General features: G+C 31.4%; 37 protein-coding genes, 3 tRNA genes and 1 other RNA gene. 18 read left to right on the forward strand and 23 right to left on the reverse strand.

Translation table 11 applies throughout. The features are described 5' to 3' along the window. Nucleotides 1–1001 (reverse strand): peptidase U32 family protein (locus J3U19_RS10335; RefSeq protein WP_267341692.1); only part of this gene is annotated, 1001 nt, incomplete at its 3' end. Between the two features lie 369 nt (nucleotides 1002–1370). Between J3U19_RS10335 and J3U19_RS10340 the strand changes: the two genes are divergently transcribed. After that, nucleotides 1371–2363 (forward strand): glycosyltransferase, encoded by a 993-nt coding sequence (locus J3U19_RS10340; RefSeq protein ID WP_267346244.1) that lies wholly within the window; start codon nucleotides 1371–1373, stop codon nucleotides 2361–2363. 61 nt (nucleotides 2364–2424) lie between these two features. Here J3U19_RS10340 and J3U19_RS10345 read toward each other — a convergent pair whose 3' ends face one another. From J3U19_RS10345 to thrS, 17 genes are all read right to left on the reverse strand, one after another. After that, nucleotides 2425–6546: a bifunctional glycosyltransferase/CDP-glycerol:glycerophosphate glycerophosphotransferase gene (locus tag J3U19_RS10345; RefSeq protein WP_267346246.1), complete on the reverse strand. Its 4122-nt coding sequence runs from the start codon at nucleotides 6544–6546 to the stop codon at nucleotides 2425–2427. Nucleotides 6547–6617: 71 nt separating this feature from the next. After that, entirely contained in the window at nucleotides 6618–7700 is a 1083-nt protein-coding gene (locus tag J3U19_RS10350; protein ID WP_267341696.1) for a stealth family protein, read from the reverse strand. Between the two features lie 10 nt (nucleotides 7701–7710). Further along, nucleotides 7711–8925 (reverse strand): acyltransferase, encoded by a 1215-nt coding sequence (locus J3U19_RS10355; RefSeq protein WP_267341697.1) that lies wholly within the window; start codon nucleotides 8923–8925, stop codon nucleotides 7711–7713. Nucleotides 8926–8956: 31 nt separating this feature from the next. Further along, entirely contained in the window at nucleotides 8957–10150 is a 1194-nt protein-coding gene (locus J3U19_RS10360; RefSeq protein ID WP_267341698.1) for a capsule biosynthesis protein, read from the reverse strand. 454 nt (nucleotides 10151–10604) lie between these two features. After that, on the reverse strand, nucleotides 10605–12698 hold the full coding sequence (locus J3U19_RS10365; protein ID WP_267346248.1) for a capsular polysaccharide biosynthesis protein: 2094 nt from the start codon (nucleotides 12696–12698) through the stop codon (nucleotides 10605–10607). 17 nt (nucleotides 12699–12715) lie between these two features. Further along, nucleotides 12716–13375 carry an ABC transporter ATP-binding protein gene (locus J3U19_RS10370; protein WP_267341701.1) on the reverse strand — a complete coding sequence of 220 codons (660 nt, stop codon included), beginning with the start codon at nucleotides 13373–13375 and terminating at the stop codon, nucleotides 12716–12718. Continuing rightward, nucleotides 13372–14178, reverse strand: coding sequence for an ABC transporter permease (locus tag J3U19_RS10375; RefSeq protein WP_267341702.1), 807 nt, complete (start codon nucleotides 14176–14178; stop codon nucleotides 13372–13374). Before J3U19_RS10375 ends, J3U19_RS10370 begins: the two co-directional genes overlap by 4 nt. Beyond that, nucleotides 14178–15077 (reverse strand): hypothetical protein, encoded by a 900-nt coding sequence (locus tag J3U19_RS10380; RefSeq protein WP_267341703.1) that lies wholly within the window; start codon nucleotides 15075–15077, stop codon nucleotides 14178–14180. The genes J3U19_RS10375 and J3U19_RS10380 overlap by 1 nt, the downstream gene beginning before the upstream one ends. Nucleotides 15078–15105: 28 nt before the next feature. Beyond that, the gene (locus tag J3U19_RS10385) at nucleotides 15106–16245 is read right to left on the reverse strand and encodes a polysaccharide biosynthesis/export family protein (protein ID WP_267346250.1); all 1140 of its coding nucleotides are present in this window, start codon (nucleotides 16243–16245) and stop codon (nucleotides 15106–15108) included. Nucleotides 16246–16343: 98 nt separating this feature from the next. Next, an RNA gene (gene ffs / locus J3U19_RS10390) (signal recognition particle sRNA small type) lies at nucleotides 16344–16439 on the reverse strand. Between the two features lie 152 nt (nucleotides 16440–16591). Then, a complete protein-coding gene (locus J3U19_RS10395) occupies nucleotides 16592–16885 on the reverse strand; it encodes an integration host factor subunit alpha (RefSeq protein WP_267341705.1) in 294 nt (97 codons plus the stop codon). A gap of 5 nt (nucleotides 16886–16890) precedes the next feature. Next, nucleotides 16891–19278, reverse strand: a complete 2388-nt coding sequence (gene pheT / locus J3U19_RS10400) for a phenylalanine--tRNA ligase subunit beta (protein ID WP_267346252.1) — start codon at nucleotides 19276–19278, stop codon at nucleotides 16891–16893. Between the two features lie 16 nt (nucleotides 19279–19294). Then, nucleotides 19295–20278: a phenylalanine--tRNA ligase subunit alpha gene (gene pheS, locus J3U19_RS10405; protein ID WP_267341707.1), complete on the reverse strand. Its 984-nt coding sequence runs from the start codon at nucleotides 20276–20278 to the stop codon at nucleotides 19295–19297. 207 nt (nucleotides 20279–20485) lie between these two features. Further along, nucleotides 20486–20842 carry a 50S ribosomal protein L20 gene (rplT, locus tag J3U19_RS10410; protein WP_267341708.1) on the reverse strand — a complete coding sequence of 119 codons (357 nt, stop codon included), beginning with the start codon at nucleotides 20840–20842 and terminating at the stop codon, nucleotides 20486–20488. Nucleotides 20843–20874: 32 nt separating this feature from the next. Continuing rightward, entirely contained in the window at nucleotides 20875–21072 is a 198-nt protein-coding gene (gene rpmI / locus J3U19_RS10415) for a 50S ribosomal protein L35 (protein ID WP_034945602.1), read from the reverse strand. Nucleotides 21073–21156: 84 nt separating this feature from the next. Further along, nucleotides 21157–21696 (reverse strand): translation initiation factor IF-3, encoded by a 540-nt coding sequence (infC, locus tag J3U19_RS10420; RefSeq protein ID WP_416380218.1) that lies wholly within the window; start codon nucleotides 21694–21696, stop codon nucleotides 21157–21159. Nucleotides 21697–21723: 27 nt separating this feature from the next. Continuing rightward, on the reverse strand, nucleotides 21724–23649 hold the full coding sequence (gene thrS, locus J3U19_RS10425; RefSeq protein WP_267341710.1) for a threonine--tRNA ligase: 1926 nt from the start codon (nucleotides 23647–23649) through the stop codon (nucleotides 21724–21726). A 263-nt stretch (nucleotides 23650–23912) separates the two neighbouring features. Between thrS and J3U19_RS10430 the strand changes: the two genes are divergently transcribed. Continuing rightward, nucleotides 23913–24362 (forward strand): YaiI/YqxD family protein, encoded by a 450-nt coding sequence (locus J3U19_RS10430; protein WP_267341711.1) that lies wholly within the window; start codon nucleotides 23913–23915, stop codon nucleotides 24360–24362. A gap of 47 nt (nucleotides 24363–24409) precedes the next feature. Here the strand turns inward: J3U19_RS10430 and recO are convergent, their stop codons facing one another. After that, complete coding sequence (recO, locus tag J3U19_RS10435) at nucleotides 24410–25102, reverse strand: DNA repair protein RecO (protein WP_267346253.1); 693 nt, start codon at nucleotides 25100–25102, stop codon at nucleotides 24410–24412. A 153-nt stretch (nucleotides 25103–25255) separates the two neighbouring features. Between recO and J3U19_RS10440 the strand changes: the two genes are divergently transcribed. From J3U19_RS10440 to J3U19_RS10510, 15 genes are all read left to right on the forward strand, one after another. After that, nucleotides 25256–26884 carry a Na+/H+ antiporter gene (locus J3U19_RS10440; RefSeq protein WP_267341714.1) on the forward strand — a complete coding sequence of 543 codons (1629 nt, stop codon included), beginning with the start codon at nucleotides 25256–25258 and terminating at the stop codon, nucleotides 26882–26884. Beyond that, a complete protein-coding gene (gene ubiT / locus J3U19_RS10445; protein WP_267341715.1) occupies nucleotides 26885–27391 on the forward strand; it encodes a ubiquinone anaerobic biosynthesis accessory factor UbiT in 507 nt (168 codons plus the stop codon). 329 nt (nucleotides 27392–27720) lie between these two features. Beyond that, complete coding sequence (locus tag J3U19_RS10450) at nucleotides 27721–28776, forward strand: alpha/beta fold hydrolase (protein WP_267341716.1); 1056 nt, start codon at nucleotides 27721–27723, stop codon at nucleotides 28774–28776. Between the two features lie 651 nt (nucleotides 28777–29427). Further along, on the forward strand, nucleotides 29428–30861 hold the full coding sequence (gene sbcB, locus J3U19_RS10455) for an exodeoxyribonuclease I (RefSeq protein WP_267341775.1): 1434 nt from the start codon (nucleotides 29428–29430) through the stop codon (nucleotides 30859–30861). Between the two features lie 108 nt (nucleotides 30862–30969). Further along, the gene (locus tag J3U19_RS10460) at nucleotides 30970–31425 is read left to right on the forward strand and encodes a CidA/LrgA family protein (RefSeq protein WP_267341776.1); all 456 of its coding nucleotides are present in this window, start codon (nucleotides 30970–30972) and stop codon (nucleotides 31423–31425) included. Then, nucleotides 31422–32111, forward strand: coding sequence for a CidB/LrgB family autolysis modulator (locus J3U19_RS10465; protein ID WP_267341777.1), 690 nt, complete (start codon nucleotides 31422–31424; stop codon nucleotides 32109–32111). The genes J3U19_RS10460 and J3U19_RS10465 overlap by 4 nt, the downstream gene beginning before the upstream one ends. A gap of 31 nt (nucleotides 32112–32142) precedes the next feature. Beyond that, nucleotides 32143–32760, forward strand: a complete 618-nt coding sequence (locus tag J3U19_RS10470) for an ElyC/SanA/YdcF family protein (protein WP_416380219.1) — start codon at nucleotides 32143–32145, stop codon at nucleotides 32758–32760. A 149-nt stretch (nucleotides 32761–32909) separates the two neighbouring features. Next, nucleotides 32910–33638, forward strand: a complete 729-nt coding sequence (gene artP / locus J3U19_RS10475) for an arginine ABC transporter ATP-binding protein ArtP (RefSeq protein ID WP_267346254.1) — start codon at nucleotides 32910–32912, stop codon at nucleotides 33636–33638. 23 nt (nucleotides 33639–33661) lie between these two features. Further along, nucleotides 33662–34396, forward strand: coding sequence for a transporter substrate-binding domain-containing protein (locus J3U19_RS10480; protein ID WP_267346255.1), 735 nt, complete (start codon nucleotides 33662–33664; stop codon nucleotides 34394–34396). A gap of 132 nt (nucleotides 34397–34528) precedes the next feature. After that, nucleotides 34529–35260 carry an arginine ABC transporter permease ArtQ gene (gene artQ / locus J3U19_RS10485; RefSeq protein WP_416380220.1) on the forward strand — a complete coding sequence of 244 codons (732 nt, stop codon included), beginning with the start codon at nucleotides 34529–34531 and terminating at the stop codon, nucleotides 35258–35260. Between the two features lie 9 nt (nucleotides 35261–35269). Further along, the gene (gene artM / locus J3U19_RS10490; protein WP_267341782.1) at nucleotides 35270–35947 is read left to right on the forward strand and encodes an arginine ABC transporter permease ArtM; all 678 of its coding nucleotides are present in this window, start codon (nucleotides 35270–35272) and stop codon (nucleotides 35945–35947) included. 1 nt (nucleotide 35948) lies between these two features. Then, the gene (gene uvrC, locus J3U19_RS10495) at nucleotides 35949–37784 is read left to right on the forward strand and encodes an excinuclease ABC subunit UvrC (protein WP_267341784.1); all 1836 of its coding nucleotides are present in this window, start codon (nucleotides 35949–35951) and stop codon (nucleotides 37782–37784) included. A 109-nt stretch (nucleotides 37785–37893) separates the two neighbouring features. Beyond that, nucleotides 37894–38448 (forward strand): CDP-diacylglycerol--glycerol-3-phosphate 3-phosphatidyltransferase, encoded by a 555-nt coding sequence (gene pgsA, locus J3U19_RS10500; protein ID WP_267341785.1) that lies wholly within the window; start codon nucleotides 37894–37896, stop codon nucleotides 38446–38448. A gap of 224 nt (nucleotides 38449–38672) precedes the next feature. Further along, nucleotides 38673–38760 (forward strand) — tRNA-Leu (locus J3U19_RS10505). Between the two features lie 18 nt (nucleotides 38761–38778). Further along, nucleotides 38779–38854 (forward strand) — tRNA-Gly (locus J3U19_RS10510). 612 nt (nucleotides 38855–39466) lie between these two features. Here the strand turns inward: J3U19_RS10510 and J3U19_RS10515 are convergent. Continuing rightward, nucleotides 39467–40504, reverse strand: coding sequence for a type VI immunity family protein (locus J3U19_RS10515; RefSeq protein WP_267341795.1), 1038 nt, complete (start codon nucleotides 40502–40504; stop codon nucleotides 39467–39469). A gap of 50 nt (nucleotides 40505–40554) precedes the next feature. Continuing rightward, nucleotides 40555–40782, reverse strand: coding sequence for a hypothetical protein (locus tag J3U19_RS10520; RefSeq protein WP_267341796.1), 228 nt, complete (start codon nucleotides 40780–40782; stop codon nucleotides 40555–40557). 555 nt (nucleotides 40783–41337) lie between these two features. On the opposite strand from J3U19_RS10520, the gene J3U19_RS10525 reads away from it, so the two are divergent. Beyond that, nucleotides 41338–41424, forward strand: a tRNA-Leu gene (locus J3U19_RS10525). 273 nt (nucleotides 41425–41697) lie between these two features. On the opposite strand, the gene J3U19_RS10530 is transcribed toward J3U19_RS10525, so the two are convergent. Both J3U19_RS10530 and J3U19_RS10535 read right to left on the reverse strand, forming a co-directional pair. Continuing rightward, nucleotides 41698–42060 carry a hypothetical protein gene (locus tag J3U19_RS10530; protein WP_267346257.1) on the reverse strand — a complete coding sequence of 121 codons (363 nt, stop codon included), beginning with the start codon at nucleotides 42058–42060 and terminating at the stop codon, nucleotides 41698–41700. 4 nt (nucleotides 42061–42064) lie between these two features. Then, nucleotides 42065–42916, reverse strand: a complete 852-nt coding sequence (locus tag J3U19_RS10535; RefSeq protein ID WP_267346258.1) for a putative type VI secretion system effector — start codon at nucleotides 42914–42916, stop codon at nucleotides 42065–42067. Between the last annotated feature and the right edge of the window lie 33 nt (nucleotides 42917–42949).

Below are 42949 nucleotides of genomic sequence, written 5' to 3' on the forward strand. Positions count from 1 at the left end.
GTTTTTGAGGTCACTTTCGTGATTTCGCCAATTTGCTCTCCCAGGTATTTGGGCGAATCTATGGCTAATATATCGGGGTGTCTGCCATGAATGAAATAATCTGTGCTTCCTCTATGAAAGGTTCGATTAGGATCGGGTGTAAAAAAGTGTTCAACCCGACCACTTGAAGCTGGAAGCAATTCTGATGATTGAGCTAGAATTTGATCTAATTTTTGCCGATAAAATGCGGTTATATTTTTAACATAACTCACGTCTTTATATCTCCCTTCAATTTTAAATGATCTTACTCCAGCTTGAATTAGCTCAATTAGATTTTCGGATTGATTATTGTCTTTCATAGATAATAAATGTTTTTGATAGGCAACTATTCGACCTTTATCATCTTTTAAGGTATAAGGTAATCTACAAGATTGTGAACAATCACCTCGATTTGCACTTCGTCCAGTTTGAGCATGAGAAATATAACATTGACCAGAAAAAGCAACACATAATGCACCATGAATGAAAAACTCAATATTTGCATCAGTATGCTGATTAATATTAGCAATTTCAGTTAAATTAAGTTCTCGAGCCAATACAATTTGAGAGAAACCAACATCAGAAAGGAATTTTGCTTTTTCAGGGGTACGAATATCCATTTGCGTACTCGCGTGTAAATCAATAGGCGGAATATCCATATTTAATATGCCCATATCTTGGACAATTAAAGCATCAATACCAGCATCATACAATTGCCAAATTAGGTTCCTTGCTAATTCCAATTCGTTATCATGCAGTATAGTATTTAATGTAACAAAAATTTTGACATAATATTGATGAGCAAATTCAACTAATTTTGCAAGATCACTAACGGAATTACCTGCATTATGTCTAGCCCCAAAATTTGGTCCACCTATATAGACGGCATCTGCACCATGTAAGATGGCCTGTTTTGCAATTTCGATATTTTTGGCTGGACTGAGAAGTTCTAATTTATTGTTGATACTTTTGGGATTTAGCATTAATGACTCTTTTTAAAAATACAACTTAAGATGACTGGCTAACTGGTAATATTCAAACGTTATAATTAATTTAATAATCCTTGTCAAGAAGTTTCAGAAACCTATACGTTTGAGTAAAATCATTCCTATAATATTTGCTTATATACGTTTAATTTGCAAAGCACTTTTATAATAATTCACCCTCATATTTTAGAATTAAATATAATTTTATTTTGTTCACCTACTCTGCCTAGTATAACTAATGATTCACCTATTATTCTTTAATAATGAAAATATTTTATAAAATAAAATTTATACTATATTATATAAAGTTCTAATTTTAGCCTTTTCCTGGTTAAAGGATTTTTAGATAATTATTTAGGGAAAAAAATGAAAAAACAGGCAATATTTATAGCGGGCGATGATAATATTTATTTTCCCGCTCTAGTAGCTTTAGAAAGTATTAAAGAATACAACAATGATATTTTCGATATGTTCATGTGTTTTGATGGAAGTAAATTGACACCTTACATGCAGCAAACATTAAGTAAGCATTCTATAAATTTTATTGATACTAAAGAGTTAAGAAAATTTGGTATTGAAGAAAAATTTTCGATGATGATTGAAAATCATTGGCCTATCGATATTTTTTATAATTATGCATTACCTATTTATCTTGGTGAATTAGGTTATACTTACTCCTATAAAGTTGATTATGATATTCTTTGTGTAGGTAAATATATATTAGATGAAATAGAACCTCGTGATGTGTTTTTTTCTGGTTGGACGAATAAAGTAAATTTAGAAAAAGAGAATATTGAAAAAGAAACCATTAAGAAATTAATAGACGATAATATAATTTCAGGGCAAACTATCGACTACATGAATGTAGGTTTTCTTGGTTTTAATAATAAAAATTATACTGAACAAAAAATATTTGAAAAACTATCTGATGCTTACTTACTACTCAAAAGAGAATCACCTAATGCAAAATTATTAGAACAAATTGCATTCGCATTAGTCATTGAAAGTACAAAAGGAAAATTCAAGAAAATCCCTGAGACATATAATCATCGAGTACTATCCACACGAGAAAGTAATGATAACTTTGAGTTTGATACTAAAAATATCCATTTTATTACAAAATTTAAACCTTGGAGAAAACTTGAAAAAAATATAATCAAATGGTTTATTTTTAATAATGGAAGTCATATGTATTTGTATCGAAATTTATGGCTTGATTACGCATCAAAAATAGATGGGTTTGAGATTTTTTGTATGGAAAAACCGCTAACAACTAAACAATTAGTTGGAATGGAAATGCATATTGTTCGATGCTTTAATGAAAAGCTTAACTCATTAAAACCTCAAGTTAAAGGATAAATTATTTAGTTCTTAATTGACAACCTTGATATCCTTAATAAGGTTGTCAACTTAATAACTTTTATTTTTTCTTAGAAAATTTAACAATTTTATCTAGATTTGCCATTTCATTACTTACAAACATTGTTAAGCCTTGAATGTAATCAGCCAAAACAGATGGTGGCATCAATTGATAATTGTTACCAAATATCTCATTCAATAAATTAACCACTTTTTTGTAATTTTTCTGAGCAAGAGCAACTTTAACCATTTGTATATGGCATTGTGTATTATTAGGTGTATGTTTTTCAAAATCGTCTAATAATTTATTCGATTTTTCATATTGCCCTATATTACGAAAAATATCAGCTAAAATCAGTTGTAATATATATTTCTTCAAAAAATATTTATTTGTATTAGAATTTATTAAGGGATTAAGCTGCATAATAGCCCCACCCCAATTTTGTTGTGTCATTTTCACGAGCACATTTAATATATCTAATTCATTTTGCTCAAATAAGCCTTTTTCTAAAAAGGCAGATTTAATTTTCATTGCATATGTCGAACTGTGGAGATAATAGCAACAAGTTAATTGATAAAAGAGATCTATTGCTTTTTTATTAGTAATTTTTTCCCAACATTGAAAAGCTCCTTCCCATTTTTCTTGAGTCATCAAAATAAACGCTTTAGTTTTATTATCTTTAATATCTTCAAATCTTACTTTAACATTATTAAAAAATAGAGAAATTTGATATTTTCGATAACCTGCTTCTGCTAACATTTGTTGTGCAATAATTTTCCAATTTCCCTCTTTTTTTAATAATACCTGAGAAAAGGCTATTATTTCTTCCCAATTTGCAGACATTTGCAATGCTTCAATGTAAATATTTAAGGCTGAAACAGGAATAATCATATAATTATTATTAAATGTTTTCTTTAAATGAGAAGATATACCAGAATAATCTTTCTTAATAATGTATAATTTAATTTTTTGCAATTCGAATTCAAAATTATACGTTTTGTGTTTTTCAAAATTAACTAATTGCGTTTGACATTTTTCAGGCTCATTATTTTTTCTATATACATCTGCCAGAATTAATTCAGGAAAGAATTTTTTCAGAAAATATTCATTTACATTACTTTTCAGTAAAATATTTAATTGGTCTATCGCCGTATTCCAATCTTTATTATATGCTGATATTAAAGAATTAATTAATAGTGACATTTCTTTATCATAATCAGAATGTAGCAAAAACTCATTTTGAACCTTAACAATATGATCTTTATTGGGTAAGTGCTGACAACAAATTAACTGATAAAAAAGCTTAACACTTGAGTTTTCATTCACTTTATTCCAACTATCATAAGCTTGATACCATTGTTCTCGTCCCATAAAAAGAAATGCCAACACTTTGTGATTTTTGATATTGCTGATATTAACTGGGAATAATGAAGGGTTTCTCTGATAGTAAGTTGCTTCTGCTAAAATAAGATAAGCTAGCTCTTCTTGTGTTTTATCAATGGATAATAATTGTATTGCACGTTGTATAGCTATTGGCCAGTTTTGTTCTTGGTATGCTCTTAGTAGAAAATCAGTTAATATTGAAACATTTACTTCTTCTGGCATATCATAAGGTTTATCCAAATCTTCAATTGCTTCAAAAGTCCTTTCACAACATTTTCCATCTCTGTATGGATAAACTGTTTTAATTCTTGAAAAATAGGGTTCTTTGATCGCAAAATCATTCTTAACAATATCATTTAAAGCGCGATTCAAATCTTCTTCCTTCGTAACAACAGGACCAAAACCGTGCTGTCTATAATCAAAATAACCTTTCGAAAAAGTATGTTTTCCTGAAAAAAACTCATTTTCATCAAATTGATAGTATATAATTTGTTTTTCTAAATATGCCATTTCGAAGGCTATAGATGAATAGTCAGTTATAAGAAGTGTTGATTTCAAAAATAATTCTTGAATGCTACAGTTTTCAGAACGCCATTGCTCTATATATGAAGGTATATTAAATTCATCCAAATACGGTTCTATGTTTTTATGAAGGGCAAAAATAACTTTTACTCCATCATTTGTTATTCTTTTTAACTCTTCACTATGTATGAAACTTTTCCAATGTATAGCATAGTCAGTTAACATAAAATTAGGATTTTTATCGCGTTCTGAACGATCTGTTTTTGCTTTAGGTAAAATAGAATCGCGCCAAGTAGGCATTATTAAGATTATTTTTTGCTCTGATGCAAATTTATCTTTTTGAAAAAATAATGCATCATGTCTTGGTAATCCTGTTAATTTTACTTCTTTATTTGTTAAAAAATATTTATCGTCAAATGCAATTGAATTAAATTCAGGCTCCGTACTAGTAAGCATCAAACTAACATTTTTCTTGGTATTAATCCAATTTGATAAATCGTCTTTAATGACACCATGTTGTAAGAACACAAATTGTTGATTTAACATTGACCCATCAGAGAAATAATCATTAACATATTTATCAATATGGCTACTGACTACTTTTGATGCCGTTTTTAATAATTTTTTATGTTCAAATGAGCCAAAGTTTAACAAATTAAAATTATCTTTTTTCAAACGATCCCAATCATGAGATTTGTTTGATAATACATAGTAAATGTCTCGATTTGGATGTTCAGATCGAATATATCGATACAAATGCTCTGCATTATCGTCAGCCGCAGAGTCTCTGTCCATTAAAATCCAATGTTCTCGCTTATTAGTTTGAGCAAATTTAGCTAAATGTTCCATCATTTTTTCATGAGAAACACCAGTATAAAAAAAAGTTCCTTTGATGAAAATTTTTGAATGAACACCATTAAATTTAATTTCAAACTTATTAAAGTTTTCAGGTAAAGGGACCCATAGTTTATATGTTGTTACAAAATATCTATCACCAAATGTGTGTTTTTTCTTTTTCTGATATTTAGGTATTGTATCATTATTATCAAATAATATAGCAATATCACTATCATTATAACTATGATATGAAATAAGTATCTCTTTTTTTGCTGGATCATATCTTTCGATATAGGCAATCTGATTTATCTCAGTTATCCCTTTGAAAGTTCCCAATATCCCTACTTTAAACAAAAACCAAATACCCGCTAAATCAAAACCCAATATGACTTCTTTATCTATATAAGATAAAACCGTTTCAGCATTTTCATAGAACTTAATTTTTTCATCCTCACTAAGGATATTTAATGGATTGGGATTATTAATTAAACGTTTACAAATCCAAGCAAAATCATATAAAGCTTGTCGTTGAATGAATTCTGGAATTTGTTCTAATCTTTCTTTATAAAACTCCAAAACAAATATTGGACCGCGCTCGATAGCATCTAAAAATTTACGTTTATCATTCCAAGAGGTATCTAAAGTTGAGGAATTGTCTTCTCTTTTCCTATAATAATATTTTGCAGATGGCAAAAAAGCTACTTTTAATGATTTAATATAGTATATGTATTCGGAAGCAAAACGCGCATCTTCAAATGAAGGTTTTAGTCTTGTATCAAAAAATAAATCGTTTTCAAGAATGACTTGTGTAAGAAATATTCCTGAATTAACAGCCATTACAATGTTTTTACCGAAATCAAAATTGGAGTTATATTTAATTCCATTTGCAAAACGATATTTTAGTGGATGGGTATCACTGTATTGATCTACATTTTCATTATAAAATATGAAGTTACAACAAACCATGCCCGTATCTTCCGGATTTTTATCCATTACTTTTGCAATTTCTTCATAATAATCTAAACTTACAAAATCATCAGGATCCATGAAACTAACCCATTTGGTTTTTACATAATCCATACCGAAATTACGTGCTGATGCTTGTCCTCCATTTTCTTTATGAATATAAATAATATTATTTGGATATTTTTTTTGCCATTTTTTGATGATTTGTGCAGAATTATCTTTAGAGTCATCATCGACTAAAATTAGATGAATATGATCTTCAAATCCAATAGTTTGATTAACTAAACTTTCAAAATAGTCATTCAAATATCTCTCAACACCATAAACTGCCGATACTACAGTAAATTTTTGTTCCGTTTTGTATTTTATTGATGGGGAATGCTTTAAAATATAATTCTGTCTTTTTTCATACATATCTGTAAAAAAAAGCTTAGGATTCTTTCTCAATTTATTCCATTTTTTTATTATTGACATAATCTTTTAAGACCTTATAAATCATGAATTTAGTAGATTAAAGTGAACAATTTTAATCTGTTGTTATTGAATTAAATATAAAATCTACTCAAAAACTTTATCAAATTATCTTTGTAGTCTTTTTCATTAATATTTTTAGCTGAAAAATCATTTGCACAAAATGAGTGAGGTAATGACTTAAATTTATTACTAAGAAAAGTATAATTAGTTTTTGCTGTTGTTGAACGAACATTAAAATAGTAACAAATATCACGTGACAATTTAGATTTACCCTCAAAATACATTATCCAAGGAACTAGAAATGTTGCTAAATTCAGATCATTTTCATTCCTAAATTGATTAGGAAGAAATCCATTAATTTCATTTCTAAACAATGACCAAGCTAATTCAAAGTATGATTTTTTTAAAGGGACATAAGTATGGGCTAACGGATTGTTTATTTTCTTGTTATATTTCTTTAATAGCAAATTACGAGAGTTCAAACTAGCAGATAAAGTTGGAGTATTAACACCTTTTTTGATCATCTGATCCAAATTTTTTCTATTTAAAAACAACGATGATAAATTATTACCACTAAGAAAATGTGTTTTAGGTAGTTTTCTGGCAATAAAAACATCATCATTAAAGTAAATAAAATTTTCTGATAAATCAGGGATATTATGTAAGTGAGCTTCAATAACATGAGAGTTAAATGTAGGAAGATATCTATGATTTATTATTTGCTTATGGTCAATTATTTTAACTTTATCAGATAAAGGAAATTCTGGAATTTGATTATCTGTCACTAAAAATATTGAATTTACCCAAGGTATATAAGATTCAATGCTTTTTATTACATAATATAACTCCCCATGATTTTCAAACCTTGAACTATCAATGGAAAACTGATTAAGGTGATTTTTATTAAGATCTTTATGAAAATTTAGTTTTTTAATCCAACTTGGGTCATTATTATTAACCCATGTAATAACCACATCAATAATTTCTGAACTTTGATTTTCAAGAATATTATACAACCTGAAATCATCTGTAATTAAGATATTTTCATTGATAACGTTATGACCTTGTTCATCAAATGATAAAGGATATTTATTTAAAAAATAGTCTCTAAAAAATATACCTGGATGTTTTACAAATTTATTGATTTTACTCATAACAAATAACTTATTTTAACTTTATACTTACTTTCTCAAAATAAACATAATTTTGAATACGATATAACTTCAAGAGAGTTTTTGAATCTTCATAAACAGACTCTTTCATATTTTCAATTTTGAGATCACTGTAATATTCTACTTCGTTATAAGTTGACTTCACTCCGAGTTTATAGACACCATCAGGAATATCATCAATCAATAAACCTTCATTTTTGAATGTAAACATTCCAGCCTTATCATAGCTGATATAATCTCCATTAAATAGTTTCCGACTAATATTTGGATCCGAATATTTTGCTAACTGTTTTTGATAAGATGAATTCTCTGTACTGAATAATAAAAAATTTTTTATAGAAGGCATATAATCAGGACAAGGCACTCCAATAATTGCAGCGATACCAATTAAATAGATTCTATTATTTTTTAGAAAAATGTTATATAACTCAACATAATGTTGACATTTTGTTTCATCAATCGAATCTTTCACCGGTGAGTGTCTATAGATATTGTGGAATACTCCTTGACCGACATATATCGGTTTATTTTTAATAGTTTTATTCCAATAATTTTTTTGTGCTTTTATTTGATTTGCATGTGTCCTAATCCAAGGTTCGGTCAACATTATATTTTGTCTTTCCCAAGCAATGTCTTTTTTTGTTGTTTTGGCCGGAGTACCAACAATTACACAATTGTTTGGGTATTTTCCTTTTACAACACTTGCAAAACCAATAACGGAACCTTCACCAATTTGACTTCCAGATAAAACTACAGAATTAAAAGCGAACCATACGTGTTCACCTATAATAATATCTTTTGATGGATTTATTCGGTCACCCGTATTAACATCATAAATTGCATGAGCATCATCCGAACGAATTTGATTACCGGTAGCAAACATGCAGTCATCCCCTACTACAATTTTCGTTTTTTCTGCTGATGTTATATATATTTTATTCGTCGAAGTTACATTATCGCCAATGTTAATATGACAAGAATAACCAGCTCTTATTTGTCCTGATAAATTTCCATTTTCGCCAATCATAACAACCGCATTATGTGATGGAAAATCAAAATTAATATTACGAATTTTACTTGACTCTGCGATGATTAATTTATTATTTCCGCCAACAAAATTCACTGTAACATTATTTAAATTTTTAGGCGCAAAAACCAGATTCCCATTATGATCTGAATAATTACCATTTATATTTATATTTTCCATTTCTGCTTTCTCGTTAGTATTTTTGAAATAATTAATGAATGTTTAATTCAAAATCAGTATAATAAACTGATCCCTTTATTTGAGATTTACTGCATAAATAAGTTTCATAGCGTTCAAACAATTCAGTATCAGGTTTCTGTCCTTCTTTCCAGAAATGATGTAGTCCTTTTTGAAAAGTTAATCCTTTTATATCATAATGAGCATCACCTAATACTATAACTGGTAATCCATGGATAAGTGCAGAGAGCCCACAAGTACTGTTTACAGTAACTAGCCCTTTTGCTTTCCTGAGTAAAACTGGCATCGGTACGCCATGTATATATATTACTCTTTTACTAACACCATATCGTTTAGCCAATTTTTTAATCAAATGTTTATAGTTGTTAAAACCTTCATCCATTGGATGATGCTTAATTAATAGATAACTTTCATCATCCGCGAACAGGGAAAATGATCGAATAACTCTAAAAATATAGGATCTCATTGAATGGTAGTAGCTATGAACCTGTATTTGAAAATCTTGATCACATTGCAATGGAAAAATATAAAATGGCTTATATTCATCATTATTTATCTTTTTTATCAATCCTGGTTGGATTAATCTTGCCTTAAATTTTCGTATTGATGCTAATCCCCAATGAAAAACGTAAAAAGTTAATGAAGTTTTTCTGTGATGTACATAATTTGAATACTTTCGTCTTTTTAAAAACATCAAAATATAATAGATACTGGCATAATAAATCATTAAATAAAAATGAGATTCATCTTTATTTGTATGAAAATAGGTATTGTGAATATTTTCATAAAAATCATAATTTTTAGGTGTAAGAGAAAAGCCATTCACCCCATTTTTTTCAAATGTTATATAGTGTGGTCTTAAATAACCCTCTTCAAAAACCCAAAATGATAAACTTGAGTTGGACTTAACTATTGACTTAGCTATTTTGTGGTAAGCACGACAATCACCAAAAACAACAATCGCATCAATATTATATTTTTCAATATAATCTATTAAAAATTGACGAAATTTGCCAATCGGTTCATAAAAAGACATACTATTTTGCGGAAAGAAAAACTCATCGCCTCCATTTAAATTGATCTTATAAACTTTACATTTTTGATTTTGTAACCATTTTGCAACATTTTTAAAAAACGGCCCAACTGGTCCCTGTAACAAAAGAATATTTTCTTTCGTTTGCACTAACTCGTCTAAATAATGACCCATTCCATAAAACACATAATAAATTATTTATAATAAAAAGGTTTATTATTTTCAAAAAATATTAATATAAACAGATAGTTCATTATCATATTTAATTTATCAATAATTTTTGTTATAAATCCATTTTATGAACCAAAAAGTTTTCATTTAGTTAATCAAGCTTATCATTACATTATTGATATGACTTTATCCAAAGGTTTAGGATCATAGATAATTGACACTGAAAAATACAATGAAACGCAATAATCTTTATTAATAATTTTCTATTATGATAAGGCAATATTAAGAATTTGTAAAATACATTAAAGATAAATTTTATTTAAATATTTTATATCTATTAATCAATACTTTAAAAAATACAAAATTGATTAAATATGTAAGCAAAAAGATAGTTAAGTAAATTTTTCGTAATCTCATTAATTAAAAACTTACGATATCTTAGATATAGTGTAAAAAATTACTTTTTATGAGACTTTATATTAATAAAAAGAGTTATAATTTGCTTGATTTTATATAATTGTTTTTTTAGCCAACATTGGTTGATAGATGGTGAGTTTTTCGTTCTCTCATTATTGAAGTAATTAATTAATGTTTCAGGATCTGTAAAATGCAGAGTTTTAGGATGAATGTATATCGAATATTCATACATAACAATATAAATTAATTCATCTAAAGATAAAATTCGATGCCTAAAAGGACTCGGATATAAGTCTGTAGTCAATCCCCAACCAGAATAAAAGGGTTGTCCATAGCAAACAACTTTTTTATGACGTATTAATGCTTCAAAACCAGCTAATGATGTGATTGTATGAATTTCGTCAACCTGTTCAATACAATCAATAATATTAACAAATTCAATAATATCATTGACATATTTTATCAATTCCGACTTATCTATCTTCCCTATTCTGTTACCACTTAACACATCAGGATGAGGTTTATAAATAATATAAGCGTCAGGATTTTTTTTTCTGACAACTTGAACGAGTTCTAAATTGGTTTTGATGATAGGCGAGCCGTATAATATTGACGCATCATCTTCAACTTGACCGGGTATCAATATAATTTTTCTCATTTCATCAACAGGTCTGATATTTTTTTCACTACCAATATTATATTTGCTTAGTTTTGTTACATTCAGTAATTGTCGCAATGAATTAGCTCTTTCTTGCTCTTTTTGGGTCACTACTCTAGTGGCTAAAAGTGACTCCAATTCGCTAATTGTTTGCGAGTTAAAATAAATACCTAACTCATCTATTACTAGCGAATATGGCATTACCAAATTAGACCCTAATCCTATTGATCGAATAAAACCATCTTCAATACGCAGAATACGTAATTTTGCTTTCTGAATCGTGGGGATAATATTTTCTTTACCTTGCCCCCAGATTAATATTTTTTGGGATTTCACTTTATGCATTAATTTGTTGTCATTTACAATTTTTCTAAACTTATTTATAGAACAAAAATGACTTTTAATAGAAGGAAGATTCAGATATGGCTGTAATGCGTGTTTCTTCCAGAATGAAAAACCAACGAGTTTAACTGTACCACGAAGTTTATTATTTAATTTTTTTATTTTGACCAAATAATCAATAACGTCGAAAATGGTTCCTTTTTTACCTGTATTAGGATTTATATATTGGCAATATAAAATGTAACTTGCTGCAAACAATTCGATGATAGTCGCCTCGGTTCTTCTATCATTATTTTTTAAACTTTTTACATTTTTATGACGATCATCTGTTAATCCCCATCCAGCATACCATGGTAATCCAAACGTAATAACTTCTTTACCTAATAAAAGAGCTTCAAAACCCATGTGAGAGGTAACTACATAAACTTTATCAATCTGCTTCAATAATGAAATAGGATTAATATCATCAGTAAGCAGAATTACTGTGTCTTTAATAAAATTACTTGTTAAAAAACCTTTTTTATAACCATTAATTACATCTGTATGTGCTTTAACATATACAGTTGCCGTTGGATTTTCCTTTAATGCCTCATCTAACATTTCACGAAAAGTTTGCGGATCTGCACCGCCGTAATTAACAGACATATCTCCAACTGTTTGATCAATCACCAATACCTTTTTATTTTCAACATGAAGTTCATTATCATTAAAACCAATAAAATCTGGCGCATGATTATATTTTGTTATTTCGTTGTCAATGATTAATTTTATCGCTTGCGTTGCATCATTCAAATGTAAAACTAAACGGCTTTTATCTTTTATCAAACTCTCTAATTCTGATGGAGAACGAGCATCATAATAAATGCCTATATTATCTGCTATGAGTGAAAGTGGAAAATAACCATCTAATCCCAAGCCAACAGATCGTAAAAATCCATCTTCAAGTGAAATAAATGGCAGTTTATTTTCTGTAGCATATTTTCGTGCTTTCTTTGTGGTAGTACGAAATCCCCATCCAGCAATTGCATTAGCTTCTTTTTTTCTATTTTTATAGATAAATAATAAATCAGGGAAAAAATGATGAATGTGTTTAATTCTGAAAATTTTTTTTGAAAAAATAGCAACTTTTTGCATAAAAGATTAAATGACTTTTATGTTAAACGTTGTTGCTTAGTGTGATATTGATGAGCTTGATCGATAGTGTCAAATTGATGTAAATGCCCTTCCTCTAAAACCATTGCTTTATCACAGTAACTTTTGATAGCGTTCATATTATGTGACACCAAAATTAAAGAACGATCTTTCTTATTTTCAAATAATTCTTTTTTACATTTTTGTGTAAATCTAGAATCCCCTACAACTATGACTTCATCGATAAGGTAACAATCAAACTCTATTGATAATGATAAAGCAAAAGCTAAACGCGCTTTCATGCCTGATGAGTATTTTTTAATAGGTTCATATAAATAATCACCTAGTTCGGCAAAATCTTCAACATATTCTTTAGTCTTTTTTATATCAGTCTGATAAATCCTACATATAAACCGTAGATTATCCATACCTGTCAAACTACCCTGAAAAGCCCCTGTAAAAGCCAAAGGCCATGAAATAGTCATACTTCGTTTAATGGTTCCTGAGGTTGGTTTTTCAATTTGACTTATAAGTCTTATTAATGTTGATTTACCTGCCCCATTACGACCTAATATTCCAAGTTTTTCTCCTCGATGTAGAGTAAAACTAATATTATCTAGAACGGTTTTATAACCTTTTCTTGTAGTGTATTTTTTACAAACATTGTCTACTATGATCATGACCCTTCCTCAAGTATATGGTTTTCATTAATTTTAACCATAGCCAATCCAATAAATAATAGAACTATATTGCTCAAAATTAAATAACTTATACTTTCATGAGTGGTGACAGATGATCCAAAATATCCAAAACGGAACATTTCAGTTCCATGAACAGGAGGCAAAAAAAGTAACAAACTTTGAATTTCATTAGGAAAAGTATCAACCCAAAAAAAAGCCCCCGAAAAAGGAATTAAAATAAAACTTAATGTTCCCCATATTTTATCAAAAGATTCAAATCGAGCAGATAAAACAAAAATTACTAATCCAAGTCCTAGAGAAAACCAACACATTAGTCCCCACGCACATAGCATATAAAATGGATCATTCGGTATAGATATTAGCCCCAAAAAAATAAATATTATCATCACAAAAATTTGAGCTGCGCTTGCACCTATCATTTCCAGAAAAATACGCGCATATACAACGTCCAAAATACGTATATTATGATGATAGAGTAATGCTTGATTAGCTTTAACTGCACCCTTAGCCCGAGATGAGCTATTACGCCACATCATAACTATTGGATAACCTGTCAATACAAATGCAATGATATTAAGATTAGAAACGGCGTCTACTTTGAAAAAGTACCATATCAAGCTTATCAATAAAGTCAATGACATGGGTTCAACGAATAACCATAAAAAACCAATATTATTACGACCATATCGTGTAATAATTTCTCTTAATATTAAAGCTTTTATTACATTAACTTGTATTATTAATGAGCGTAAAAAATGAGTTTTAGAAATTAATTCACTCATCAATCTTTATGCTCCCTTATCCCTGCTAACATTAAATTAAATATACCGTATATAATCAGGCATATAATAAAAGTTGTGATGATATTATAGATTCGTGAAGGTTTAAATGAGACATCTGAAACACTAGGTTGCTCTATACGTTCTAAATAAAGCTGTTTCTTCGTTATCTCCACTTGAGCATTACGCAAAGATAATGTAGCAGCTTCAAATTGCTGTTTTGCAACAGTGTTATTTATAAGAATTTGTTGATATTCAGCCAGATTAGCATCTTTATTTTTATTTTTTTGAAACTCTGTAAGTGCTTGAGCTTCTTTTTTCATTTGTAATTCGGCATTTTTTAGCTCGGCTAAAGATGCTGTAATAAGATCTTGTTTGGCCCGCAAATTTATCTGATTAACAAATCCTTCCGCTTGTTTTAATAAATTTTCATTTATATCAAAAGCATCTTGCATATCGAATGCATTAACACTAATTGTAGCAATACCTGTAGAAATATCAAAATTGACATTTATCATATCACTCATATAACGATAAAAGTATTCTTTTTTATCCATAAAATCAAGGTTGAATCCATTAAAACGAGCAATGATATCCCCTTTTTGGGTATACCATTGTTTAACGGGTAACAATTGTTCAATAGAAGACAATGCATCTCTAGACTTTATATATGAAAGAACAACATAGGAATCATCATTTGAACGGGAAAGACCAACTTTTGAAAAAAAACTTCCTAATCCTCCTAATGAGGATTGAGTATTTGATGATCGTATAATATAGGTTGCTTCTGATGTATATATATTTTCTGCTATCAATCCAAAATATATCATTGACATTAAAGTCGGTAATGTAACAAGTAAATGCAGCAACCATCTTTTTTTTAACTTTATTAATAAAAACATAGTAGTATCAAGCCTATCAATTAATAGTTTATTCTGTAACTTGGCTAACTTGATTAATCATCCCTACACCAGGTGAAAATACAGCATATAAGAATTTTTGTAGTTCAATAATAGGTGCAGATGCAACGTAAACAATATCATTATTTTGAATTTGAAAATTTTTCATTATGAAAAATGAATTAGGATTAGTTAAGTCTATTTGAAAAACGGTTGGAATCGTTTCTTTCTTATCATTGACTAATAAGTTATCTTGATATCTAAATACAAACACACCCTTTGCATTTGCCTTATTGTCATTTAAACCACCAATGCGACCGAGTGCTTGAGATAAATTAATTCCTACAGCTTCAAAAGCTACTTCTTTAGTTGCTCCTGTGGCACCCATTGAAATAAAAGAGCTTGGCTTATTAACTAATGTAATTACATCATTCTGTTGAAGTTGAATATTAAATTGAGGATTGGATAAAATTAAACTTAAGGGGATTTGGCTATTTTTTTTATTTCTAGTAACTTGTATTAATGTATCTTTAATATCGTACATATTGTTACCTAACATGGCAACAGCATCTAGTAATTGCTCTCCCTTAGCTGTAAGGGTCATTTTTCCACTAAACTTGTCCCCAATAACAGTAACTGTTGACGATCTTTTTTCTAACACAGTAATAATGATTTGGGGTCTATTAGCAATACCTGATAGTTTTTCGACTATCTCATTTTGTACTTGCGAAGGATTTTTATCATCAACTTTTAGAACTCCTACAAATGGTAATGAAATAAGTCCCTTTGAATCAACAGTTACTATTGGCAAATCCGTCAAACCAGTTCTTGGTGCACCTGTATCACTTGAACCTGTAAATAATATTGCCGGTGGAGTTTCAATAATTGAGATTTTTAGACTATCCCCTTTTCCGATTCGATCAACTTGTTGAACTTGATTTGTTGTTTCATTGATAAATTTTATAGGGATTTTGGATGAGTTAATATCTCTAGTAAAATTGATTGAATCATTTAGATCGACTAAGTTAACTTTACTATAAATGTCATCTCTTTTGGAATCCTGCTTATTTATATTTTTTATTGAAGAAAAGCTGGGTCCAGAATGCGGTAAAACTGAACAACCACTCAAAAATATGGCTAGTGCTATTGGAAGAAGAGACGGTAATTTCAAAATAAATTTCCTTATGCATCATTTCTTATATTTCTTATTTTTATTATTTTTTATTATAAAACAGATAATTTTAGTATAAAAGTATTTTGTGGTGGAGACCCTATCAGCCACATCTCACACACATATTTTTTACTTTGGCTGCTTCCTTCCGGACCTGACCTGATGAGCAAAAAAATGTTGCAAGAGGACCCATAGAGCCTCCATAGGAAAGATTATATTATGCTTTAATTATGAAATTATTTCAATTATTATTTTGTTATACCATATCCAACCGACCTTTCCTTAATCTAAATTTTAAAGAAAGGCGATTGTAATAAGAGTATAGAATTTAATCCTACATAATAAACTATAGTGCTAAATTCTTTTCTACTCGCTCTCTAAATTTAATACCTGGTCTAAATGTAACAACTCGACGAGCTGAGATATCCACACTTTCACCAGTTTTAGGATTACGACCAGGGCGTGAATTTTTATCACGTATAGCAAAATTACCAAATCCAGATAATTTCACTGGTTCCCCTTTTTCTAAAGCCACTCGAATCTCTTCAAAAAAAAGTTCAACAAGGACTTTAGCTTCTTGACGATCAATATTAAATTTTTCGGTAAGACGATCTGCAATATCAGCTTTAGTTAATGTCATAGTTATTATTCTCTTAATAGGGCTTTAAAACGATTTTGTAAGGCAGTAACACACTTGCTTACAATGTTTGTTATATCTTCTTCTTCAAGTGTACGTGATTTGTCTTGTAAAATCAAACTGATAGCGAGACTTTTTTGATCTACATCGATGTTATCACCTTGATAGACATCAAATAGATTAACTTTCACAAGTTGCTCCCCTCCAGCTTGTTTACACACTGAAATAATTTCTGCTGCTGGAATTGTATTTGAAACAATAATCGCTATATCTCGTTTGTTTGACGGATATTTTGAAAGGTCTTTGGCAACAGGCACCTTTTTAAAGTTAATTTTAGCTAAATTTATTTCAAAAACAAGCGTTTTACTATTTAAAGATAATTTTTTTTCGATTTCTGGATGCAACACACCCAAATAACCAATAACCTCTTCATTTAGATTGATTGCTGCACTTTGTCCTGGATGTAAAGCTGGTAATTCTGCTCTGTTAAATTGGACTTGTTCATCACAACCTAAGAGTGAGAAAATTGCTTCAAGGTCCCCTTTTAGATCATAATAATCAACGCTCTTTTTAGGTAATTGCCAATGGTCTTCATATAAATTACCGGTAATAATCCCAGAAAGCATCAATTCTTGACGTACACCGAACTCACATTTTTCATCTGGTATAAAACGTAAGCCTGTTTCAAATAGTCGTATGCGAGATTGTTGTCGATTTTGGTTATAGAGTACTGCATTTAATAATCCTGACCACAGTGATAAACGCATCGCAGACATTTCACTGGAAATTGGATTTGGTAGAGTAATTGCCGTTTCATTCGGATGAAGAATGTGCTGAATTTTAGGATCAACAAAACTATAGGTTACAGCCTCTTGATAACCACGATCAACCAATAACTCTTTTATCCGGCGTAATGATATATTACTTTCAGGTTTTGGTTGCATCACAGATTCAATTTTCATATTTGCATTCGGAATGTTGTTATATCCATAAACGCGAGCAACTTCTTCAACTAAATCTTCTTCAATTTGTAAATCAAAACGCCAGCTAGGTGATTTAACGATCCAAATATCGTCTTGATAGTCTACTTCACAACCAAGTCGAACTAAAATATCCGTTATTTTTTGTGTTTCAATTGTATAACCTATGATTCGATCAATTCTGTTACGGCGTAACTTTATGGTAGCTTGTGAAGGTAATCCACTTTGATTTGTAACTTCAATAACTGGTCCAACCTCCCCTTTACAAATATCAACTAATAATTGCGTCGCTCTTTCCATTGCTACAAATTGTAATTCTGGATCCACACCTCGTTCATAGCGGTGAGAAGCCTCGGTATGTAGACCATATTCTCGAGCTTTACCGGCAATTGCTAATGGTGCAAAATAAGCGGACTCAAGAAAAATATTTTTTGTGGATTGTATTACACTTGATTTCTCACCGCCCATAATTCCTGCAATTGCTAATACTTTATTATGATCAGCAATAACTAAAGTTTTATCATTCAATTTAACTTCATTGCCATTAAGTAATGTGATTTCTTCGTCTTGATGAGCATAACGAACAATAATGCCTTTTTCAATTTGGTCTAAATCAAACGCATGCATTGGGTGACCAAGTTCTAGTAATACATAATTAGTAATATCGACAACGGCATCAACTGAACGGATTCCACCACGACGCAACTTTTCTTTCATCCATAATGGCGTAGTGGCATGGATATTGATGTTTTTGATCACTCTTCCTAAGTAGCGAGGGGCTGCTTTTGGAACATCTATTTGAATTGAGACGGTATCAGAAATTGACGCAGGTACCTTTTCTACTTTAAGCTCCTTCATTGGTATATTGTTTACAGCTGAGATATCTCTAGCAACACCAACAATACCAAAACAATCGGCACGATTTGGTGTAACACTTATATCAATCATCACATCGTTAAGATTTAAATACTCTCGAATATCTTCTCCTAACGGTGCATTATTAGGTAATTCAATAATACCATTATGATCATCAGCAATACCTAATTCAGAATAAGAGCACAACATTCCTTCTGAAGGTTCACCACGGAGTTTTGCAGATTTGATTCTGAAATCTCCTGGTAAAACAGCCCCAACAGTTGCGCAAGCAACCATTAAACCTTGACGGCAATTTGGTGCACCACAAACAATATCAAGTAATTCATCTTTACCAATGTCCACTTTAGTTACACGAAGTTTATCTGCATTAGGATGTTGTTTACATTCAACAACTTTTCCTATTACAACGCCAGTAAAATCCCCTGCAACCTTTTCCATGTCATCAACTTCTAAACCAGCCATCGTTAATTGGTCGGCTAGCATTTTGCTACTAATTTCTGGATTGATCCATTCACGTAGCCAACTTTCACTAAATTTCATGTTTTGATCTCCAGAATTAATTAAATTGCTTTAAAAAACGTAAATCGTTTTCAAAGAAAGAACGCAAATCAGTGACACCGTAACGTAACATTGTTAATCTTTCAATTCCCATGCCAAAGGCAAAACCACTATAAACTTCAGGATCAATACCAACATTACGCAATACATTTGGATGAACCATTCCACATCCAAGTACTTCCAACCATTTACCATTTTTAGCTTTAATATCAACTTCTGCAGAAGGTTCAGTAAATGGGAAATAGGCTGGTCTAAATCTTATTTCCATATTATCTTCAAAAAAGCAATGAAGAAAATCATGTAACAAACCTTTTAAATGGGTAAAACTAATTTCTTTATCAACTAATAATCCTTCCATTTGATGGAACATTGGAGTATGAGTCTGATCATAATCATTACGGTAGGTTCTACCTGGAGCAATGATTCGTATTGGCGGTTTTTGATTTTCCATAGTTCGAATTTGAACAGTTGAAGTTTGAGTACGTAATAAACGTTTTGCATCAAACCAGAATGTATCATGATCAGCACGAGCAGGATGGTGAGCAGGAATATTTAATGCATCAAAGTTATGATAATCATCTTCTATTTCTGGTCCAGTTTCAACAGCAAAGCCTAGTTCTCCAAAAAAATCAACTAACCGATTGATTGTTTTTGTCACTGGATGTAATCCACCCAACTCAAGTGATTTACCTGGTAAGGTAATATCAATTGTCTCATTTGCAAGTTTTGCGTCTAGGATTTGACGCTCTAAAAGATTGCGTTTTTGATTTAATATTTCGACAACTTCTTGTTTTGCATCATTTATTTTTTGACCTACTGCTGGGCGTTCTTCGGCAGGAACATCACGTAAAGAAGCCATCTGCAATGTAAAATAGCCTTTTTTACCAAAATATTCCACTCTGATCTGTTCGATCGTATTAATGTCGTTAGCATTTTCAATAGCGGATTTGGCATTGCTTACCAGTTCAACTAATTGAGACATACAGTTCTCCTGCTTATTGTTCATTACATAAAAAAAGCCTCTCCTGAGGCTTTTATAATTATTTTTCGTTTTTCCTTTGCCTCACGAAAGAATATTTTTAATGACGCTAAAAAAGAAACGAAAAACAACTAATTTCATAATTACTTAACTCTTAAATCATATTGTCGATAAAATGATAAAAGCCGAGATAACTCGGCTCTTATAAAGCTATTTTAATGCAGCTTTTGCTTTTTCAACCAATGCAGCAAATGCATTTTTGTCAAATACAGCAATATCAGCAAGGATTTTACGATCAATTTCAATTGAAGCTTTCTTTAATCCATTGATAAAACGGCTATAAGAAAGACCACATTGACGAGCAGCAGCATTAATACGAACAATCCATAATTGACGGAATTGACGTTTACGCTGACGACGGTCACGGTAAGCATATTGTCCAGCTTTAATTACTGCTTGGAAAGCTACACGATAAACACGTGAACGAGCTCCATAATAACCTTTTGCTTGTTTTAAAATTTTCTTGTGACGTGCACGAGCAATAACACCACGTTTAACACGAGCCATAAACTATATCCTCTAATTAATTAACCAATAAATTAAGCGTATGGAACACACGCAGTAACTAAACCTAAATCGCCTTTTGACACGGTAGTCAAACCGCGTAAATGACGTTTACGCTTAGTTGATTTTTTGGTTAGGATATGGCTTTTGTTCGCTTGCTTATGCTTAAAGCCACCAGAAGCTGTTTTTTTAAAGCGCTTTGCTGCGCCTTTTACAGTTTTAATTTTAGGCATTTTATTAATTTCCACTTCGCATTGTTAATAAAAATAAAATAATGGTGTAATTTTTAGAAAACTAAAAAATAACTTGCAAAACCATTACTTCTTCTTCGGCGCTAACACCATTACCATTTGACGACCTTCAATCTTAGTTGGATAAGATTCAATAATTGCCAAATCAGCTAAGTCTTCCTTAATACGATCAAGCATCTCAGTACCTAACTGTTGGTGAGCCATTTCACGTCCACGAAAACGGAGCGTGACTTTAGCTTTATCGCCATCTTCAAGAAAGCGAATCAGGCTGCGGAGTTTTACCTGATAGTCGCCTTCATCTGTACCAGGTCGGAACTTAATTTCCTTAACCTGAACAACCTTTTGCTTTTTCTTCTGTTCTTTTGTTGCTTTACTCTTTTCATAGAGGAACTTGCCATAATCCATAATTCGACAAACAGGTGGCTCTGCATTAGGGCTTATTTCGACTAAATCTAAAGTTGCTTCTTCCGCTTGTTTTAAAGCTTCTTCTAAGCTTACTATACCGAGCTGCTCACCATCGACGCCGGTTAACCTCACCTCACGAGCAGTAATTTCATCATTGATCTTATGTGCGCGTGTTGACTGAATACGTTTACTGACTTTAATATCTCATTCCTCCAAATTAATTTATCGTTAATCCATCTGTTCCAATGAACGACTATGAATTTCATTAAGCAACAATTCTATAACATGTTTCACTTCAAAGCTACCAAGATCTTTACCTTGACGAGTTCGAACTGAAATTGTTCCTGATTGCATTTCTTTGTCTCCACAAACAAACATATACGGAACACGTTTTAGAGTATGCTCCCGAATTTTAAACCCAATTTTCTCATTTCTCAAGTCCGCTTTTGCTCTAATTCCAACTTTTTGCAATTGCTCGGTTAATTGTTTAGCATATTCAGCTTGATTATCCGTAATATTTATTACTGCAACTTGCAAAGGAGCAAGCCATGTTGGGAAAAAACCTGCACAATTTTCGGTCAATATTCCCATGAAACGCTCCATGGAACCTAAAATTGCTCTATGGATCATTACTGGTGTATGACGTTCGTTATCTTCACCAACGTAGGTCGCATCTAGACGCTCAGGTAGCATAAAATCAAGTTGAACTGTACCACATTGCCACGCTCGCCCTAAACAATCATGTAAAGTAAATTCAATCTTTGGTCCATAAAATGCACCTTCGCCAGGTAAATATTCAAATTCAATACCATTTTCAGTTAAACATTCCGCTAAATCTTTTTCAGCTAAATCCCATGTTTCATCTTTACCAATACGTTTTTCTGGGCGAGTTGATAATTTCACAGTAATATCTATAAAACCAAAGGTACGGTAAGTATCATAAACCATTTTAATACAACTATTTACCTCACCTCGAATTTGCTCTTCCGTGCAGAATATGTGCGCATCATCTTGGGTAAAGCCACGAACTCGCATTAGACCATGTAGTGAACCAGAAGGTTCATTACGATGGCAACTACCAAACTCAGCCATACGTAAAGGCAAATCACGATAAGATTTTAGTCCTTGATTAAAAATTTGCACATGACCTGGGCAGTTCATTGGTTTAATACAATATTCACGATTTTCAGATGAAGTAACAAACATTAATTCTTTATAGTTGCCCCAATGACCTGTTTTTTCCCATAATACGCGATCCATCATAAATGGACCTTTTACTTCTTGATAATTATATTCTTTTAGTTTGGTACGAACAAAAACTTCTAATTCACGAAATATAATCCAACCATCATTATGCCAAAATACCATACCTGGTGCTTCTTCTTGCATATGATAAAGATCTAGTTGTTTACCAATTTTACGGTGATCCCGTTTTGCCGCTTCTTCTAAAAATTGTAAATAACTATCTAGTTGTTTTTTATCCGCCCAAGCTGTGCCATAAATGCGCTGTAACATTTTATTATCACTATTACCACGCCAATAAGCACCAGCGATTTTTTGCAGTTTAAAATGATGACAAAAACGCATATTCGGAACATGCGGTCCTCGGCACATATCAATATATTCTTCATGATGATAAAGAGCTGGTGTTGAATCCTTAGAAATATTTTCGTCTAAAATGGCAATTTTATATGGTTCACGACGTTCCCAAAATACTTCTCTAGCGCGTTCCCAGCTTACAACTTCCTTTTTTACTTCATAATCTTTTTTTGCTAATTCGTGCATACGTTTTTCTAAAGCATCAAGATCTTCCTGAGTTAAAGAATGGTCTAAATCGATATCGTAATAGAAACCATTGTCAATAGTGGGACCAATCGCCATTTGCGTGTTAGGCCATAATTGTTTAATAGCATGACCTAATAAATGGGCACAAGAGTGACGAATAATCTCTAAACCGTCTTCATCTTTGGCTGTAATAATCGCCAATGTTGCATCCTCATCAATTACATCACAGGCATCTTTACGTTGACCATTTACACGCCCAGCAATACACGCCTTAGCAAGCCCTGCTCCAATACTTTGTGCAACTTCTAGAACAGTCACTGGTTTATCAAATTGACGTTGACTTCCGTCAGGAAGAGTAATAATTGGCATAATAAATCCTTATAACAGTGGTGCGCCACACGAAAGCGCACATGTGTAAATATTGCATATAAAATAATAGATCGCGTATACTACCATTTATCATAAGGATTTCAAATAAAAATAGTAACCTTATTAATATTAATAATGAATCTCTTTCAGTATACTGAAAGAGATAGTTAAAATAAAACTTTTGGACAAAATTTGAATACTAAAACGTTTTAAATGCTTTATGATTCATTACTGTTTAAGTTAAATTATTTATTGATACTATTATGAACATTTGGATCGATGCTGATGCATGCCCTAACCCAATTAAAGAAATTTTATTTCGAAACGCGATTCGTAAATCAATCAATACGAAGTTAATTGCTAATCAATGGTTAAATATTCCCTCTTCACCTTTTATTACTAGATTACTAGTGGAAAATGGCTTTGATAAAGCGGATAACAAAATTGTCGAACTTGTTGAACTCAATGATTTAGTTATTACATCAGATATACCATTAGCATCCGATGTATTAAAGAAAGGTGCTTTTGTTCTTACGCCTAGAGGTGAAATTTATACTTTAGATTCAATTAAAGAGCGACTAGTGATGAGAGATTTTATGGAAACACTGCGAGCAAGTGGAATCCAAACTAAAGGACCTGCTCCATTTTCATATAAGGATCGCGAAAAATTTGCTAATCAACTTAATTTTTTAATTAATAAATTAACTAGATAAAATTATATCAATAATTTAAAAAATTTATCGTTAATCATTTTATAAAGTTATATTTTTAGAAATAATTCTCTACTCTTAAAGGGCTTTGAACCTACGTAAGGTTTTAAAGCCATTCGAGTAAAACGTTTAGCGGCTTTTAATGTATCAGGACTATTAAAAACACGGTTTCCTAAAGCCAATACCTGTTCACCAGTGAAACTGGTACTATTTCTTAATAAACTACTGATAAATCCCTTTTCGGATTGATATTGATAATACATTGATTCAACAATATCATCACCTGTTACGCTACAATGAAAAAAATCTACGTGATAACCTAAATTTTCTAATAATGAAAGTTCAAAAATACGCAGTACATTCTCAGCAGGAATTTGTTGTGCCAGTTGTTGCAAACTTTTTAAATAATCGTCAAAAAGTGTTGGCATATCAGTATCTGCAATTAATACGCGGTGTAATAATTCATTTAAATAAAAAGCGCTATATAATGAAACCGAAACTAGTGGTAAAGTGAGTGACATCGCTTCTACCTGACGCAATATTTTTATATTACCCTTGCCAGAACATTGTACAATTAAAGGGGTAAACGGCTGTAAAAGGCCTTTTAAAGTAGAATTCTTTCGTCGAGCTCCTTTAGCTAAAACGGTTATTTTGCCTCCACTTTCAACAAAAAGATCAACGAATAAACTGCTTTCAGTTTGAGTACGAGTATGCAAAACAAATGCTCTTTGCCAATTTTCCATGCAGAACCTTTATTTAGATTGTTGTTTTTTTGATTAATAATTTTATCTGAACAAAAAAAAAGTAATTTTATGAAATTTAACCTGAAATTATGATAAAAATCCGATATAATCAAATGATAACAATAGGATTATAGGATAAATAAAAGACAAGCTATGGAACTTTTTTCAATAATTTTACTTCTCGTATTAATTGTATCACTTTCTGGTGTCGTTGTTAAAATGTTACCAATTCAAATACCTTTACCGCTAATGCAAATATTATTAGGTTGCATTCTTGCCGCTTTTGGTGTTTACGTAAAATTCGATCCAGAACTCTTTCTTGTTTTATTTATACCTCCCTTACTGTTTGCTGATGGTCGAAAAACATCAGTAAAAGACTTTGTATATAATTTCAGAGAAATTGTTGGATTAGCACTTGTATTGGTGGTTATCTCAATTATCGCTTTAGGTTACATTCTTCATTGGATGTTACCAAATGTCCAATTAGCAGCAGCCTTAGCCCTCGCAGCTGTCTTATCACCTACCGATGCTGTTGCCTTGAGTGGTATTGTTGGTAAAGGTCGTATAGACAAAGAAAAAATGGAAATTATTGAAGGTGAAGCATTAATGAATGACGCTTCTGGTCTAGTTTCTTTGAAGTTTGCGATTGCAATTGCAACAGGACTGCTTGAATTTAATTTATGGCAAATTAGTTTATCTTTTTTTGTCGTTGCTATCGGCGGTTTAGCGGTTGGTGTTTTATTTACTTGGTTATATGCAAGGATTTTACGTAAAATAAATAAGCTTACTAATAATGACCCAGCAATCCAAATCGTATTATTATTCTTACTACCATTTGCGGCTTATATTATTGCTGAAGAATGTCATTGTTCCGGCATTTTAGCAGCTGTAAGTGCCGGTATGACCGTTAATCATTCTGGTATGATGCGTAATGCACCTTTGACAACACGTTTACAATCAGATAGTGCATGGTCAATGTTAACTTTTGTATTTAACGGATTTGTTTTTGTTCTGTTAGGTATTCAACTGCCTAGTATTTTAAATAACACTTTTGCTGAAAATCAAACAGATGCGTCAATTGAGTTATGGCAATTATGCTTTATTGTTTTATTTGTTTTTATCGTGTTAATGGGAACAAGATTTGCTTGGCTTTGGGCGATGAAACAGATGCCAACTATGCCATTTGGGACAAAACGACCTTTAGCATTTAGGTCATATACAAACCGCGATCTATTAATTTCAACTTTCGCTGGTGTTCGTGGAGCAATTACTTTAGCTGGTGTATTATCCATTCCAATGACTATTGCTGGACGATATCAATTGGTCTTTATTGCTACAGGAATTATCTTAATTTCATTGATTGTCGCGGTCGTGATATTACCTATTTTATTACGAGGAAGTGTAATTTTAGATAATTCTAAACAAGACAATGAAATTTTAACTGTGAAAGGACAAATGGCAGAAGAAGCTATTGTTAGTCTTGAAAAAATGCAAAACAATTTACTGCAAGAAACATCTGAAGCGGGTTTAGATCAAGAGATAATCCACGAAGTTGGCTCACGTGTTATTGGTTCATTAAGACGTAGAACAGGTCTTAAAGATTTAGAACAAAAAGCACTAGAAGCTGAGAACCTTGAAAGACGTATGCGCTTGGTTGCAATTGGTGCAGAACGTACAGCATTATTACAAATGAAAATTCGTAATGAAGTAAGTGAAGAAACTTTCGAACATCTAAACACTGATTTAGATATTTATGAGAAAATGATCTCTGGAGATGTGTAAATGATAGAAAGCCAGCATAATTTATTAGGAAAAATACATACAACATTTGTGGATAAAGCACCTCAAGTGTTAGGAATTACCTTACGCTGTATTCCTTTTAATTTAAAAAAACAAGTTATTGAACAATTGTTACAAATACAGTTTAAACATTCACTTGAGGATGGTGATCTTGATTTTTTAGAAAATCGCTGGCTTAAAATTCAAGTTACGGATCTACAATTAGTATGGTTTGTTAGTCTAATCGAGAATAAATTAGTTGTCAGTCGAGAGGAAATTGCTGATGTAAGCTTTATTGGCAATGCGAATGATCTAATAATGATTGCTACTAGACGTCAAGACCCTGATACTCTCTTTTTTCAACGTCGATTAATTGTTGAAGGTGATACTGAGCTTGGTCTCTACGTTAAAAACTTAATGGATTCAATTGAATTAGAATCTATGCCTAAACCGCTCAGAATAACTCTTGAAAAGTTAGCAAACGTAATTGAGAGTGCACCAAAAGAATAAAAATTATCGATTATTCATAATAAAAAAAGGAATGTTATCAATTCATTCCTTTTTTATTTTTCAACCAAATTGATATTCAATTTTAACTAAATTAAAGCTCTTCATTGTTTTCTATATCCTAATAATAATCTTTCAATTTTAATCTATTTGCATTTTTTATGTGATCTTTCGTATAACACAAAATTTTTTAAATAATAAAATGATCAATTCTAAATGTTGATTCTAACTAAATATTGAGAGATTAATCACAACTAACAAAATATTCATTTCCTATTTAAATCCAGTAGAGCTAAATTGTGAAAATAAATAGCAATTACACAAAATAAATTATGGTCAATTTTAAGAAAAAACTATTCGTTTTACTTATAATTCCTTCTTTAGGGTTCTGTCTTGATTTTAATAATAAAAATGAATCGAATTACATTATTAATCATTTCAAATTTAATGATGGCAATACAATGCCAAAATTATCAATACATTATATAACTCTTGGAAATCCAGAAAATAAGCCAGTTTTAATATTACATGGAACTACTGGTAATGGAGAATCAATGTTAAATGATAGTTTTGGCCATGCTTTATTTGATAAAGGAATGCCATTAGATGCAGAAAAGTACTTTATTATTCTTCCTGATGCTATAGGTACAGGACAATCATCAAAACCTTCGGATGGTATGAAAGGTGATTTTCCACATTATGATTATGCGGATATGGTTAATGCACAATACCAATTAATAAAAAATGGATTAAAAATAGATCATTTATACCTTATTATAGGTAATTCGATGGGAGGAATGAATACTTGGAAATGGGTTACAATGTATCCTGATTTTATGACTGCTGCAGTACCAATGGCAGCAACCCCTGCCCCTATGTCTAGTCGAAATTGGATTATGAGAAAAATGGTTATTAATGCTATTAAAAGCGATCCAAATTGGAAAAATGGATTTTATGATAAGCAGCCTGAAAATTTCCAAACAGTATATAATTACTACAATATAGCAACCAACGGAGGTGATATTGCTTGGCAAAATAAGGCATATAGTACCGCAAAAGCAGAAGAACTATTAGCCAGTAGATTAAAAGAACGCATTACAATGGATACTAATGATTTTTTATTTCAATTTGATGCAGCAAGAAACTATGATCCAACTAAAGATTTAATTAAAATTAAAGCACATGTATTAGCAATAAACTCAGAAGATGATGAAAGAAACCCACCGACTGTTGGTCTGATGGAAAAAGCCCTAAAAAAAATTCCTCATGCTCATTATGTATTAATACCTGCAAGTAACGAAACCAGTGGGCATAGTACCACCTTGTCGGCTAATTTGTGGAAAGATCATTTAACTCAATTTTTAAAAGAATTAGAAGAGAATAAATAGATCAAATTTTAAATGAAATGGATGATAAACAATTAATACTTTTAGAGATAATACTTTTATAGTGATGTTGTACTTTTAATTTAAAGTTACAACGTCACAAATATTTTATTGGTTTATACAAAATTTTTAATTTAAGTAAATGATCTATCACCAAATACCCATAAATAATAAAAAATCTTTATCCACCATAATTCTTATTTGCATAAATGGCCCCTACCATAGCGAAGCTCATTTATTAAATAGAACTTTTTTCTTACATTGGAATTAACTAATATTTCATGAGATTACTAGATTCACAAATTTTCTATAATTTCATCACATTTATATAAATACTTAGTCAGATTAATTCAGATTAATAATGAACATTATTCATGGATTAAAATTAAATCGTTAACATTACATCTATACTAAAATTGAAAGGCAATTGTCTCTTTTTGTGATATTCTTACACCAAAATCATTGCCATAAATAGGGTATAGCAAACCAATATTAGGTTTGTTTAAAAAGTATTCTTAATTTTGTATCACTGAGAGCCATAATTATATTTTGTACACATTTAAAAACAAAATTATGTACTCAATCTGTACAAAATAGTTTAAAACCTTTGTGCTAACACGTTTTACAGATAACAAGCAAAAACATAATTAAACAATGAAAAATAACGTCGAGCAACCAACTTTTTACTTTCATGATTATGAAACTTTTGGTATTAATCCAGCTTTGGATCGCCCAGCTCAATTTGCGGGGATTCGAACTGACAATGATTTAAATATCATTGAAGATCCTTTAGTTATTTATTGTCAAATTGCTCAAGATTATTTACCAAATCCCGAAGCTGTACTAATTACTGGTATTACACCTCAGAAAGCAAATCAAAATGGCGTTTGTGAAGCTGAATTTACCAAACAAATTTATCAAGCTTTTAGTGAACCCAATACATGTATTTTAGGATATAACAATATTCGGTTTGATGATGAGGTTACTCGTAATATTTTATATCGTAACTTTTACGATCCCTATTCATATAGCTGGCAAAACGGTAATTCGAGGTGGGATCTTCTTGACGTTGTTAGGGCTTGTTATGCTTTAAGACCAGACGGTATTAATTGGCCAACTAACGATAATGGGCTACCTAGCTTTCGTTTGGAACAACTGACTCAAGCAAATAATATTGAGCATGAGCATGCTCATGATGCTATGTCTGATGTTTATGCAACCATTGCTATGGCTAAGCTTATAAAAGAAAAACAGAGCAAATTATTTAATTATTTTTTCTTTTTACGTAATAAAAATAAAGTTGCTGAACTTATTGATGTTGTCAACATGACCCCTATTGTTCATGTATCAGGCATGCTGGGTAGTTATCGAGGTAATCTATCATTAGTTGCTCCAATAATTTGGCATCCATTACAAAATAATGCAGCTGTTCTATGTGATTTAGCAGGTGATATTGACCTTCTTATTAATTTACCCGTTGAACAAATAAAAGAAAAACTGTATACAAAGACGGAAGATCTTGAGCTTGGAGAGTCACGAATTCCATTAAAGTTAATTCATACAAATAAATGCCCTATTGTCGCTCCACTAAGAACCTTGTTACCTGAAAATGCAAAGCGATTAAGTCTTGATGTAGAACAATGTTTGATTAATCAACAAAAGTTACAAAAAAATCAGAAATTACTTCAGAATAAAATGCAAGAATTATTTAATGTTAATAATGATTATCCAAATAATTCAGATGTAGATACTCAAATTTACAAAGGCTTTTTCAATAATCAAGATAAATTACGCTGTGAAACGATTCGAACAACGCCTACACAGCTATTAGATAGTCTCTCTTTAGCATTTGATGATCCTCGTTTGACTACTCTATTTTTTAGATATAAAGCTCGAAACTATCCGCAAGCATTGACCGAGCGAGAACAAACAATTTGGCTTAACTATTGTCGAGATAAACTTAATACACTCAAAATCCAAGATTATTTATTAAGTTTAGAATTATTGGCTGAAATGTATGTTCAACAACCTGAAAAATTAGCAATTATTAAACAACTTTATAACTATTGTCATTATTTAGTTGGATAATTGAATTTGACGGGCGTATGATATGGTCGATTCTATTAATATCATTGGAATGACAGATAGAAATTATCATCATAATTAAAGTTTGAAATATTTAGCATATATCATATTATGAAACATTTTTTAGCCAAACACGCTACAATAAAGCATCGACTTTATTCTTTGTATTATACGCTTTTTAGCTATGGTCGAGGATTGATTATTCTTACTTTCTGTTTATGGCTAGGTAATATAATCTCAAAAATAATACCGATAATGATTCCTGGCAGTATTATTGGTTTGCTACTTCTATTTTTCTTACTTGCATTTCAATTGATCCCTACATGTTGGATCAAAAACAGCTGTAATCTATTTATGCGTTATATGACAATTCTTTTCATCCCTGCTGCAATGGGCATAATGGATAATTATTCACTTTTATTAGAGAACTGGATCCCCATTATTTTTAGTAGTGTAGGTGGATCAATTATTGTATTAATTTTCACTGCTCTTCTAACCGAAAACTTCCCAAAAATGACTCTAAAAAGTAAAAAAATTCTATCTAAAGATCAGGAGAAGCAACCATGATATGGATGCTACCATTAACAATTTGTGTATTTCTCATTATTCGTAGAATTTCATTTAAATTAAAAAATCCTTTATTTAATCCATTAGTTATATCGGTTATTGTTTTAATTCCAATTTTATTAATTACTAAAACCAGTTATGCGCAATACGTATCAAACGTACAAATTATTAATGATTTGTTGCCTTATTCAGTTGTAGCTCTTGCCTATCCTTTATATGAACTTATTCCTCAAATTAAAGCTCGTTGGAAATCGATAATGTTTATCACATTTACTGCGTCAATTTCTTCAATGATAACTGGTGTTTGTATTGCATTTTGGTTAGGTGGTAATAACACCATTGCCGCCTCAGTTTTACCCAAATCAGTAACTACTGCCATTGCAGTAACGATTGCTACAGATCAAGGAGGTGTGCCCTCTATAGCGGCATTATGTGTAATATTAGTAGGTACATTAGGTGGAATTTTTGGGCATCAAATATTGAATCTTGTTAAAATAAATTCCGCTTCTGCTCGAGGGCTTGCTATAGGAGCCGTTTCGCATGCTGTTGGAACAGCTCGTTGCATTGAAGTTGATTATAACGAAGGAGCCTATAGTTCCTTATCACTTGTTTTATGTGGTATTATGACATCATTGACAGCACCTTTTTTATTTCCAATAATGATATTTATTTTTGATTGGTTTTAGCATGAATTTAAAAAAGCTTTCAGCTTGTTTTATGGGTTTGTGCTTGATTACAATATTTGCGATTCTTATTCTTGACTATTGGATCAGCTATAAAACGGCACCTTATATTTATCACGATGAGAATAAACTACCTTATCGTGCTGTTGGTGTAGTACTTGGAACATCCAAATATGTTCGTGGTGGTGGATTGAATGGATTTTATCGGAATCGCATCGATGGAGCAATCGATCTTTATTGGCAAGGTAAAGTAGATTATCTTTTACTTAGTGGAGATAATGCTCTATTAAGCTATAATGAACCAATCACTATGCAAAAAGATTTAATTAAAGCTGGCATTCCTAGAAAATCGATTGTTCTTGATTACGCAGGTTTTAGAACTTTTGATTCAATTGTTCGTGCTAATAAAGTTTTTGATACAAATGATTTCACAATTATTACTCAAGAGTTTCATTGCGAACGTGCAATTTTTATTGCACTTGAACAAGGAATACAGGCACAATGCTTTGCAGTTCCATCCCCTAAAAGTATGAAATTTGTCCGTATCCGTGAAATATTTGCTCGTGTCAGTGCCTTTATTGACCTTTATATTCTTACTAAAGAACCAAAATATCTTGGTCCTGTAATTCCAATCATATCCAATAATCAATAATTTTCACTAATTTATTTTTTGTAAAAAAGTTTCAGATTAAGGGTACATTTCAATAAAAAAACGGTTAAAATTATTGTCTCATAAATTAGATTGCATTTTTATGCAAAAAAAAGTAATATTTAGTCAATTTAAATTTAAGAAAATGAAGAATGAATATTGAACTAAACCATATTAATTGCTTTTATGGTTCTCATCAGGCTTTAAATGATGTTTCGTTATGCTATCCACTGGGTGAAACCATCGTATTACTTGGTCAAAGTGGTGCAGGAAAAAGCTCTTTATTAAAAGTATTTAATTTACTTGAAATTCCAACATCTGGCGAAATGACCATTGCTGACTCTCATTTTGATTTCTCAAAAAAAATCAATGAATCAACAATTCGTTTACTTCGTAAAAATGTTGGTATGGTTTTCCAGAATTATAATTTATGGCCGCATTTAACAGTACTTGAAAATCTAATTGAAGCGCCTTGTCAAGTATTAAAAATGTCAAAAAATGAGGCCAGTGACAAAGCAATGTCAATTTTAAAACGTTTGCGAATCGATGATATGGCACACCGCTATCCTCTTCATCTCTCAGGAGGACAACAACAACGTGTAGCTATAGCTAGAGCATTGATGATGGAGCCACAAATCTTATTGTTTGATGAGCCAACAGCAGCATTAGATCCTGCTATTACATCGCAAATAGCAGATATTATTAATGAATTATCACAAACAGGAATTACACAAATTATAGTTACACATGAAGTGGATTTTGCTCGTAAAGTTGCTTCACAAGTGATTTATATGGAACACGGTAAAATTATTGAGCAAGGACAATTAGAATGCTTTGCGCATCCTAAAACCAAAGAATTTAAAGCTTATTTATCACATTAAATAATATCTAATTAGGTGAAAATATGAAGAAAACATTATTAGCCGTTTTATTAGCAAGTGCAACATTTGTTGCTCAAGCTGCCGAAAACCTTATCATCGGTACAGAAGCAACTTATGCACCTTTTGAATTTACTAATGATAAAAATGAAATTGTAGGTTTTGATATTGATATCATTAACAAAATTTGTAGTGAAATAAATGTTTCTTGCAAAATTGTTAACCAGTCGTTTGATGGTTTAATTCCTAGTTTAAAAACTCGACGAATTGATGCAGCAATTGCTGGTATAGATGTCACAGCTGAAAGACAAAAACAAATTGATTTTACTAAAATATATTACGATGATAGTTCAATTCAATTTATTACATTAAAAGATACCCTAACCAGTTTAGAACAACTTAAAGGAAAACGTGTTGGTATTCAAAAAGGTACGACTTATTTAAAATATTTGAATGAAAAATTCCCTGATATTAAACCTGTTAGTTATGATAGTTACCAATTTGCATTTCTTGATTTAAAAGCTAAACGTATTGATGCTATTGTTGCAAGTTCATTCGTAGCAAGTGACTGGTTAGGAAAAGATACCGAAATTGTACCATTAGGTGATAAGATTACTGATCATGAATTTTTTGGTGAGGGTTTAAGCATCGCTTTACGTAAAGGTAATGATGAACTTCGTGAAAAATTCAATCAAGCAATCGATAAGCTAAAAGCAAATGGAGAATTAGAAGCTATTTACAAAAAATGGTTTAATAATTAGTCGTTAAAATTTAATTCTTAATGCCTTTATGATCTCGCCGCAAACACTGCGGCGAATTTATTTTTTTAATTTAAATACGGTTTTTTTATGTCAGACTTTCTATCCAACGGAACAAACTGGATTCTATCTTCGATGGACGGATATATCTTGCCATTAGTGCAAGCAACGTCAATCACATTATCATTAGCCTTTGTGTCATTAATTGTCGGCATCATATTTGCCTTTATCTTTACGCTGTTAGAATCTGCTCCTTTTAAACCCGTTGCATGGTTAATATCCTTATTTAATTTGACTATCCGTGCCCTACCCGAATTATTAATTGTGGTGGCAATTTATACTGGACTACCATTATTATTGATGTCATTAGATGATGGCATAGCAATTTCACTTGGATTTACTTCATTTACGGTGCAAATCGATATAGCAAACACTAAACCCGATCCATTTTTATGTGGTGTAACTGCACTTTCATTACTTTATGCTGTTTATGCATCTCAAACATTACGCGGCGCTTTTAAAGCAATTTCAAATGGTCAAAAGCAAGCGGCACAAGTATTGGGATTGAGCAAAGCGCGAACGTTCTTTCGAATTATTCTGCCGCAAATGTGGCGTCATGCTTTACCTGGTTTGAGCAATCAATGGTTGATTTTATTAAAAGATACCGCGTTAGTTTCAGCAATTGCCATCGATGATTTGATGATGCAAACAAAAACCATCATTGCTCGGACCAATCAACCTTTTCTATGGTATTTCATTGCGATGCTTATTTATTTAATAATTTCTATTTTAAGCCAAAAGGTTATTACGCGAATCGAAAAGCGCTCAACCTATTTTGAACAACCAAAATCCGCTAAGAGTTTATAAGGTCACGTTATGTTTGATAATTTTATTTACTATCTTAAAGTCATTTTACAAGGACTTCCTGATACCTTAAGTTTAGGTATTTTAGGCATTATTTCAGCAGGACTCCTAGCGGTTATCTTTTCTTGCTTATTGTCAATAAATTCTTGTTTAATTAAAAAAATTATACGTGCCTATATTATTATATTTACTGGTTCACCGCTATTAGTTCAGCTATTTTTAATCTACTATGGACCATCACAATTTGGCGATGTTTTAAGTAAAGTACCAACATTTTATGAGATTATCTCCTCACCTTGGTTCTGTGCTTATCTTGCATTAACACTTAATAGCGCTGCCTATACTACGCAAATATTTTATGGAGCTTTAAAATCTGTACCACAAGGTCAGTGGCAAGCGTGTGAAGCTTTAGGTATGAATAAAATACAAACATTAAAAATTATTATGCCTTATGCATTAAAACGAGCACTTTCTACTTATTCTAATGAAGTGGTTTTTGTAGTAAAAGGCACCGCTTTAGCTTCTATGATTCCGGTTATGGATATTATGGGATATAGCAATCAACTAAATGGAGATTATTACGATTTTTCAATTTTTGTCGTTGCAGGGTCAGTTTACCTCTTGATAAATGGGCTTTTAAGCACCATTATGAGGATAATAGAGAAAAAAGCCCTCACATTTGAAAACTAATATGAGCCAATTTGATTCAACATCATTTTTAAAAACAGTCCCACATAAACCTGGTATTTATCAAATGTTCAATGATAAACAGACCATTATTTATGTGGGTAAAGCCAAAGATCTCTACAACCGATTAAAAAGCTATTTCAACAGTAGCAAAAAAACGCTTAAGACCGATAGGCTAGTCAGTCATATCCATCATGTTGAATTTACCATTACCAACACCGAAACTGAAGCTTTATTACTTGAACAAACTTACATTAAAAAATATCAACCTCGTTATAATGTATTATTAAAAGACGATAAAAGTTATCCATTTATAAAGCTTAGTAAAGAACGTCATCCACAATTGTCACTTTACCGTGGTGCAATTAATCGAAAAAAAGATGAGTTTTTTGGACCTTATCCAAGTGGATATGCAGTTAAACAGATTTTAGCCCTGCTACAAAAAACCTTTCCAATTAGACAATGTTTGGATAGCACTTATCGCAATCGTACACGTCCATGTTTACAATACCAAATTAAACGTTGTTTAGGACCATGTGTATCAGGATTAGTCAGTGACGAAGATTATAATGAACAAGTTAATTATGTTAGATTATTTTTGTCTGGACGCTCAGAACAGATTCTACAAAAAATAACTGAGGATATGCATAAAGCAAGTAATGATCTTAATTTCGAGAAAGCCGCCGCATTACGAGATCAGCTACAAGCAATAAAACATATCAATGAAAAACAAGCTATATACAATAATAATGATAATCTTGATGTAATTGGATTCCATTATGAGTTTGGTTTAGCTTGTATTTATGTTTTATTTATTCGCAATGGACAAACCTTCGGTCACCGTTCATATTATCCTAAAGTGCCATCAAATACTGAATTAGAAGAAGTCATTGAAACCTTTTTAGGTCAATTTTACTTGCAAGGTAATCAAAATAGAAATATTCCTCAAAAGATTTTATTGAATTTTTCATTATCAGATAAACAAGCAATGGAAGAAACCTTATCTATCATTGCACAGCATCAAGTTAAATTAGTTGATGAACCTAAAGGTGATAATTTAAAACTACTTAATATTGCTACAGTCAATGCCCAAACAGCTGTTAAAAACAAGTTATTGGAGAATTCAACCATAAAACAACGCTATGATGCACTTAAAACATTTTTAGGGATTGATAAAATCAATCGTATGGAGTGCTTTGATATCAGTCACTTTATGGGTAAAAATACCATTGCCTCTTGTGTCGTATTTGATGAAAACGGACCAGTTAAATCTGAATTTCGTCGCTATAATATCTCAGGTATTACGCCAGGTGATGATTATGCTGCGATGGAACAAGTCTTAACACGTCGTTATAATAAAAAAGATCTGCCTAATGAAAAAGTTCCAGATATCATCTTTATTGATGGTGGTAAAGGTCAACTTAACCAGGCATTACAAGTATTTGAACAGTTAGATGTTAATTGGGATAAAAATCATCCAATTTTAATCGGTGTAGCTAAAGGTGCAGAAAGAAAAGAAGGACTCGAAACACTATTTTTTGAAGCACATGGTACAGGTCATTATCTTGATGATCGTTCCCCTGCTCTATTGCTTATCCAACAAATTCGTAACGCATCTCACGATCATGCTATTGTGGGACAACGTAAAAAAGGGACAAAGCAACTTACGGACAGCGCATTAGAACACATTAATGGTATAGGAGCAAAAAGACGAAAAGCACTTTTAAACCATTTTGGCGGATTAAGAGAGTTAAAAAATGCCAGTATTGATGAAATAGCTCAAGTACAAGGTATTTCTAAACCATTAGCTGAAAAAATTTATCTAAATTTACAACAATAACACATTGAAAAAATAACATATTTCAGGCAACATAAGTATTAAAAGAACACTATTTTTTTATTATCACTAATACTTTGATTAATAAAATAAAAAAAAGAGCTTATTTCACATGAAAATTAACCTACCAACATTCTTAACACTATTTCGAGTCATTTTAATTCCTTTTTTGGTATTAACGTTTTATCTTCTACCTCATGAATGGTCTGGTTTTTTTTCAGCGCTCATTTTTTTAATCGCAGCGATAACGGATATTTTTGATGGTTATCTTGCTCGCCGTCTAGGGCAAACTACGAAGTTTGGTGCTTTCTTGGATCCGGTTGCAGATAAGATCATGGTAACAATTGCATTAGTATTAATAACTCAATATTATCAGGCATGGTGGATCTCGATTCCAGCAATTATTATTGTATCCCGTGAAATTATCATATCAGCCTTGCGTGAATGGATGGCCGAGATTGGCAAACGTAATCATGTTGCTGTGTCATGTATTGGTAAAATTAAAACCATTGCTCAAATGACTGCATTAACTTGGTTACTTTGGCGTCCTTGTGATATTGTTATTTATGCAGGTTTAATAACTTTATTACTTGCTACAGCTTTAACCCTCTTATCCATGTTGCAATATTTATGGATAGCGCATAATGATCTATTAGATGAAGAGTAATACGATGTTTTTTTAACTTTTCATGTGTAATTTTATTGTATAACAATCAATCCAATAAAACGGTACATATCTACTTTAAATCAGTAAAAGAATATCTTTAAACCATGAACAAGTTAAACATTAAGCAATCAATCAATTTATTTAAAATTTCTATTGACTGAAAAGCTAAGATAGGTAAAATGCACAGCATCCAAAGCGAATTACTTTTTGATAATTTGTTTTTAGCCCGGGTGGTGAAATCGGTAGACACAAGGGATTTAAAATCCCTCGGCCTTTTTGGCCGTGCGAGTTCAAGTCTCGCCCCGGGCACCATTAACAAACACTTCTTACGCGGGAATAGCTCAGTTGGTAGAGCGCAACCTTGCCAAGGTTGAGGTCGCGAGTTCGAACCTCGTTTCCCGCTCCAATTATTAATGCTTAAGTTTTAAATGAACGAAAGGTCATTATCAGGTATTTTCAAGTAATCTCTAAGATTCAATTAAATATCCACAAATAAGTGCATCGTTTTTTAATTTAAGTACCTCGATAATCATTATCTAAATTTCTCATTTACCTTATAAAGATGATTGATCCTATTATTTAAGGATTTTATCAATTATGCCAATATTTTTATGAACGTATGATTTATTGTACAAAGACATATGTATGCTAAAAGAATCTCGTCTTATTTTGCTGATTAGTTGAGCTTAAAGCTTAAAAGTGTTTATTTAGTATCTTTTTATATTAATTCATTTTTTATTTACTTAAATAAGGTTATTACGTCCAGAATTTGTAATTAAAAAACGTTTTTTACTAAAATGTACGGCTAATCTGAAATATTTTGAAATAAATATCATAGCAATAAAAAAATAACCATATTTATAAAAATAGAATTAAATCCAAGTTGATACCGACCTAAAACCTTTCAACAATCACACAAACAACTCATGTTAAGAGTGAAAGGTCTGGTAATTTATAATTTTATTTAAAATATGTTTAACTAATGAGATAGAATGTCTATAAAACATTCCAAGTAGTATTAAGGCTCAGCATCTTTCTCATCTTCAGATTCTTCAGTTGGAAGATCGGTTGGAGTGGCATCGTCAAAACGACCTTGCCATTCTTTAGAAGTCTGACTATCTTGAATTTTACCGTTGTTTGAAGTAAAACCAAATGAAGCAATCATTGGCGCACGTGCTGGCTTTAATAAAGCATTAGCATTAACATAATGTTTGGGATAAGGATTATGGCTAATATCACAAAGTTCGGGCACTTCCCCTGCTTGAACAACTACTCCACCAGTGTAGGGATGGAAAATCACTCCCTCATCACTATTTTGCTGTTTAACTTCATCGATACTCCCTAATTTTTCAGTAAAAAGTTCTTCACTGAGTATAGTTAACCAGTTAATGCTTTTAAATCCGTCTCTAAAATGTTTATCTTCTTCATCAGTGGAAATATCTAAACCTAAATATTTACGAGCTAACTCACCTTCTAAATATTGATAATCATAATATTTATAACGTTGTCTTATACCTAAACCAAAAAAACCATGTAAAGGTTTTAAAATTTGGCTGACTTGTCGGATGAATTCTATTATTTTATCAACTCCAAAATCTTTTAGTTCATAAATCGGCAAATAAAATTGTAAATAACTCACTGTATTATACTCTTTTTCGAGAAATTCTGATCTTGACAGAACTTTAATTAAATAGTCAGGGATCAAATACAGTTTATCAACATTACTCCAATAAAAACTTAAAGTATCTGCATAAAATCCATTATTAAGTATTATTTTTTGAGCTAAACTGATGGCGTGATAACGATATAAAGTATTGGGATCACCATTCCCAAAGCCATAATTAAGGTTTTTTCCCCAATTTTTATCATATAATGCTAGGACTTGGTTAATTGCTTGACGCTTTTCAGTTTTATAAGATTCGTTTAAATAAAAGCATCCAACTAAACCAATTTTTAAAGCATTTTCGGTATGGTCAAAATCCAAATAATGACCAAAATTAAATTTATCATAATTTAATTTATATTCCTCTAAGAGTTGCTGCAATTTATCGTTCATTTGCTTATCCTATTTTTATTTGACATTGCATTAGTTAATACCCAGTTGTATTACATATGAAACGTTTTATTGGTAATAAGGAGTTGAGAATTAGCAGATAAAATGTTAGCTACACTGATATAAATGATAGCGTTATACCAGTATCGGTTTAGTTGTTCATTATGAACAACAGGTAATAAAGAAAGGATTAAATTCATTCCATCACCTTTTAAAGCATAATGATTATGAATAAAATTTAGGTACAACTGATTAATGAATTCGAATAATTCATTTTTCATAACTTTCTCCTTGCATAATCCTTACATATTGTAAGAGTTAATATTTATATATTTTTTAATAGTAATTTTTAATTATTTTTATTAAACAACATGATTATTATAGTTGGTGTAATTCTATTGATATTGATCTCATTGGAAGTTTACGAAAAACTTACAAAAAACAAACAAACAAATGTAATATATAAACTACCCGTTTTAGAATAATTTGCAACCGTTTTTATGTCTTTATGTTACTATTTTAAACTGTTTTTAATATTTCGGATGAAATTTATACAAATATAGAATTAATAAGATTCAATAAATTGTAATATCAATTTCAAATAGCACTTTCATTTTTTATCGATTACCTGTCTAAAACGCATAGATAAAATCCATTATTCAAAACATTCTTATATATCTTTTTGTTCCAAAGGTTGTCGATAAAATTAAACCTAAATGATATAAACTCAGGTAATAGATGCATTTTTAGGCAAACAAAGCACTTTGCAATAATAATTGTTGCAGATATCGCAAAGCTTAGTATAATGCCCACGTTTACTTATTTACACTTCTAATGCCAGTGTGGCGAAATTGGTAGACGCAGCGGATTCAAAATCCGCCGCCCTTAAAAGCGTGTCGGTTCGAGTCCGACCACTGGCACCAATTCAACTTTTAATATCTTTTAATAAACATTAGAAACAGTACAAATTAGTATCAAATTCTATATTGTATGTTTAAAAAACATAAAGATACAATTACCATGCTTTTTTGGTACCCATATTAAAATATGTAAATCTAAACATATTATTAAATACCTATAATTGTTATAATACGAGCAATAACTCCACCAATCGATACCTAAATAATAAACGCTAGTCTTTGATATTAAGATAACAACCTATTTAATGGTGGAGTTAAGTATCTTTTTGTACCAAATTATTGTAAAAGAGGAAAATATAAAGCATGGGTTTTCGGTATTCGAACCGCATAAGATTGATACTGGTTATCATCACTTTTATCCACGACCATTTCCACATAATCGCCATTGTTAAAGCTAATATGGGTTAATTTGCCTTCGACAAATTTACGCCCTACATAGCAACTGAATTTTTTGCCCTCTAAGGTAATGCTGCCCACTGACAACGTGCTCAATAAGGCGGCCACCACGCCAAACGCCCCGGTAATCAGCGCCCCTATCATGGCAATTAAGCCGACATTATTCGAGCCAATCTCTTTTGGGTCATCAATGATTTGTAGTTGGCTGACTGTGCCTTTTAATAGGCTATATCGTTTAGCCATACTATTACTGCTCCGTGTGATTTAATTTGGGCGGTGGATTATCAATATCTGGCGTAAAACCCCGTTCATCAATCACCTCGACCCAGTCCGGTACGATTGGCGTTCGGCAGTAATAAGTGGCATTACGATCATGTATTTTGATGCGTTCAAATTCGGGGGTTTGTGGATCGTCATACAGCTCAGGATCGCCCGAGCGGTTTAATTTTTTAAAACGTAAATGTTCATCTAACGTTTCATGTAACCAAGGTTTGGGGTAACCTAATGTCGCAAAAATACGATTACCGATAAAAGAGTAAACACCACCTGTTAATAAAAAAAGGATAATTGTAAAAACAAAAAACACAATAAAATCGGACAAAGCAAAAATAGCCAAATTTAAAAGAAAATCTTCATTTAAATCAATTAACAACATAATTAAGATAACTATATATGCAAATATACAGAATGCTCCCATTATTATGGTTGAATACTTTAACCGAAGCAAAGTCGGTGTATCTACTGCGTGAGGAAAATATAAGGCATGGGTTTTAGGGATTCGAACCGCATATGATTGATACTGGTTATTATCACTTTTATCTACGACCATCTCCACATAATCGCCATTTTTAAAACTAATATGGGTTAATTTGCCTTCGACAAATTTACGCCCGACATAGCAACTAAATTTTTTACCTTCTAAGGTAATACTGCCCACTGACAGCGTAGTCAATAACGCAGCCGCTACGCCAAACGCCCCAGTAATCAGCGATCCTATCATGGCGATTAAGCCGACATTATTCGAGCCAATCTCTTTTGAGTCATCAATAATTTGTAGCTGGCTGACCGTGCCTTTTAAAATGCGATACTGTTTTGCCATACTGTTACTTTTCCGTGTGATTTAATTTGGGTG

Origin of the sequence: Gilliamella sp. B2828 (genome assembly GCF_026537125.1) — a bacterium.
Classification (GTDB): Bacteria; Pseudomonadota; Gammaproteobacteria; order Enterobacterales; family Orbaceae; genus Gilliamella.

Coding starts and splice junctions, on each gene's coding strand:
- rpmI (WP_034945602.1), bottom strand. CDS start 21,072: ATGCCTAAAATTAAAACTGTAAAAGGCGCAGCAAAGCGCTTTAAAAAA.
- pgsA (WP_267341785.1), top strand. CDS start 37,894: ATGAAAATTAACCTACCAACATTCTTAACACTATTTCGAGTCATTTTA.
- rplT (WP_267341708.1), bottom strand. CDS start 20,842: ATGGCTCGTGTTAAACGTGGTGTTATTGCTCGTGCACGTCACAAGAAA.
- J3U19_RS10530 (WP_267346257.1), bottom strand. CDS start 42,060: ATGGCTAAACGATATAGCCTATTAAAAGGCACAGTCAGCCAACTACAA.
- J3U19_RS10480 (WP_267346255.1), top strand. CDS start 33,662: ATGAAGAAAACATTATTAGCCGTTTTATTAGCAAGTGCAACATTTGTT.
- artM (WP_267341782.1), top strand. CDS start 35,270: ATGTTTGATAATTTTATTTACTATCTTAAAGTCATTTTACAAGGACTT.
- J3U19_RS10465 (WP_267341777.1), top strand. CDS start 31,422: ATGATATGGATGCTACCATTAACAATTTGTGTATTTCTCATTATTCGT.
- J3U19_RS10470 (WP_416380219.1), top strand. CDS start 32,143: ATGGGTTTGTGCTTGATTACAATATTTGCGATTCTTATTCTTGACTAT.
- uvrC (WP_267341784.1), top strand. CDS start 35,949: ATGAGCCAATTTGATTCAACATCATTTTTAAAAACAGTCCCACATAAA.
- pheS (WP_267341707.1), bottom strand. CDS start 20,278: ATGTCTCAATTAGTTGAACTGGTAAGCAATGCCAAATCCGCTATTGAA.
- J3U19_RS10430 (WP_267341711.1), top strand. CDS start 23,913: ATGAACATTTGGATCGATGCTGATGCATGCCCTAACCCAATTAAAGAA.
- artQ (WP_416380220.1), top strand. CDS start 34,529: ATGGACGGATATATCTTGCCATTAGTGCAAGCAACGTCAATCACATTA.
- J3U19_RS10395 (WP_267341705.1), bottom strand. CDS start 16,885: ATGACATTAACTAAAGCTGATATTGCAGATCGTCTTACCGAAAAATTT.
- ubiT (WP_267341715.1), top strand. CDS start 26,885: ATGATAGAAAGCCAGCATAATTTATTAGGAAAAATACATACAACATTT.
- J3U19_RS10360 (WP_267341698.1), bottom strand. CDS start 10,150: ATGGGTCATTATTTAGACGAGTTAGTGCAAACGAAAGAAAATATTCTT.
- J3U19_RS10365 (WP_267346248.1), bottom strand. CDS start 12,698: ATGCAAAAAGTTGCTATTTTTTCAAAAAAAATTTTCAGAATTAAACAC.
- sbcB (WP_267341775.1), top strand. CDS start 29,428: ATGAAAAATAACGTCGAGCAACCAACTTTTTACTTTCATGATTATGAA.
- J3U19_RS10355 (WP_267341697.1), bottom strand. CDS start 8,925: ATGGAAAATATAAATATAAATGGTAATTATTCAGATCATAATGGGAAT.
- J3U19_RS10535 (WP_267346258.1), bottom strand. CDS start 42,916: ATGGCAAAACAGTATCGCATTTTAAAAGGCACGGTCAGCCAGCTACAA.
- J3U19_RS10345 (WP_267346246.1), bottom strand. CDS start 6,546: ATGTCAATAATAAAAAAATGGAATAAATTGAGAAAGAATCCTAAGCTT.
- recO (WP_267346253.1), bottom strand. CDS start 25,102: ATGGAAAATTGGCAAAGAGCATTTGTTTTGCATACTCGTACTCAAACT.
- J3U19_RS10460 (WP_267341776.1), top strand. CDS start 30,970: ATGAAACATTTTTTAGCCAAACACGCTACAATAAAGCATCGACTTTAT.
- J3U19_RS10520 (WP_267341796.1), bottom strand. CDS start 40,782: ATGAAAAATGAATTATTCGAATTCATTAATCAGTTGTACCTAAATTTT.
- J3U19_RS10450 (WP_267341716.1), top strand. CDS start 27,721: ATGGTCAATTTTAAGAAAAAACTATTCGTTTTACTTATAATTCCTTCT.
- artP (WP_267346254.1), top strand. CDS start 32,910: ATGAATATTGAACTAAACCATATTAATTGCTTTTATGGTTCTCATCAG.
- J3U19_RS10370 (WP_267341701.1), bottom strand. CDS start 13,375: ATGATCATAGTAGACAATGTTTGTAAAAAATACACTACAAGAAAAGGT.
- pheT (WP_267346252.1), bottom strand. CDS start 19,278: ATGAAATTTAGTGAAAGTTGGCTACGTGAATGGATCAATCCAGAAATT.
- J3U19_RS10340 (WP_267346244.1), top strand. CDS start 1,371: ATGAAAAAACAGGCAATATTTATAGCGGGCGATGATAATATTTATTTT.
- thrS (WP_267341710.1), bottom strand. CDS start 23,649: ATGCCAATTATTACTCTTCCTGACGGAAGTCAACGTCAATTTGATAAA.
- J3U19_RS10350 (WP_267341696.1), bottom strand. CDS start 7,700: ATGAGTAAAATCAATAAATTTGTAAAACATCCAGGTATATTTTTTAGA.
- J3U19_RS10515 (WP_267341795.1), bottom strand. CDS start 40,504: ATGAACGATAAATTGCAGCAACTCTTAGAGGAATATAAATTAAATTAT.
- J3U19_RS10380 (WP_267341703.1), bottom strand. CDS start 15,077: ATGTTTTTATTAATAAAGTTAAAAAAAAGATGGTTGCTGCATTTACTT.
- J3U19_RS10440 (WP_267341714.1), top strand. CDS start 25,256: ATGGAACTTTTTTCAATAATTTTACTTCTCGTATTAATTGTATCACTT.
- J3U19_RS10375 (WP_267341702.1), bottom strand. CDS start 14,178: ATGAGTGAATTAATTTCTAAAACTCATTTTTTACGCTCATTAATAATA.